The following is a 57,671-nucleotide window of genomic DNA, read 5'->3' as shown; positions in this document are numbered from 1 at the left end:
CCGATGGCAACGTCGTCGACGGCGACCAGATCATGGCGATCCTCGCCGTGTCGATGAAGCAGCGCGGCAAGCTCAAGGACGACACGCTCGTCGCCACGGTGATGAGCAACCTGGGCCTGCACGTCGCGATGCGCGAGCACGGCATCACGGTGCGTCAGACCGCCGTCGGCGACCGCTACGTGCTCGAGGACATGAACGCCAACGGCTTCTCGCTGGGCGGTGAGCAGTCCGGTCACGTGATCATGAGCGACTTCGCCACCACCGGCGACGGCGTGCTCACCGGCCTGCACATCGTGGCCGAGATGGCGCGCACCGGCAAGTCTCTCGCCGAGCTGGCGTCGGTCATGACCGTGTATCCGCAGGTTCTCGTGAACGTGAAGGGCGTCGACAAGAACCGCGTCGACGATGAGGGCGTGGCCGCCGCTGTGCACGAATGCGAGGAGCTGCTGGGTGACACCGGTCGCGTGCTGCTGCGCGCCTCCGGCACCGAGCCTCTCGTGCGCGTGATGGTCGAGGCGGCGGATGCCGAGACGGCTCGCGACTGCGCAGACCGACTGGCGGTCGTGGTCAAGGAGCGCCTCGCGCTCTGACCGCACAGACCTCGAAGAAGCGGCGTCTCCCGAGAACGGGAGGCGCCGCTTCTGTCTTCGACTCAGGGATCGACGAAGTCGAACGTCATGTCCTCGGCGCTCGGCCCCCACGGGTCGAAGATGATGTCGGGGTCGTAGACGTCGACCGCCTCCTCGACGGGAGGCCCCCAGTAGCCGTCGGCGTCGAGGGCACGGAACGTGAAGTAATACCAGCCGTAGGAGTTCATCCGCAGACGCTTCACCGTGTGGCCGGTCTCGTCGAGGGGAATCAGCGCGGAATGCCCCTCCATCGACGTCACGAAGATGGTGCCGTTCGCGGGACCGGTGGCGGCGATCACGACGCCGGTCGTCTGCGCTTCGGAGACCATCATGTCCTCGAATCCGGTGAGCTCCTCGAAGCCGCTCACGACGATCGGGAGCACCGTCAACGTGCCCGTCGTCACGGGCGAGGAGATCACGCTGTCATACGCCCAGACCTGGTACTCGTGGGTTCCCGCGGGAAGTTCGAGGCCGCGGGGATCGAAGCTCCATGTGCCGTCGGTCGCGACCTCAGGGGCGTAGCGCGTGCCGTCGATCTGCACGGCAACGCTCGATCCGGATGTCGCCTGGCCGCGGATGACAGGTGCCAGGTAGCCCGTGGACTCGGACGCCGTGAGCACTCCGGGCGCGGGGGACACCGGCTCGGTCGTGCCTCCGCCGGGAGACGGCTGCGGCGTGGGCTCGCCGGTCGTCTGGCCCGGACCCGGGACGTTCGGCCCCGCCGGCTGAGGACGCACGGGCGGGGTCGGCAGCAGAGCAGGATCGATCACCAGATCCACGGATTCGATGGACGGATCGTCGTTGTGCCGCCCGGTGCGGGGTTCGCCCGGCGGAGCGTCGATCTCGGCGGTGGGCGGGCCCGCGGTGCGCGCGGGGAGCGGCGCGGGCGGGGAGGGCAGCGGCGCCGTCGGGACGGCCACTGACGCGACATCCTGCACCGGTTCCGTCTGCGGAACAGGTGGCGCGAGGGCGCCGGCGGTGATCGCGACGATCAGGCCGCCGACGGTGAGGGCTCCGATTCCTGCGGCGAGGATGCCGGAGAGCGTGAGCGCGGTCACTCCGGTCACTCCGGTCACGGCGATGGCCGCGGCCGCGGCGGAGCCGCCGGCCAGCGGCGCGACGGCCGGGATGGCGGTGCCGAGCGCGCCGAAGCCGACGGCCGACAGCGCCGTCGTCTGAAGCCGCAGCGCCGAACCGCGCATGTTCGCCAGGATGTCGGCGCAGACCGCGCACTCCGAGACGTGCGCGTCGACCTCGGTCGAGAGCTGCGAGGGTGCGGCATCGGTCAGATAGCGGGGGAGCAGTCGAGCGACGTGGGCGGTGTCGTCCTGCAGCGCAGCGGGCACCTGCCGTTCCAGCCAGCGCAGCTTCAGACCGCTCCTCGCCCGACGGTGCAGGGCGGAGACGGCGTTCGGCTCGATCCCGAGCTCGCGCGCGATGTCAGGCCGCGGCACCGCGGCGACCTCCGAGAGCCACAGCACGCGCTGCCACCGTTCCGGCAGCTCCTGGAACGCGCCCAGCAGATCGGCTGCGTCGGACTCGCGCTCGATCAGGGTGAGGGCGTCGCGCGAGTCCACGCGGTCGACGTGCTCGGTGTCGATGAGGGGCTCCGACTCCTTCCTCCACCGGATCGAGGTGTTGCGCATCACGGCCTTCAGATACGACCGGAACGCGAAGGCGGGTCCCTTCGAGGTGGTCGTCACCTGCTGGTAGACGGCGAGGAACGACTCCGAGACGAGGTCCTCCGCACGAGACGGATACAGGCGTCCGGCATAGCGGAGCGCCGCGCCGACATGCCTGTTCCACAGCGCGACGTATGCGTCGCCGTCGCCGTCACGGAGCGCGTCGAGCAGCTCCGCGTCACTGCGCGGATCGTTCATGGTCCCCTCCCCAGAGGCCCAGGGCCGTGGCCCTCCCTGTCACCATTATCCAGACATGCGGGTGTGCGGTGCCGATGCAGCCCTCGGTCCGCCCCCAGAGCGGACCGCCCCAGCGGACGGATGCCGGCCCGGGACCGGCATCCGTCGAGGGCTGCATCGGCGAGGTCTGATCAGGGGAGCGCTCGCGCGCGATCTGACCCATTCAGAAGGAGTCCGGATGACGCAGAAGGTGACGCGAGGAGCGGAAGATCCTCCGATGAGGCCGAGCCTGCGGCATGAGAAGGGCGCCTCCGGAACTCCGGAGGCGCCCTTCTCGTCAGCAGCTCAGTGAGTGAGCGATCACTTCTGGGTCGCCGCGTACTGCGGCACCGTGTCGTTCTTCAGCGCATCCGAGAGCGCCCGCAGGCCGTCCCAGTCGGGAACGACGATCGACTGGTCGCCGACCGTTCCGGTGCCCTTGGTGGGGGAGGTGAGGAACATCATGTCCTCGGGGCGGACGTCCTTCATCTCGAGACCCAGCTGAGCGGCGACCTGGGCGTTCAGCCCCGAGTCGACGGCGAGGAACTTCGAGATCGCCCCGACCGAGTCGGCGATGCGCGCCGGATTGGTCAGCGTGTCCCTGCTGATGAGCTCGCCGACGAGGCCCTTCACGAACGCCTGCTGGTTGCGCACGCGCTGGTAGTCGCCGTCCTTGAACGGGTAACGGGCGCGCACGTAGGCGAGGGCGGCGTCGCCCTCGACGGTGATCTGCCCCTGCGCGAACTCGTGCCCGTCGGACTTGAACGCGATCGCGTTGTCGAGCGTCACGCCGCCGACGGCCTCGGACAGGCCCTTGAAGCCCTCGAAGTCGACGATGGCGACGTGGTCGATCGGCACCTCGAGAATGCCCTCGATGGTCTGCACGAGCAGGGGCACGCCGCCGAACGACAGCGCGGCGTTGATCTTGTTCTCGCCGTGACCGGGGATCGGCACCCAGTTGTCGCGCATGATCGAGATGATCTGCACGCCGGAGCGGTCGGACGGGATGTGCACGAGCATGATCGTGTCGGACCGCTGTCCGCGGATGTCCTCGACGTTCTTGCCCATGGAGCCACGGGTGTCAGAGCCCAGCAGCAGGATGTTCCTGCCGTCGGGGCTGTCGGCAGGGGTGGTCGGACGCGTCGTCGGGTCCGGGAACACCTGCGAGTCAGGCAGCTTCTCGGCCTGGTCGTACAGCGACGACAGGTGGCCGAGATAGACGGCGCCGGTGACGGCGGCCGCGATGAAGATCCCCAGAACCGTGAACACGATGACCCACGGCCAGCGACGGCGGTGGGTGCGCTCAGGCGCCTCTTCGGGCGCGAAAATATCGGTCACCGGATCATTCTTGCGGATCCCGCTGTAAACACGCCTTATCCGGTCCTTCTCTTGATCCGGCTCGATCCGCTGACCAGGCCCAGCAGCGCCTCGAGCGGTCCCCGGCGCCGCAGCATCGCGAGCACCGCCCCGATCGCCAGCACGCATGCGACCTGGATGACGAAGTTCCACAACGGCAGGTCGGGCGACACCGGATGCCCCTCGATGAACTGCTGGGTGCGCCAGTGCGAGACCGCGGCCGTGGCGATCACGTGCGCGGAGTAGATCGTGAGAGGCGCGGCCCCTGCGCACCGGATCGCTTCCAGGACGAACCCGCCGCGAGGGCGCCCGGCGTCGAAGAGCATGACGAGCAGTCCGATCAGGAAGCAGGCGCCGGCGACGGTGCGCAGCATGTCTGCCGGGCTTCCGGAGTGCGCGCTCGGCATGAGCAGCATCCAGAGATCGGTGCCGGGCGGTGCCCCGCGTGCCCCGGCGAGCACCTGATCATCGAGCCCGGTCGGCAGACCGAACCACGCGGGGCGGTACCGCGCGACGCGTCCGATCGCCGTGAGGAACAGGAACACGGCCAGCCCGGCGACCCACAGCCACAGGGTCACGCGCCGCAGGGTGCCGTCGCGCCGGGCGCGCAGCAGCAGCCGCGCGAGCAGGATGCCGGTGAGCATGTACGCCACCCAGGTGATGGCCGGATAGTGGCCGGTGAGCAGCAGGTCGCGTGCGCTGCGCGCGATCTGCTCGGGGATGCTGGGCGTCGTGTCCACGGGGATCGCCGCGAGACCGGCGCGCACCCGTGCGTTGACCGCGGCGCCGAAGACCCAGAGCACGGCGGCGATCGCGCCGATCACCCAGGACGGCAGCCAGAGCGCGGTCGCAGCGATGATCATCGCGATGCCGAAGTAGGGGAGGACGACCGAGATGGGGCTGTTCAGCTGCATCAGTCCCCAGCCGATCAGCGCGATGGCGACGCCGCGGATGCAGATGCTGATGTAGATCCGCCAGGCCGGAGCCCCTCTCATGCTGCGCGTCAGCAGCACCAGGCTGACTCCGCCGAGCACGGCGAACGTGGTGGCCGCGGTGCTGGCGACGAACAGGATCTCCGCGACGTTGAGCAGGCGGCCGACGAGCATCGCGTTCGGATCGGCGGCAAGGCCCGAGAGCAGGTGCGCCGACATCATCCCGACGATCGCGATGAACCGGGCCAGATCGATGCCGACGAACCGGCGGCGTTCCTGAGGGGCGGCGATGTCGCGCATCCCGTCATTCTGCCGGTGCCGTGCGCGAAAGTCCCGGTACTTGCGTCCGCGGCGGGTGAGCATCAGGGTGATTTCTGCATTCCCGCGAATCTTTGTTGGCAACATGACATCAGCCGGTATACCGGCTATGGGAAACTGGCCGTGGAGAACGCTGTTCGGTTGGGAGGCCGGGTGGGTTCACGAGTGCCTTGAAGGGGAGAACATGGCATGGGATGATCGGGTCCCGGGGGAACTCGAGACGGATGCAGTGAAGGTTTCGGTGCAGCAGCAGCGACGCCGCACGTTGGTGGCGGCGGCGGATGCACTTGTCTGGATTCTCGGAATGGTCTTCGCGGTCGCGCTGCGACTCGAGTTCACGATGCCGTTGCAGGCCTGGGTCGCGACGATCGCGCTCGGCGTGATCGCGGCGATCCTGCAGCTGGTCATCGGCTACTCCGTGGCGCTGTATCGCGGACGCTACGCATACGGGTCGTTCAGCGAGGTCAAGGTGCTCGGATGGACCGTCTTCGGCATCGCCATCCTGCTGTCGCTCTTCGTCATCCCGTTCGGCAACAGCGTCAACGTGCCCAGAGCCACGGTGCTGCTGGCCGCACCCTTCGTGCTGGTGGTCATGTTCGGCATCCGCTATGTGGCGCGCGCGACGGTCGAGCGCTCGCGCAAGCCGGCCGACGACGCGGAGCCCGCCCTGATCGCCGGCGCCGGCTATCTGGGCGACCGGCTGCTGCACTCGATGATCACCGACCCGAAGTCGCCGATCCGGCCGGTGGGTCTGCTCGATGACGACCCGGCCAAGAAGAACCTGGTGCTGCGTGGCGTGCCGGTGCTGGGCCGCACGAGCCAGCTCGCTGCGGTGGCGCAGCAGACCGGCGCGACCCGAGTGGTCATCGCTATGGGCAGCGTCGACAGCGTGCAGTTGCGCGAGTGGAGCGACCGGGCGGATGCCGCGGGCATCGCCGTGTCGGTCACGCCGAGCCTCACCGACATGATGCTCGCCGGCCCCGGCGGGGTCGATGTGCGCGATATCGAGATCGAAGACCTCATCGGGCGGCATCCGGTCGACACGAACGTCGAACTGATCGCCGGATACGTCACCGGCAAGCGCGTGCTGGTGACCGGCGCGGGTGGCTCGATCGGGTCGGAGCTGTGTCGTCAGCTGTCGAAGTACGAGCCCGCTGAGCTGATCATGCTCGACCGTGACGAGACCGGTCTGCAGCAGGCGCAGCTGGGCACGGCCGGGCACGGCCTGCTCGACACCAAGGACGTCGTGCTGGCCAACATCCGCGATGTCGAGACGCTGGACGCCATCTTCGAGGAACGCCGGCCCGAGGTGGTGTTCCATGCGGCGGCGCTGAAGCACCTGCCCATGCTCGAGCAGTACCCCGACGAGGCGTGGAAGACCAACGTGATCGGGTCGCTGAACGTGATCCGCGCGGCCATGAACGTGGGCGTGACGCATTTCGTGAACATCTCGACCGACAAGGCCGCGAACCCCACCAGCGTGCTGGGCCACTCGAAGCGGGTGGCCGAGAAGCTCACCGCGTGGGCGGGTGAGCAGACCAGCATGAACTACGTGTCTGTCCGGTTCGGCAACGTGATCGGCAGCCGCGGATCGATGCTGCCGACGTTCCAGACGCTGATCGCGTCGGGCGGACCCATCACCGTGACGCACCCGGATGCCACGCGGTATTTCATGACGATCCCCGAGGCGTGCCAGCTGGTGGTCCAGGCCGGCGGCATCGGCCGGGCCGGCGAGGTGCTGATCCTCGACATGGGCGAGCCGGTCTCGATCCTCGAGGTGGCAAAGCGCATGATCGCGATGTCGGGCAAGAAGATCGAGATCGTGTTCACCGGCCTGCGGCACGGCGAGAAGCTGCACGAGGAGCTGGTGGGCGACCGCGAGTCGCTGGAGCGTCCGTTCCACCCGAGCATCTCGCACACCACCGCCGATACGATCAGTCCTGATCGACTGGACAAGGACGGCTGGAAGGCGCGCATGGCGGAGGAACCCCGCAACAACGACACCCAGGTGCTGGGGCGGCTCGACCTGAAGCCGGCGCATGGCTGAACGCATCTACATGTCGTCGCCCGATGTGACCGAGAAGGAAGAAGCGGCGGTCGTCGCCGCGATGCGCTCGGGCTGGATCGCTCCGCTCGGACCGGACGTCGACGCGTTCGAGCGCGAGCTGGCCGACCGGGTCGGGGTCGCACACGGCGTCGCGCTGAGCTCTGGTACCGCCGCCCTGCACCTCGGTCTGCTGACGCTGGGCGTCGGCCCCGGCGATGTGGTGGTCACCTCGACGATGACCTTCGCCGCGACGACGAACGCGATCACGTACACGGGGGCTGAGCCGTACTTCGTGGACGCCGACCCGGCGACGGGCAACATGGACCCGGCGCTGCTGCGTCAGGCGCTGCAGCGGCTGGCGGATGCCGGTGAGCATGTGGCTGCGATCGTGCCGGTCGACCTGCTGGGCAAGACCGTGGACTATACGAGCATCCTCGCGATCGCCGACGAGTTCGGCGTGCCTGTGCTGGCGGATGCCGCTGAGTCGCTGGGCGCGTCGCATGCCGGCCGTCCGGCCGGCGGCTTCGGGCGCGCGTCGATCGTGTCGTTCAACGGCAACAAGGTGATGACGACGTCGGGCGGCGGGATGCTGCTGACGGATGATGCCGAGCTGGCGCAGCGCGTGCGCTACCTGGCCACGCAGGCACGGCAGCCGGTGGTGCACTACGAGCACACGGATGTCGGCTACAACTACCGCATGAGCAACCTGCTCGCGGCGCTGGGCCGTGCCCAGCTGGCCCGGCTGGACGAGATGATCGCCCGCCGCCGCGAGATGCGCGAGCTGTACAAACAGCTGTTCTCCGAGGTCGACGGCGTCGAGGTGTTCGGCGCCGAGGGCGACGTGGACGACAACGTGTGGCTCACGTCGATCCTGGTTGACCCGTCGGTGACCGGATGGGAGCCGTCGGAGCTGTCGGCCGCGCTCGCCGTGGTGAACATCGAGAGCCGCCCGCTGTGGAAGCCCATGCATGTGCAGCCTGTGTTCTCACACCTGCGTGGAGAGATCAACGGAGCGTCGGAGTCGCTGTTCGAGCGCGGGCTGACGCTGCCGAGTGGCTCGGCGCTGACGGCCGAGCAGCGCGAGCGGGTGGTCGCGGCGATCGGCGACTTCTTGAAGGAGCACTGAGGCGTGGCGCGTGTTCGTCGGCCTTACGACCTGGTCAAGAGGTTCATCGACGTCTTCCTGGGCGTCTTGGCGCTGATCGTAGTCGGGCCGGTACTTCTGCTGGTGTCCGGAGCCGTCGTGATCGCACTCGGACGTCCTGCTCTGTTTTCACAGCAGCGTCCGGGCCGAGGTGGTAAGACCTTCAGGCTGTACAAGTTTCGTTCGATGCGACCAGTCGACGTTGACAAGGGGTGGATCACCAACGCAGATCGCATGACTCGCTTCGGCCGGGTTATCAGATCGACGAGCATTGATGAGTTGCCCAGCCTGTGGAACATCCTTCGTGGCGACATGAGCATTGTCGGTCCCCGCCCGCTGAGAGTCTCCTATTTGGAGCGATACTCGCCAACCCAAGCGCGTCGGCATGAAGTCCGGCCGGGCTTGACTGGGCTCGCGCAGATCAGCGGCCGAAACGGGATCGATTGGGACGCTCGACTCGATTTGGACGTCCAGTACGTGGACAGTCGCAGCCTCGCCCTAGATGTGCGGATCATACTTGCGACAATCAAGGCGGTATTCGTCCGTGAAGGTATCTCCGGAGAAGGTGACGCCACGATGACGGAGTTCTTCGGGCCAGAAGTGACAGCGCGGATACGTCTGGCGCAGCTTCGGGAAGAAGACCTGCCTACCCGCGTGGAATGGCTGTCTGACGATCGCGTGCGGAGCGGCATCTCGATCACTTTCCAGCCCGATATCGACGGGATGCGCGAGTGGTATCGCCGCGCCTCCGATGACGTGGACCGAGACGATTGGGTTGGTATCGATCGAATCAGCGGCAGGGCTGTGTCAATGTGCGGAATTCGTCGTACTGGTTCGGACTCGGCCGAGCTCTACATCTATGTCGCGCCGGATCTGCATGGACACGGCTACGGTGCAGACACCATGCGGTTGCTGGTTACACAGGCACGACGCGCCGGCGTCGCACTACTCGAACTGGAGACGCCAGCGAACAACTCGATCGCGAGGCACATGTACGAGCGACTCGGATTCGAGACAGTGGGGACCGCGGCTGGCGGTGAGAAGATCAGCATGCGGAAGGCGATTAGGAGCGGCCATGGCGATGGATGATTCCGGAACGATGCGAGTGCTGATCGGCTCAGCCGGCCGCCGTGTGTACCTCATTCGGTGGTTCGAGGACGCCTTCGCCCGTCTCGGGATTACGGGTGAAGTACATGTGACGGATGCGGATCCGCGTGCGGCGGCCTATTCGGCTGCTGATCACGCCCATGTCGTCCCTCCCTACTCCAGTTCGAAGTATCGGAGCGCCATGGTCACGTTGGTTGAACGTATTCGCCCCAGTCTCTTCTTCTCCGTGAACGACTATGAGTTGGAGATCCTCGCGACAAGCGGCTTGTCCGAGGAACTCGAATCGCTGGGGGTCCCCGTCCTCTCGCTGGCGGGTAGCTTACACAGTTGCGTCCACGACAAGCTGAGAATGCATGACGCATTGATCGAGATCGGCGTTTCGACACCAGCAACTGTGCTCTTGTCCGACAGAGCCGGGGTCGCAGCTCTTGCCGACAAGCACGACGAGATAGTTATCAAGGACCGATTCGGCAGCGGTTCGTCCGGGCTTCAGAGAGTCGACAGCTCGAGGTGGGAATTGGCTGCCGCCTGGTTGACCTCCGGGAGTACTCCAGCTGACCATTTCGTGGTGCAGCCAACGATCAAAGGCACCGAGTTCGGCATCGACATCGTCGCTCCGATCGTTTCGGGGGCCCACGACACAGCAGTCCTTGCCCGCAAGAAGATCAGAATGCGAGCGGGCGAGACAGATCAAGCAAAATCTGCGGACGCGGGCCCCTTCAACGATATTGCGCGACGGATTGCTTCCTGGACCCAGCACCGCGGGTCGATCGATGTTGATGTGCTGCTCGACGAGGACGGGGTCGGTCACGTGATCGACATCAATCCTCGATTCGGTGGCGGATATCCCTTCTCACACCTGGCCGGAGCTGACCTGCCGTCGCTTTACGTGGCTCAACTCATTTCCGCGGAGTTCCGTCCTGAAGACTTCTTGACCTGTTCCCCAGGCATCGTGTCATCGAAGTACGAAGCCGTGCTTCGAGTAGCCCCCGCCGAGCTAGAAGAGATCTGAAGAGTATGTCGAGTGACCTAGGGCCCGGATACGACCGCGCCAATAGCGCTGTCCCTCGTCGGCTGTGCCTCATGGTCACGAGCGGTAGCACGGCAACAGCATTCTTGAGGGGGTACATCGACTATCTGGTGGCAGATGGATGGCAGGTGGCGCTGATCTGCAGCAACGGTCCCGGTGTTGCAGAGATGGCCAAGGCCGCGGGCGCACGATACTTCCCCCTGGAGATGAATCGGGACCCGTCGCCGCTCAAGGATATGGCTTCGCTGCTTTCCGCGTTTGCGCTACTGCGTCGCCTGAGGCCGGATGCTGTTGTCTATGCGACCCCGAAGGCCGCACTGATCGGTGCTCTTGCTAGTTACATTGCTGGGGTTCCGCAACGCGTGTACGAAGTGTGGGGGCTTCGACTAGAGACCTCCCGCGGACTCGCCAGACGGCTGTTTGCGGTCTTTGAGAAGCTCACCGTCGACCTTTCAACGAGGGTAATCGCGAACAGCCGCAGCCTCGCCGAGCGGATGCGGGATCTGGGTGTCGCGGGCAGGGCGCCGGTTCTGGTGCTCGGCGCAGGATCGTCACACGGAGTAGATACCGAGCGATTCTCTGCCCGAGCTTCGATGCCTCTACTGGACGAGACTCTCAGCAGGGAACTCGCGGAGTCCGATGCCCCGATAGTCGGGTTTGTTGGAAGGCTGAACCCCGACAAAGGCATCGATGTCCTCACTGAGGCGATCAAGTTGTGCGTCGACCGAGGTGTCTCATTGCAAGTGCTGATCGTTGGCCGCGCCGATGGGGCGGCTGTGACGCCTTTAGTAAGGGCAGGTCAAGGCAAAGCAGTGGTGCATATCGCTGGGTTCGTTACGGACCCTCGAGCCTGTTTCAAGGCGATGGATATCCTCGTTCTCCCGAGCAGACGCGAAGGCTTTCCGAACGTGGTACTTGAAGCTGCGGGCATGGAAGTCCCCGCCATCGTCTCGGACGCGACGGGCAGTATCGACTCCGTAGTGCACGGGGTTACGGGGATCGTCACGCCGACGGGCGACTCTGGTGCGTTGGCGGACGCGATAATCAGGCTAGTTGACGACACCGGTCTGAGGCGTTCAATGGGCCAGGCTGCACGACTGCGTGCTGTGAACGAGTTTCAACCGCGGCAAGTATGGGCTGCTCACTCTGATGCATGGCGCGCCTGACGTGACAGATTCGTGTGGGATTGCCAGCGCACCACTTGTCTCGGTGGTGATGTCGGAGTACAACACGCCTATTGAACAACTTAGGGCAAGCCTTGAGAGCATCATGGTGCAGACCTATGCGGATTTTGAGCTGGTGCTTATCGACGACTGTGGACGCAATGATGTCGACGCTGTCGTTGCGGAACTCGACGACGCGCGAATAGTCGTCCATCACAACGCTGCAAATATGGGCCTCGCTGCTTCTTTGTCATATGGAATCACAGCGATAGCCAGAGGGCAGTTAATTGCGCGAATGGACACTGACGATGTGTACGCCCCCGAGCATCTGCAGCGTCTCGTGTCGTTCGCGCGAGCGCACCCGGAGTTCGCTGTGTATTCTTCGCAGAGTCAAGAGTTCTCAGCGGAGCGTCAAGGCATTACTTTGGGGCGTGAAGGAGAGATTACAGCATCCGATTTGATGAGAGGCCGGGGTCCCATTCATCCAGCAACTCTCATCCGCCGCTCGGATTTCGGCGAAGTCGGTGGATATCCGGAGTACAAACGTGCCGAAGACTTCGCTCTATGGTCAGAGATGTTCATCGCGAACAAGCGCATGTATATGACTGCGGACCTGACTCATCGTTATCGAGTGGAGAACACAGATTTCCAGAAGCGGAAGCTGAGAAATCGGGGCGACGAGATACGCGCGCGCCTCTATTACTACCCTCGTATGGGTGCGCGCCCAGTGCACTATCTGAAGATCGTCAAGAGTATTGTCAGCGGCGCGCTCCCTATAGGGCTGACGCGTCGCCTCCGGAAATATATCCACCGGTGAGATTGCCCAACGACCCATCTGCGCGGATGTTTCGCCGTGCCCGATCTCGCGCAGCGTGAGTCGCTGACTTGATCAAATCTCGCACTCAGGAATGTTTGCTCAAGAAGTCAATCAGTGGTTTCCGAATTGACGCGAGAATGTCGCCTTCAACAGTGATTGGTGCTTGCTCTCCGAGATTGCGGATGATTGACTCGCCTGAAATTGATGGGTCCGATATCCTCGAAACGTTGTGGGTGACGCCGAATGACGTCGAGATTCCAGAGAGTTTCTGATCGTAGTACGCATCGGAGGACAGGCCCCAAACGGGCGTCCCTTCGGAGAGTGCGAAAACGATCGGGTGATATCGCGTCGCGATAGTTCCTTGCGAGAGTCCCAAGAGTGCACGAGTCGTGCCTGGGGACAAACGCTGCCGAACAACGCGCGGTTCTGCGCCGAGGGTCATCGAGCGGGTTATCAGGTCGGCAGTCACTCGATCATCCGAGTATCGGCCGGCTGTCATGTTTGACACGAACAGCACGGCGGCCCCACGCTGTTTCGCCGCGTGTACAACTTCGTCGGCGATGCGGGCGAGTTGCCGTACCGGTCGACGCGCGTGCTGTGAACGACGATGGAGAGACAGAACATAGAACGGAGCCCCACCCGCGTTCTCGAGTGCGAGCGCAGATGCGAGCTGGCGCTCTTCCGCAGTGGGCTCAATCGCCAGCGCCCAGTCATACGTCACCGTCGGATCGACAGAACTGGGACTAAGCGCGCGGACGATCTCGGCCGACTGCGCTTCACGAACGGTGATGAGATCCGCCATTTCAAACATCTCACGAACGTACGACTCATGCTTGGGGGCGATGTCCGGGCCCACGCCCTGTCCGATGAATGCGACAGGTATTCCAGCGCGGTGCGCCATGGACGCTAGAGCCCACCATGCGTAGATGCCATGAACCGCATAGTCCTTCGTAATCGCACCCGCCCCAGAGAAGATGAGGCCATTTGAACCCTCGATCTGCTCAGCCCAGAAGTCGACTAGTGGTGTGCTGGAGGTGCCGGTGCTGATGCGATGCACTTGCTTGACGGCCTCGTGTTCCTTCGCGGGGAACGAGATGAGCGAATCTAGGAGCGGTACCTTCTGTCGTAGCTCGGGAGACAGTCGAGTCCCGCGGCGGAGGGCACCGTGGAAGAAGGGATGAGACGTAACGCCTGGTATAGGGCTGAGCCATAACTTGGATGCGTCGGTCACTATCGCTGCCGTGGGGTCATGCTGCCGAACAGCCTGTGCAGCAGAAATCCACATTGCCTCATCGCCCAAATTCGTCGAGCCATTGCCGCTACTGAGCACGACCCACTTTCGGGGTTCATTCATCGGTTGACCTTCCTGATCGTGCACTCGCCGATAGTTGAATAGCAGATACCATTGTGCGGACGATTACGGCGCCCGCATACGCCCAGAGCGCCCCGGTCGCGCCGTTGGTGGGGATAATCAGCGCTCCGACCGCGGCAGTTGTGATAATCGCGATCACGGAGCTGATCAATTGCTTGAAATAACTGTTGTGCACGGAAAGTGCGGTCGAGCAAAAAAAGAGGAGTGGCTGGCATGCCGCGATGAGCATTAGCGGGGGCACGTAATCGATTTTCATTGCGAAGAATTCGCCGAAGACTAACGGGTAAAGCAGGAACGCGCCGAGTATCGCCAGAGCGGATACTCCGATCGAGATGAGCGAGCTTCCACGTGCCGCGCGAAGTGCCTGCTGCACGGACAGGGCCTGAGGTGCTTCGGCATAGATCTTTCGCGCGACAGGTATCCATGCCTGGGCGTGACCGTTTAGGACGATCTCCGAGAAGAACGTCAGGTACATCAGGACGGCGAATAGACCCACAGCGCTAGTACCGTTGGTTGCAGCCAACAGGTACTGCGGGACGGTCTGCAACAGCACGGTCGCCATCGCCGCTACTGCGAGCGGAAAGCCGCTTCGAAGGACCAGCCAGACGTCAGGACGGGAGATCGGTTCTTCACGTTCCGCTTCAGAGACGGCGCGACGCACGCTGTACATCACCGTGACCGTGGTCGCGATCGAGATAGCTACCGCAGCGCCCAGGAGCGTGTACCTCAGATCCTTCGTGATGATTCCGAGGATCGTTACGGACGAGATCGTGACGATTGCGTTGACTCCGGCGAGGATCACGATCCCCGAGTAGAGCGAAGCTTTCTGCAGGTAAGTGTTGGCCCAGTCAAGGTACAGCTCAGAAAGCTTGATCAGAGCGACGAGTGTGATGGCGTCGAGATGGGAGGGGGCAAAGAAGAAGCCGATGGCGCATACAATTGCGAATGCCAGCACCGACAGGACTGTTCTGATTGTGCGATACGTTCGATAGGAAACGTCTCGAGACAAAGTCAATATCAGGCGGCGCAGTCCCCAGCCTGCGAAAAGGTAGATGGGCGAAGCGATGGCTAGAGATAGCGAGAAGGTGCCGACAGCTTCAGGCCCCAGCGTTTGGGCGAAGATGAATGTCAGCGAAAACTGCGATGCGTACCGGATCAGGCTCGACAAGATCAGGTAGTTCGATGGTGTCCGCATGGGATCATCCTAGGTAGTCGCAGGTGAGAGGTTCTGAGGTGGCGAGGGCGTGGCGGTTACGCAGCATGGGCGGTTACGTATGGGGTCAGGTCTCCATAGTTTTCCAAATAGAACGCTGCATAAACCGCGCTGATACCGATTAGCGAGTAACGGATTGTCTTGGACACATGGCGCTCGGCCATTACATTGGGGATGAAGAGGCAGAGGCAAATTAGGAAGTAGCCACCCAGACGTGATGCGATGATTGACTGAGTTCCGACGATTATGCACATGACACCGATGGCTGACCATGCGGCATATTTCATCGCATCGCCCTGCGGCTTCAAGCTGAACCCGTATATTAGTAAGGCAGCGCGGGCAGCGATGATTAGATAAAGTCCGAGACCGGCGGCGATTCTTTCGTCGACGTAGTAGACGTAACTTGGATCCACCCAGTAGAGAAGCGAGGCGAGCCATGGCGAAGCCCAGATAGCCGCGGTGAGGGCGATTGCCATCACGGAGGCGAAAATGAAGTTGCGCGTCGTTACGCGCCATCTGGTGGCGAGGAGGTAAGCAATTACTGCGATGATGGCGGACGTATGAAACGAGGTTGCGATTGCGCCAAAGATTAGGAATGGCACCCAACCTTTGCGGCGGACGAGGTATGTTGCTCCAAGGAAGATCAGGCTAATTGCGATGCTCTGACGGATAGTATTGAATGTCGCGAAGTAGAAGCCAAGGAGCGTGTACAAGGCTATTGCTAGCGTCGTGTCAAGAGAGCGGCGTTTGATCGCGACGTATGCCGGGACAACGGCAAGAGCAGACGAGATCCAAAGCAAAGTATGGAACGACCCGCCGAAAAGTTTGATGACAAATATCAGCACCACGAACCCCGACTCCTGCGGAATGATCGTGAGCGCGTCCTGGAGGGATGCTTCGGCTGGGACTGCATCGAAGAGCCGGTGGTAGACGATGGTGTCTGTGCCGACAGTGTCCGCCCTCAGCGCGGGCAAGGTCACCAGCGCAGCAAGGGCGATGAGATCGAGAAGGTTAAAGTGCCAACCTCGGGTTGTGCGAGTCTCATGATGGGAGCGTGCTCTCTGGCGCATCAGACTTGCGTGGTGCACGTTCGCGAGTCCAGTAGCGCAAATGGCGAGCGCGGCTATGAGTAGGTACGGCTCCAACTGCACCCCCAGTGTTCCGTTGCGCGCTGTACGGACGCACTGTGTCTAACATATACGACCCGCTCGCGACACTCATGACATGCACAGCGGCGTCGTTGTTGGTGTCGGCGGAGGTAGGCGTCGGTTGATGCCGAGGAGCGTTGTGCCGAAGGACCTTGTGCATCGGACGCGGCACTGGAGCAGGCGGCGGCTTCGCGGAGCCTCTGACACGGTAAGTTCAAAGGAGTTTCGGCGCATAGGTGAGGTGGCCAGGATGGAAGCACAATTGAGCGTCGGCGAGGCAGGAGAAATCGCACACGCACTGGTGTCATCGCTTGCACGAGACCTTGGTGTTCGTGCGCTTTCGATAAAGGGGCCCGTCGCTGATCACTATCAGTTGAGGTCTCCACGCGTGGCCGCAGATGCCGACATACTGGTCGAGCCGAGCAGGTTTTCCGAGCTTTGCGAGAGTCTGCAGCAGCGTGGGTGGCACAAACGGGTCGGCAGAGCCACTCCTGTGCTGCTGCCGCAACATTCTGTGACCTACATACATTCCGACTGGCCATGTGACATAGACGTGCATTGGATGTTCCCGGGCTTCTTTCGCAGCGTCGACAGTGCATTCGACGCGCTCTGGATTGGCCGAAGCAGCTTGCAGCTGGCGGGCCAAGAGGTCGCGATCCCCTCAAGAGCTGGGGCCGCTGTCGTTGCCGGGCTCCATGCGCGAAGAAGCAGCCGATCGAATCGCCACCAACGCGAACAAGATGGCGTGGACGAGATCGTCCTTCGGGAGTTCACGACAGCACAGCAGCGTGAGTTCCTGAGGATAGCGGAGGCTGGTGGCGCACTTTGGACGCTGCGTGACCTGGTGCTTCGGCTCGACTACGTAGGATCGCTGTCAGACGCAACCGCGCACGAGCAACGCATGTGGGATCTCAACCGTACTTACTTAGAGGACGGCTCGGCGGTGGGATGGTGGGTGCAGATCCGGGCGGTTCCATGGTGTGAGAGAGCTTCCTTGCTCGCCCGTGCTCTTTGGGTGCCGCGAAAGGATATTCCGCGAAACTCCAGCGACGCTGTTCCCCGCTGGCGTGACGCGTTGGCGTACCAGATCAATCGGTGGCGACGTGGGACTCGTGCGATCATTCGATATGCACGGGGCCCTAAAGGGGAATATCGCCGATGAGGTTCGAGGTGCTAGGACCGCAGGCGGGTGGGTTGCCATTATTGCGGTGGATTGTGAGTGGGAACGGCGGGTTCGGTGGTCGGGTAGGCGAATTGAGCGGGGAGAATAGATGAGAGTGTCGGTTGTCGGTTGCGGCTATCTAGGAGCTGTGCACGCCGCCGCAATGGCATCGCTGGGCCATGGCGTCATCGGCATCGACATTGACGCGGCGCGCATAGATGCACTCCGTGACGGCAGGGCTCCGTTCTTCGAGCCCGGGCTTCCTGAGGCATTGACCGCTGGCGTCAGCGCGGGCTCGTTGCGGTTCAGCACCGACATCGTGGATGCTCGCGAAGCATCTGTCTATTTCATCGCCGTGGGCACGCCGCAGCGGCGCGACGGCGGCGCGGCCGATTTGAGCTACGTCGATGACGCGATCGATTCGCTGGTTCCGTTTCTCGCGCCCGGCGACATCGTCGCAGGTAAGTCCACCGTGCCGGTCGGCACGGCCGCTCGCCTCGCGGAGCGCGTCGAGGCGACGGGTGCCACCTTGGTATGGAACCCCGAGTTCCTGCGCGAAGGCTGGGCGATGCACGACACGCTCCATCCCGACAGGATCGTCGTCGGCATCCGCCCGGGGAAGGCAGGGGAGCGCGCCGCCAGCATCCTGCGTGAGATCTACCAGCCCGACGGCGAGGACGGCACGCCGTTCATCGTCACCGACCTTGCCACCGCGGAGCTCGTGAAGGTCGCAGCCAATTCGTTCCTCGCCACGAAGATCTCGTTCATCAACGCGATGTCGGAGATCGCCGAGGCCACGGGCGCTGACGTGAAGACGCTCGCCGAGGCGATCGGCCACGACACCCGCATCGGCCACCGGTACCTGGGCGCGGGGATCGGGTTCGGCGGTGGCTGCTTGCCGAAGGACATCCGTGCGTTCGCTTCGCATGCCGAGGAATTGGGGCTGGGCAAGTCCGTCGCATTCCTGCACGAGGTCGACGACATCAACCTGCGCCGGCGCGATCGGGCCGTGCAGATCGTCACGGACGCTCTCGGCGGATCCGTCTTCGACAGGCGGATCACCGTGCTCGGTGCGGCTTTCAAACCGCACAGTGACGATGTGCGCGACTCGCCTGCCCTGGACGTTGCGACGCGTCTGCACGGACTCGGCGCGCGCGTGACCGTTACCGACCCGCAGGCCATCGACAACGCCCGGCGGATCAGCCCGCAGCTCTCATACGTGCAGGATCGTGACGAGGCGCTGCAGGGCGCCGAACTCGTGCTGTTGGTCACCGAGTGGGACGAGTACCGGCGGCAGCTGCCGCCGGAACATGCGGCCTCGCTCATGGCTGGGCGGATCGTCGTCGACGGGCGCAACTGCTGGGATCCGGCAGAGTGGCGCGCGGCGGGGTACACGTACTACGGGATGGGAAGACCGTAGGCAGTCCCTTCGGCTCTCACTACTATCCTGGGTTTGGGTTGGGGGGATGAGATGGACGAGCCCGAGTACGTAGTGCCACCGCGGCCGCCGTTGCCCTCTGCGTCCCCGCCATCACCCATACGAGGGAACGGCGACCCGCGACTTGACGCTGCGATGTCCGAACTCGGGCTCGACGCGATGGCCGACGCCGAGGTCATCGACGCACCTACGCCGGTCTCCCGCTGGCATCGACTCTCGACTTGGCTGATCATTTATGCGGTCGCCGTGGCGATCATCGTGTTCTGGCCGCATCCGGCGCAGATCGGCATCATCGGACTGATCGACGTGATCAAGAAGGTCATCCCGGGACTCACAGGGCAGCGCATCGAGTTCGGGCTGAACATCTTGCTGTTCGTGCCGCTCGGCGTCGGTATGGCGCTGCTCATGCCCAAGCTGCGTTACCTCGTCATGCCCGTCGCACTGCTCGTCACCCTGACCATCGAATCTGTGCAGGGGTTGTTCTACACGACCCGTGGACCGAGCATCGACGACATCATCGCGAACACTGCTGGGGCGTGCCTTGGCTTGGTGGGAGTCGTCGTATGGGAGCGGTGGCGGGAGCGGCATCCGCTCGAATAGGTACTACTGCAGCGCAATGGTGATCTGAGTGCTGCTGGCGTTGTTGTTGTTGATCGTGTCCCCGCCCGCGGTGGCCACCATCTGCGGCGCGGCGTTGGGCGGCGCGAGCTGCAGTATGCGGGCGTATGTCAGTTCCGCGTTGAGGATCGGGCCGAGCGTGACGTCCAGCGAGCCGCCTGCCGGGATCGAAGGCATCAGCAACGTGTAGTCGCCTTGGCTGCCCTCAGCGACGACGCCTGTGGGCAGGGACATGTTCAACGTCAGCAGCGTCGGGTCGTACTGCAGAAGCACCTGGGTGCCGGTGGTGGGCGTCGCCAGGGGGCCGTTGTTCAGGATGTGCAGCGCGTTCGCGGTCGTGATGATCGCCATGGCGGAGCCGACGTCGTTGTTGAACCGCAGCTCGGTCGAACCGCCGAACGAAGGCACCAGATCGGTGTCGGTGCTCGCGGCCATCGCAGGCACGGCGGCTGCGACGGCGATGACGGGGAGCGACCAGGCGGCACCCTTGATCATCGTGCGGCGGTCGAACCTGGCGGGTGAGGTCTGGTCGGTCACAGGGGTCTCCTCACAGTGGTCGATCCCCAGATGCCCCCAGATTCAGCATGAAGGTGGGGAGAGCTGCGGCGCAACTCTCCCCACCTTGAAGCGTTGATTAGAGGATCGTCACGCCGATGTCTTCCGCAGTCGAGTTGTTACCCGTGACGCTGTCGCCGGTAACGGTTGCCGTCATCTGCGGGGTGCCGCCACCGAGGATTCCGGTGAGGACCGACAGCGTGAGCAGGCTGTCCAGCGTGGAGCCCAGCCCGATGGTGAGCGACCCGCCGGCCGGGATCGAGGGCAGAGACAGAGTGCGGTTGCCGTCGGTGCCGCCGACGACAACGCCCGCGACTGCAGCGATGTTCAGTGTGAGCAGCGCCGGGTCGTACTGCACGGTGGCCTGCGTGCCCGTAGCGGGCGTCGGAGCGGGGCCGTTGTTCGTGATGGTGAGCGTGTTCACGACGCTGATCGTCGCGACGGAAATCCCCAGTGCGCTCAGCGTGAGAGTGATCGGCCCGCTCAGCGCCGGCACCAGGTCAGTGTCCGTGCTGGCCGCCATCGCCGGCACTGCGGCCGCAACCGCGACGACGGGCAGCGACCACGCTGCACCCTTGATGATCGTGCGGCGGTCAAGACCTCCGCCAGTGGTGTTCTCTTCCACTTGTGCCCTCCCCGGACGAATACGACGCGGCCTCTCTGGGTGAGACCGCGAACTCCCTCTGAGGCGCAGTGGCGCCTCGCGACAACCATCCGGGATACCGAAATGCGGCGGGGTCACGTGGTCGTCAGATGATCCAACCCGGTCGCTTTCTGCACCTCAACAGCCGAACGATCGCGAAGGGCGCTTCGACAAGCTCAGCGACCCACAAGCTCAGCGTCCCACGGGCTCAGCGTCCCAGGGGCTCAGCGACCCACGAGCTCGCCGGGCGGGAGCGCCGTCGCCTGGGCGCGCAGCTCACGCGGAGTCGGCAGCCCGCAGGCAGCCAGCGCGCGCCGCAGATGCAGCGCGCTGTGGAATCCGCAGAATCGCGCCACCTCGGCCACGGTCAGCATCGCATGCGCAGGATCGCGCAGCACGGCCTCGGCCAGCGTGGCACGCATCAGCCTCAACTCGGCAGAGGGACTCGAGTCCTTGCGCGCGAACTCGCGCTGCAGCTGCCGCGGCGACACGTGCAGCTCAGCGGCGATAACTGCCGTGGTCAGCTCGGGATCCTCACGCCTGGACAGCATCAGCGCCCGCGCGCGGTCCACCAGCGACCGGGACCGCTCACCGAGCAGGCTCTGCTCCTGCGACTCCAGCAACAGACCGAGTGCCATCTCCGACAGCAGCTGCTCCATCGAGTAGTCGCCCACCGGAGATTCCCCCTGCCTGGACCTCAGCGCCGACGTCGCGAAGGCCCGCGTCGCTGCCGCCAGGCGCGACTCGGCCACCGGCACGACCCGGCCGCCCGTGAGCTGCTCAGCCTCGCCGAGGGCGAAGGCCGGCAACCACACCACCAGCACGTCACGCCGCTTCGCCCATTCGATCCGGGCGTTCGCGGTCGCCGGCAGGAAGACCGCGTCGCTGCCGGTTGCGGGAACAGGCAGACCATCGGTCGGCAGCACGAGGGCGCTGTACGGCAGCGGAGCATCCGGCGCTCCGTTCCACTCCCACGGTCCGGGCATCACCTGATGCGCGGTCAGCAGCACTCCGCGCAGCGCGACGCCGCGCAGCATCCCCTGGCCTGCCGCCGCCGCTCCCAACTGGGTCGACAGAAGACCCCGAAAACCGATGGCCAATACTGCTCCCTTCCCGACCATCCCAACGGGTGAGGGGCGCGCGCCGGACCTCCCGAGCAGGTGCGCTGCCCCTCTGGGGACAGTAGCGCGGATGGAGGAGCCGGGGTAGGGGAGATATCTAAATGAGATGCGGGCGGCATCCTCCCGGAAGGATGCCGCCCGCGCCGGCTCTCACTCGACGATGCGCACCGACGTGACCTTGTCGTTGCCGCTCGTCGCGACGCGCACCTGGTAGTCGCCCACCGTGTAGACGCCTGTGGTGTTCTTGTTGATGGTGAATGTGTCGGACACCTTCGACGCGGTTCCGTCGATGTGCGTCTCGGTCACCGTGACGGTCAGCTGGTTCGTGCTGCCGGTCTGCTTCTTCACCGAGGCCTGTGCCTCGGCGCCGGTCACCGCGTTGTCGACGGTCACGTAGACGGCATCCGGAGACGAGAACTCGGCGTTCTTCCGCCCGTCGCCGAACACGAAGAAGCCGCGCTTCTCGACCTGGCCGCGCGCCGGGAACGGGTCGGCGTTCGACTTCAGGAACTCCGGGTTCACTGTGTAAAGATCGGTCTTCGAGTCAGCCAGCACCGGCTTCACACCGTCGTACGCGGCATCCGTCACAGCGAGGTTCACCGACAGGTACAGCGCGTCCGGGTCGGTCGCCGAGGTGCGCGACGAGAAGTAGCTCGAGGCATCCTGTCCCTCCGGCACCGCCAGCGGCACCACCTCGTCGCCGACGAGGATGTTGAAGGTGAAGTCGCCGTAACCGCCGTCCTGGAACGTCTTCCACTCCGCATCCGACAGGTGCTCCGGACGATCCACCTTGAACTCGAGCCGCATCGGCGCGACGTACGTGCTGCCCAGGTACTCGGGATCGTCCAGCGGCAGGTACACGCCGCCCGGCTGGTGCCCGAGCGCGAAGGCCGCGGCCGTCGGAGTCGAGTTGCCTCGGACGTTCCACATCGGGATGGTGAACGACGTCGCACCGAGCAGCATCCGGTCGCCCAGCTCGCTCTTCGTGACCTCGTCCGCAGCATCCTTGTACGTGCCGATCGTGACATCGAGCAGGTCGAGGTCAGCGCGGTTGGCGTTCAGCCCCGGCAGGTCGGCCCACATGAACTTCGCTCCGGCCGGTCCCGAATAGCGGGCCATCTCCAGCATGCCGTCGGCCATCATCCTCGTCATCTGCACGGCCGAGTCGGTCTTCATCCGCTCGTTCGCCGTGTGCCACCAGCGCTCGTTGCCCGGGATGACGGCGCCGAAGGCGGTCATCTTGTTGCGGAAGCTGCTGGCCAGCGTGCCGCCGGTCGTGCCCTGCGGGTAGACGATGTCGCGCAGCGCGTACGGGTCGGCGAACGCCTGCGGATCCTGATCGACGGTGGCCTGGTAGCTGGCGAACTGCAGTGCCGTCAGCGGATTGTCGTGCGACACGTACAGCCCGGCGCCGATCGGAGCGCCCAGATCGGTGATCGAGAAGCCGTCGTTCTGGAACGCCGCGGTGACGGCCTTCGTCGCACGGCTCGAGTCATCCGCGTTGAGGTGCATGCTGCGCACGTACATCGGGATGCTCAATGCTCCATCGACGAAGAAGCTCGTCGGCACTTCGGATCGGATGCCGCCCATCAGAGCGAAGGTGAGGTTCGGCGTGCCGTTCTGCGGGTTGCGCAGCAGTTCCGAGGGGATGCCCATGTACTTGCCGAGATAGGCCTCGCCCTCGACGCCGTCGCGGAAGAACAGATCCGCGATTCCGTCGGCAGCCTTCTTCAGCTGCATGTCCTCGGCCGTCACGCCCAGCGCGTCGAAGCCCTCCGAGAGCAGCGACATGCCCCACACCACGGCGTTCTTGCCGTACTGCGGCGTCGGCATCTCCATCGCCACGTCGGTGTTGACCTCGAGCGTGAGCGAGTCGCCCTCGAACTTCGTCTGCACCTTCGGTGTCGTCCCGGCGGAGGCCGGCAGCCAGCCCTTCTCGGTCGCAGCCTTCGTGATCGCGGACACGAACTTCTCGCGGTCCGCCGCGGCGGCATCCGCGACATCCAGCGTGAAGATCGCGCGCGACGCGATCTGCGTCGTGCTGCCGTAGGCGATGTCCTTCAGCGTCGGGTCGCCCTCGCGCAGCGTGACGCCGGCCGTAGCATCCGTCAGCCGGAACGTCTTCGCGCTGTCGGCAGACAGATCCATCGACACCGTCGGTGTGACCGACCCCGAGTTGCCGGTGATCACCGGGAAGCGCGAGTCCGAGGTGTATCCCGCGATCGGCATCTCCTCGCGGTTCAGGTTCTTGTACGCCCAGTTGTCGTAGAAGCTGGGATTCGAGTTGTACGGGATCGACTGGAACGCGGCTGTGTTCGTCGTGGTGGGCGTGCCAGGCCCGCCGTCCTCGTAGATGCCCATGACGATGCGGATGCGGCGGTCGAGGGGCAGCCCAGCCTCGAGCAGCGCCTTCGCGGCGACCAGCGTCGCGAGCGTCGGTCCGCTGTCGTCCTGGATGCCGGTGCCGTAGACCCAGCCGTCCTGCACATACGGCGAGTGATAGGCGCCCGGTGTGCCGAGATTGCCGTCGGCATCGCGCCAGCGGGCGAGCTGCTCCGGGGTGACGGCGGACTTCGGCGAGTCCAGGTGGCTCAGCGCCATCACCATCTCGGGTGCCTCGGGGTCGCCGATCTCGACGTAGACGTACTTGTCCGGCTGGCGCTGCACGACGACGGGGAACCCGAGGTCCTTCGCCAGCTTCACCACCCAGGCGAGCTTGGCGACCTTGCGGTCGTACTCGTTCTGGTTCGCCTCGTTGTTGGTCACCGGGAACGGGTACTCGGTCGCCGCCGTGCCCCCGCGCGAGATCGAGTCATAGCTGGAACCGTCGAGCATCGCACCCATCAGCGTGAGCGGGTCGTAGCTGCCGTCGCCCGCGCGGGCGCTGTCGACGATGCCCGCGAGCTCTTCGACCTCGGCGTGGACCTGCGCGCGCTCGGAGTCGCTGACCGACAGGTCGTAGGTGACGCTCGGCTCGAACCCCTCCTCGGCTGAACTGCTGGAGGCGGATGTCTGGTTGGCGACGCCCAGCGACAGCAGCATGGTCGCGCTGACGGCTATGGCGAGGGGTTTCTTCCGCATGGGTCGGGGCTCCTTGAATCGTCAAGGACGTCGGATGAACTTCCCCAGAGAACGTCGGACATCGGTGTCTTCAGTGGTCGGCGCCAGCTTTTCAGGGAATCCGCAGGGTGTCAACGAGTCGATACGCTGTCCGTGTGGGGGAACGCATCGTCATCAGCGCGGTCGGGGTCAGCGTCGAGATCGACATGGCCGAGCTCGACGAGGCCGTTCGTGAACAGGTCGCAGAGGCCTGGCGCGACGCGCGGCTTCCCGACGGGCGGCACGTCGACGTGACCGTGCCGGTCGCGGCATCCGACGACACCGAGCGGACGCTGTCGAACCTGTCGACCCAGGTCACGCTCGCGGCGCTCGCGCACCGCAAGGGCGACCTGTGGATGCTGCACGCCGCGGGCCTCGCCGACGAACGCGGACACGTGGTCGTGCTCGCCGCTCCCTCGGGAACGGGCAAGACCACCGCGGCGCGACACCTCTCCGCGCGCTACGCGTACGTCAGCGACGAGACCGTCGGCGTCGACTCGCAGGGCGGCATCGTCGCCTACCGCAAACCGCTCTCGGTGATCCAACCCGACCGGGTGCACAAGGAGCAGATCCCTCCGTCGCAGTTCGAAGGCGGGGAGTGGCCGCAGAAGGCCCTGCGGCTCTCGGCGCTTGCGGTGCTCGAGCGCGACCCCGCGGCGCCGGAACAACCGGAGGTCACGCCGCTGACGACCGCTGAGGCCCTCGAAGCGCTCGGACCGCAGTCGAGCTACCTCTGCGACCTGCGCGACGGCTTGCACCTGCTCGAGGCGCTGCTGCGCGCGACCGGCGGCGCGGTGCGCATCCGCTATCGCGAAGCATCATCGCTCGACGACGCCATCGCCTCGCTGCTGGACCGTGAGCCGCCGTTCGCCCCCGTCGTGCCCACCTACGAGGCGCCGGCGCCCGACAGGGTGACGGACGCGGGGGAACGGCTGTACCGCGGCGCCGTCGTCGACGCCATGGAACTGCCCGACGACGGCCGCATCGCCGTGCTGCAGCGCTCGTCGTCCGGCGGACGACTGAGCGTGCTCGACGGCATCGCCCCCGCCATCTGGCGCGCCGCGAACGGCGCGACGTTCGACGAACTCGTCACCGCCGTCACCGACGCCATCGGCGCACCGCCGGAGGGAGCCGACGCCGCAGACCTGGTCCGTGTCGCGGCCGATGAACTGCGCACGAGCGGGATGCTCGCCGGCGAACCCTGCTGGCGACTGGACCCGAGGGTCGCGTGGACCGACGGCGACGACCGGACCGTCGTGCTCGGGCTGGCGGATCCGCAGGCGCAGCCGCTCGCGCTGGAGAGGTCTGCGCACGCGGTGTGGCAGGTGCTGTCGTCGAAGGGCGCGGTGACACAGGGGGAACTGCTGCGCGAGGTCGCTGAAGCGTTCGACGTGGAACCCGCGGAGATCGAAGGCGACGTCGTGGATCTGCTGGAGGGGCTGCGGGTGAAGCGGGTCGTCGAGTACTGCTGACGTCCTACGTCTCGTCGCTGGCGCTCCTCGCTCAGGAGCCGGGGTGTCGGTGGGTCAGCGGGAGGACGTGTGCGTGGCGGGCTCGGGCATCGTGCCGCGCTCGCCGGTGGGCTCCTGGTGCGAGCCGTACCGCTCGTAGGCGCCGTAGTACTCCCTGCCGTAGTACGCCGACCCTGCGCCGGTGCGCGGCACCCGGTTCAGCACGATGCCGAGCACGCGGCCCTTCGTGCGCTGGATGTTCTCCACCGCGCGGTTCAGCATGTCGAAGGTCGTCTTGCCCGACGACGCCACGATGACGACGCCGTCCGCCGATGCAGCCAGCACCGCGGCATCCGTCACCGGAAGAACCGGCGGCGTGTCGAGGACGACGATCGCCGACTCGCTGAGCGACTGGATGAACTCGTGCATGCGCTTCGAACCCAGCAGCTCGCTCGGGTTCGGAGGGATGCGTCCCGCCGGGACCACGGCCAGCGGCATGTCCGCGCGCGGACGGTGCGCGACATCCTGCAGCTCGGCGCGGCCGGCGAGGATGTCGGTGAGGCCGACGTCACCGGGCACGCCGAAGATGTCGGAGACCACGGGGCGCCGCAGGTCGCAGTCGATCAGGATCGCCCACTGGCCGGCAGCCGCCAGGCTGGACGCCAGGTTCACCGCGACCGTGGACTTGCCGTCGCCCGGAACGGAGCTGGTCACGACGATCACGCGCGGCGGGTTGTCGACGTCGATGAACTGCAGGTTGGTGCGCAGCTCGCGCATCGCCTCGATCGTGTGGTGCGAGATCTCACGCTCGCTGTCGGCCGAGAAATCGATCACCTTGCGCTCGCCGTCGAGGGACTTCTCCAGCGGGAGCGTGCCGATCACGGAGACGCCGGTCTCGCGCTCGATGTCGCGCGGGTGACGCACCCGGCGATCGAGCGTGTTGCGGATGAACGCGTAGCCGATGCCCAGGGCGAGGCCGATCAGCGCGCCGATCATCGTGTTCAGCCTGGTGTTCGGAGAAGACGGGGCAGTGGGGAGCTTGGCGGAGTCGCCGACGGTCAGCGAGACGTTCGCCGGGTTCTCGGCCGTGCCGCCCTCGACCTTGTTGATCTCCACCGACATGCCGCGCAGCCACGCCTCGGCGAGCTTCTGCGCCTCTTCGGGGGTGGAGCCCTCGGCGGTCACCTTCAGGGCGACCGTGTCGAGGGGATTGGTCACCGTGACGCGCTTGACCAGATCTTCGGGGGAGTCGTCGATGCCGAGCTCATCGGCGGCGGACTCGCCGACAGCACGCCAGGTGCCGAGGTTCAGATACGACTTCACTCGGCTCTGCGCCAGCTGGTTGCCGATCATCGCGCTGCCCGCGCTGTCGTCGGACGCCTTCACCGAGACGATGCCCGTGGCATCCGCGGTGTAGACCTTCGGCTGCAGCATGCTCCAGCCGAAGCCGATCAGCGCGCCGAGCACGGTCGCGGCGACGATGACGATCCAATGCGCACGCATGATGCGCAGGTAATCGCGAAGCTCCACACTCTCCCTTTCGGCCGCCGCCCCTCCCCAGAGACGGAGTTGCTCCTCCGAAACCGAGCATACGGCGTCAGCGCTGGGAACACCCCTGGGTGTGACACACACCCGCCCGCGTCCTGAGAGAGCGCAGCGAGACGAAGGGCGGTCCTTCGTCTCGTCGCTGGCGCTCCTCGCTCAGGAGCCGGTGGCGATGCGGGTCAGTCGCTCGACCTGGGCGAGGGCGGGCACGAGCTGCGATGCGGAAAGCTCGTACGTCTCGCGACCACGGCGATACGGGTCGATCACGTCGTCCTCGTCGTCCGGTCCGCCGACCGCACTGCGCAGCCCGCCGACCGCGCGCGCCAGTGCGGAGAGCCGCGCTGCGGCATCCGTCCCCGCGTCATCCGCGATCTCGCGCGCCTCGTCGTCACTCAGCCCGGCAGCCAGCCGCGCGAACTCGCGCAGCGTGAACGCCCGGCGGATCAGCGCGGGCATCATCTGCACCACGTAGGTCCGGTGCTCGCGCGTCATCGTCAGCACCAGATCCGACTCCGCCAGGATCGGCTCCACCAGGTACCGGGCACGGTGCGCGTCTGCGGCATCCGGTTCCGCGCCCCGTTCCACCGCGAGGTCGCGCGCGTCCTGCGTCATGCCGTAGCCGACCAGCGCCTGTGTGCCGGCGCTGTGCACCTTCACCGTCTGGGGCAGCCGGGCTCGCAGCAGCACCTCGGCCATCGGCGACCGGCAGATGTTGCCGGTGCAGACCGTGAGGATCGTCGGCCGGCCGTGCTGAGCGGCCGCCGGTGGCGGGTCGAACGGCGACGTGAAGGGCAGCTTGGCGGCCTCGCGCCGCTCTCTTCTCTCGCGACGGGTGAGACCGGGCTCGGGTGCAGCGGACTCGCTCATGCGTTCACCGTACGATGCTCCGTCACGCGTCGCCAAGACGAGACGAACTGGTATCCCAAAGCTGCGCCCAGCGCTCCGTCACTTTTCCGCCGTCCGCATCTCTTTCCCAACCGAAGGTGAGCACTCTCACCTCTGAAACCTGGGGAGAACATATGGAACAGAACAGCGAGGGCGCGACGTCGCGCAGCATCTCGCGCCGGACGATCGTGAAAGGGGCGGCCTGGTCGCTCCCGGTGATCGCCGTGGCCACCGCACTGCCGAGCGCATCGGCGTCCGAGACGATCGACATCGAGCCGGGCTCCGGTACGGTCATCAGCGGAACATGCGCGACCGTCGGCGCCTTCACGTTCGTCGTCGCCAGGCAGCCGGGCGGCACCGCGGTGGCGGGACAGGCCGTCACTGTCACTCTGCCGGACGGCTTCACTTGGTCGGACGGCACGCACGCACCGAAGGTGCTGGTCTCCGATGTCGACGGCAAGGTCACGATCTCTGGAGTGAAGGCGTCCTCAGCACCGGGGACCTTCCTCGTGACGGCCCAGATCTCGGCGGGTGGCGCGACCGCGTCGGTGGCCGTGCAGGTGAACGGGCTCTGGATCGGTGCACGGCAGGGGTACTCCGGCAATGGGGTGTTCCCGGTGTACACCAGCGTGCCCGCAGACGCCGCGACGGCTCCCGAGCACTGGGCGTACTGCATCGAGCACAACGTCGGCGCGAAGACGAGCATCACCGGCACGGCGGGTGACGCCTCCACCTACCTGGGCGCCAACCTGTTCACCGACCCCCTGGTGCAGGGCCGGGTGCTCTGGGTGCTGCAGCACAGTTATCCCGCGATGAGCCTGTCAGCATTCGCCACCGCCGCCGGAGTGCCGAACCTGACGCGCAACGACGCGATCGAGGCGATCCAGTACGCGATCTGGCGCTTCACCGACCTCGGCTTCGACGCGGAGTGGCGCTGGCAGTCCGACGACGAGCGCACGGCCTACTGGTACCTCGTGAACGGTGCCAAGGCGGGCCCGGCGGGCACCGTGAGCGGCGTGACCGGCAGCGTGCTCTCAGTGCCGAATGCCGCCTGCGGCACGCCCACACCCGGCGACCACGCGCAGTCGCTGATCCTGGTGGCCCCGGCCGCCTGACCGTCAGGAGGTCGCGCGTCGCGCGCTCTCCGAACGTGATCGCCACCACGCCACCGCCGCCCAGCCTGCGGCGGCACCGAGCGTGTTGGCGATCACGTCGGACAGCGTGGAATATCGCGACGGCATCGTGAGCTGGACGAGCTCGATCACGGCGCTGAGCACGGCGCCCGCGCCGATGATCCATCCTGCGCTCGCCTGCGGCCACGCGAGCGCACCGAGCACGCCGAGCGGGGCGAACATCGCCACGTTCGCGAGGAACTCCAGGATCGGGTAGCCGACCTCGAACGGCACCAGGCCGTCGAACCAGTGCGCGACCGTCGCCACGATGCCCGTCACCTGCCCGGCATCCTTCGCGGGCAGCCACGTCAGCAGCAGCACCACGACCAGGTACGGCGCCAGCAGGATGCGGGCGGCGAGGCGCCCCCGGGTCATGCCCCGGCGAAGCCGTTGGGGTTCTGCGACTGCCAGTTCCAGGTGTCGCGGCACGCGTCGGCCAGCGAGCGGGTCGTGTGCCACTGCAGCTCGCGGTTCGCCTTGGTCGGGTCGGCGATCGTGGTCGCCAGGTCACCGGGCCGCGGCGCGACCACCTGGTAGGGGATCTCTCGGCCGGATGCCTCGCTGAACGCCTTCACCACATCGAGCACGCTCTGGCCCTCGCCAGAGCCCAGGTTGTAGGTCTCGACGCCGGCGGTCAGGCGCTCGAGCGCGGCGACGTGGCCCTCGGCCAGGTCCATCACGTGGATGTAGTCGCGCACACCGGTGCCGTCGTGCGTCGGGTACTGGTCACCGAACACGTTGAGGTGGTCGCGGCGGCCCACAGCCACCTGGGCGACGAAGGGCATGAGGTTGTTCGGGATGCCGGAGGGGTCCTCGCCGATACGGCCGGACGGGTGCGCGCCGACCGGGTTGAAGTAGCGCAGCAGCACGGCCTCGAGCTCGGGCCAGGCGACCTGCACGTCGCGGATGATCTGCTCGTTGAACGCCTTCGTCCAGCCGTACGGGTTGGTGATGCCCGTGCCGGACGGCTGCGACTCGTCGAGCCGTTCGACGCCCTCCGCCGGCGTGCCGTACACGGTCGCGGACGAGCTGAACACCAGCTTGCGCGCGTCCTTCTCCCGCATGATGTCGAGCAGGTTCAGCGTGGAGTTGAGGTTGGTGCGGTAGTACGCCGACGGCTTCGCGACCGACTCGCCGACCGCCTTCAGACCGGCGAAGTGGATGACTGCGTCGAAGCGCTCCTTCTTGAGCGCAGCATCCGCCGCCGCGCGATCGGCGAGATCGCACTCGATCACGTCGAGCGTGCGGGATGCGAGGTCCTTCACCCGGCTGATCGACTCGCGGCTGCTGTTCGAGAAGTCATCGAGCAGCAGGACGTCGTGGCCGGCCTCGAGCAGGACGAGAGCGACGTGGGATCCGATGTAGCCGGCACCGCCGGTCAGAAGAATGCGCACGATCACGAGACTACCGGGGTCACCCTGGAGGTGCCGGAAGTCGAATACCCCAGGGGCCTATGGCCAGCGGCATCCGCGTGGGTATACTTGCGGCATCGTCTGAGGCTGGGGCTTCGTCGGGCGATCCGGTTACCCTGCCGGTTGTCGCGCCATGTGGGATGGCATGCGACTCATGCCCCGTCGAATACTGGGGTGCCGGGCCTGAGCCCGGTTTCACGATTGGGGAATCGTGGGGGAGTTCACTGGGGTCAAGGCCCCCGAGCGCGCCGTGCAGACGTGGCGACGCTCCTATGCACGCAGAGTCGCCGTCACCGATGCGGCCATAATCACCGCATCCGTCTTCGGAGCGCAGCTCCTGCGATTCGGTCTCGAGGGCGAGGATCTCTCGATGATCAATCGTCCGTCGGGAATGATCGCCTACTCGACCTTCTCGCTCGTGATCATCGTCACCTGGATGCTGGCGCTGAAGATCTACGCCACGCGAGACGCGAAGATCATCGGCAACGGCGCCACCGAGTACAAACGGGTCGCCGACGCGACCCTGCGCTTCTTCGGTGTCGTCGCCATCCTCGCTTTCGTCTTCCAGGTGCAGGTCGCGCGCGGCTATCTTCTGCTCGCGTTTCCCCTCGGCCTGTGCCTGGTTCTCTTCGGTCGCTGGTACTGGCGCAAATGGCTGCTGCACCAACGGCACGAAGGCCGCTACACCCAGCGCGCCGTCCTGGTCGGTGAGCGGCAGAAGTCCCGTCACGCCGCCCAGGCGATCGGTCGCGAGGGCGCGGCCGGCATCGAGGTCATCGGTGCGATCACCGAGTGCTGCGACCGGGATGACCTGCTCCCGGGCATCCCGCTGATCGGCGACCTGGACCACGTGCTCGACGCGATCGAGGACGCCGGGGCCGACACCGTCGTGTTCACCGGATCCGACGACATCTCACCGGCAGACATGCAGCAGCTGGGCTGGGAGCTCGAGCAGCGCCGCATCGACCTGCTCGTCGCCCCCGCGCTCACCGACATCGCCGGCCCGCGCATCCACGCCCGCCCGGTGGCCGGGCTGCCGCTCATCCACGTCGACTACCCGCGCTTCGAGGGGCACCGCTACCTGGCCAAGCGCACCTTCGACATCGTCGCCGCGACCGCCGCACTGATCCTGCTCAGCCCGCTGTTCCTGATCCTCGCGATCACCGTGCGACACGACGGCGGCCCTGCGCTGTTCCGTCAGCAGCGGGTGGGGCTGAGCGGCAAGCCGTTCCAGATGATCAAGTTCCGCACCATGGTCGTCGACGCCGAGGACCAGCTGCCCACGCTGCTGGACCGCTCCGAGGGCAACGGCCTGCTGTTCAAGCTGCGCAACGACCCGCGGGTGACCGCCGTCGGGCGGGTGCTTCGCCGGTACAGCCTCGACGAGCTGCCGCAGATCGTCAACGTGCTGCGCGGCGACATGTCGTTCGTCGGGCCGCGCCCGCCGCTCGGTTCGGAGGTCGCCCGGTACGACGGGCGGCTGCACCGCCGCCTGCTCGTGAAGCCCGGCATCACCGGACTGTGGCAGACCAGCGGACGCAGCGACCTGTCGCTCGACGACAGTGTGCGTCTCGACCTGTTCTACGTCGAGAACTGGTCGCTGACGGGCGACCTGATGATCCTGTGGCGCACGCTGAACGTGGTGGCGAGGGCGCAGGGAGCGTACTGACTCACTCCCGCAGAAGCGCGGGCGCTTCCGCCAATAGGATCTGAACCGTGCCCCTGGAGATCGTCACCGAGTGGATCGAGGCGACCGGCGGCGCCGAGAAGGTGCTGGACGCCATGATCGAGGCGTACCCCGGCGCCCCGGTGCACGCGCTGTGGAACGACGCCCCCGAGCGGATGCGCGGAGTCGACGTGCGCGAGTCGTGGATGGCCCGCACGCCGCTGCGCGACAGGAAAGCCCTCGCGCTGCCGTTCTTCGACCCGACCTGGCGACGGCGGACCGCCGCAGGTGCACCAGACAAGGTGCTGGTCAGCTCGTACGTCTTCGCGCACCACGTGCGCTTCCGCAGGCTCCCCGACGTGCCGGCGTACGCGTACGTGCACAGCCCCGCGCGCTACATCTGGGCGCCCGAGATCGACGAGCGCGGTCGCAGCCCGCTGGTGCGCGCGACGGCGCCGTACTGGAAGTCGCTCGACCGTCGCCGAGCCGCCGAAGTGCACTCGATCGCCGCGAACTCCGCGTTCGTGCAGCAGCGCATCATGGACAGCTGGGGGCGCGAGTCGCGGGTCATCCACCCGCCGGTCGACACCGCCGAGATCACCGCGGTGCTGGATTGGCGCGAACGACTGGATGCCGCGGACGCCGGCATCCTGGAGGCACTGCCGGATGCCTTCGTGCTCGGCGCCTCACGCCTGGTGCCGTACAAGCGGCTGGACGCCGTGCTCGAGTTCGCGGCATCCGTCGGTCTGCCGGCCGTCATCGTGGGAGCGGGACCCGATCGCGCCCGACTGGAGGCGCTCGCCGCGGACCGCGGCATCCTCGCGCACTTCCTCGGTGCGGTGAGCACCCCGCTGCTGTACGCGCTGTACCAGCGCGCGACCGTGTTCGTGTTCCCGCCCGTCGAGGACTTCGGCATCGTGCCGGTCGAGGCGATGGCGGCGGGCGCGCGAGTGATCGTCAACGCTGTCGGCGGCACGGCCGAGTCGGTTCCGCATGGCATCGGCGGGGTGCAGGCGCGTCGGTTCGCCGGCGAGGACGCCTGGGCGGCTCTCGATCGTGCGCTGAAGCTGAACCGGAAGACGGTGCCACAGCAGGCGGCACGCTTCGCACGCAGCGAGTTCATCGCGAACCTGCGCGCCTGGGTCGACGGCGACTGAATACTGCGCAGGGGCCCAGGTTCCTGGGCAGGGTGCGATACTGAAGCATCCGAAGGGCGGTGGGGATGGCCGGGGGTTTCGGCGAGGTCGGGGCGCGCCTGCAGGCACGCGTGTCTGAGTGGTGGGCCGGCGCGTGGCGCTGGACGCTGATCGCCATCGGTGTCGCCATCGCCGTCTACCTCTTCATGGACCGCGGCGTCTCGGGCGGGGCCGTCGCGGCCGCGGCGATCGCCTGCCTCGTCATCGGCGCCGCACTGACCCGCGCCGAACCCATGGCGATCGCCCTGATGGCCACACCGGCGCTGTTCATCGTCGAGCGCGTCGGCCTCGGCGTCGGCGATCTGACGGTGTCGGACGTCGCGCTCGCCGCGGCCTTCGGCACCGCGATCCTGCTCGGCAGGAACGACTTCAGTCCGCCGATGCGGGCGATGCTGGGGCTGAACCTCGTTTACCAGTTCGCCTCGCTGATCACCGTGATCGTCAATCCGTACGTGCAGAACACGGTGGAGTGGTTCCATGCGTGGCTCCTGGTCTCTGGTGCACTGATCGCGGGGTGGGCGATCGGCCGCGCAGGCAGGGCCCGGCTGGCGTTCATCCTCATTCACGCGATCCTCGTCATCATCGCGATCGGCACGATCGCCACGGCGATCGGCTACTGGCGCGAGGGCGACTTCCTCAAGGCCGTCTACCCCGAATGGCCGTGGATGATGCACAAGAACTTCGCCGGGGGGATGCTGGCGTTCGGAGCCTTCCTCGCCTACGTCAACCCCGACTGGGCGCGGCTGGACAAGCGTTGGACCCGTTTCGCGTTCTGGTTCTTCCTCGCCGCGCTCGCCCTCACGCAGTCGCGGCAGGCGGCCATCGGCCTGGTCGTCGCGCTGCTCGTCTTCACGCTGCGGCAGGGCGCCGCGAAGCACATCCTGATGATCATCATGCTGGCGATTCCCGGCATCATCCTGATCGTGCTCAGCGTGCGCGACCAGATCGAATCGCAGAACCGGTTCAACTCGGTCTACCAGCGGCTGGACTGGATCCGCGAGGTGTACGCGCTGTGGAAGCACTCGCCGGTCTTCGGCCACGGACTGCGGTACTGGTACGTGACGCCGGGCACGAACTTCCAGCCGCCGCAGGCGGAGCTCGAGGTTCTCGCGTCCACGGGAGTCATCGGGCTGCTGGGCTTCCTCATCATGTGGATCGGCTTCATCATCGTGCTGTGGCGCATGCATCCGCGATTCGGGCTGCTCGCTCTCGGGATGGTGCTCGCCCGCATCGTGCAGGCGCAGTTCGACCTGTTCTGGGTCGCCTCGCAGGTCTCGGTGCCGTTCTTCATCGCCGGCATCTGCCTCGGGGCGCAGGCGCTCGCCCACGAACGAGATCCGCATGCGGGGTTCTGGACTCCCGAGAAGGTCAGGGTGCGACGAGCCGAGAGCCGGCTGGAGCAGCGTCGGCGCGCGCGCATTCCAGGACAGCGGGACGGCGCGCACGTATGATCATCCGAGGGGAAAAGTGGGGGATCAATGGAGCTGCGTGACTACACCAGGGCGCTGAGACGTCATTGGATCGCGATCGTCGTCATGACGCTCCTCGGCGTGGGCGTCGGGTTCGGCTGGGCGTGGATCCAGACACCCGTCTACCAGGCGGATGCCAGCGGGCTGATCCAGGTGAAGGCAACGGACGGCACCGTGCTCTCTCCGGGCCAGGGCGACAGCCTCGCCAAGACGAAGGTGCCCACCTATCTCGAGATGGCGCAGTGGCGGCAGGTCGCCGAGCAGGTGGCGCAGCAGCTCGATCTGACGACGCCGCCGCAGAGCCTCATCCAGATGGTGACGGTCACCAACCCCGAGGGGACGGCGATCGTCAAGGTCACCGCGCAGGGCGAGTCGCCCGAAGCGGCGAGGAACCTCGCCGAGGCCTGGGTCAAAGGACTGATCGTCGTGATCGATCAGACCGAGGGCACCGGAGCTGTGAACAGCGCCCCCGCCAACATCGTGCTCGCCGAATCCGCCGCGCTTCCGACCTCGCCGGTGTTCCCCGACAAGCGCATGGCGATGTTGGTCGGCGGCATCCTCGGTCTCGGCGGCGGTATCGCGTTCGCGATGATGCGCGCGATCTCGGATCGCCGCATCCGCGCCACCGACGACGTCGAGAAGAGAGTCGGCATCCCCGTCGTGGGCGCCCTGCCCGACGCCCCGACGCTGGCCGACGGCCATCGGCTGTATCGCAACGACGGCGCCGTCGCGCCGGGCAAGGCCACGAAGGCCGACTTCGCGATCCGCGAATCGCTGCGGATGCTGCGCACGAACCTGCAGTTCATGGACGTGGATCACCCGCCGCGCACGATCGTCGTGACCAGCGCGCTGCCGGGTGAGGGCAAGTCGACCATGGCGTCGAACCTGGCCGGTGCGCTTTCGGCCGCCGGGCAGAAGGTGGTTCTGATCGACGGCGACCTGCGTCGCCCGACGATCGCGGCGACGATGGGCGTCACCGCCGACATCGGGCTCACCGACGTGCTCGCCGGGCGGGTGCGCCTGGCCGACGTGCTGCATCGCGTGCCGGAGCTGCCGAACCTCGTGATGCTCGGCGCAGGAACCCTGCCGCACAACCCCAGCGAACTGCTCGGCTCCGACCGCATGCACGAACTGCTGAACGACCTCGCTCAGCACGCGATCGTGATCGTCGACGCACCACCGCTGCTGTCGGTCACGGATGCGGCGGTGCTGACCCACCGTGCAGACGGTGCGCTGATCGTGGCATCCGCTGGCAAGACGACGTACGACCTGGTCGACAAGGCCATCGATGCGCTGGAGAAGATCCACGGACGCGTGCTCGGGCTCGTGCTGAACAAGGTGCCGATGACCGGCACCGGATCCGATGTGTACTCCTACACCTACGAGTACACCACCGCCGGCGGTGACGCGAAGGGTGCGATGCCGAAGCGCACGGAGGCGGCAGCTGAGGCAGCGGCCGCTGCAGCTGCGGTGCCGTCGCCGGTCGCTCCGCCTGCAGCACCGCCCGTTCCCGACGCGCCTTCGACTCCCGTCGCGGACGCTCCGGCGGCCGACACGGAGTCACACGCCCCGCGCACACCGCGCCGCGCGCGCAAGAAGGCCGAGGAGTCGTCCGACGACGATCAGATGACCGAGGACGTCGCGGCGCTGTTCGGAGACTCCGTAGACGTGTTCCCGTCCGACGGCGATGGCCGCGGGCACTGATGGAGCGCGCCGGATCGCGCTGATCTCCTCGTCGTTCGCTCCGCACATCGGGGGCGTCGAGGAGCACGTCGCGCAGGTGGCCAGGGAGCTCGTCGCGCGCGGGCATCAGGTGGAGGTGTGGACGGTCGACCGGGGCGAGCGACCGGAGCATCCGTTCGGTCACGGAGTCGAGGTGCGGTACCTGCCGACACCGCTGCCGGCGCGTTCGGCCGGTGACATGGCGCGGTTCGCCGCCCGGGCGCCCGGCGCGTGGCGGGCATGGTCGCGCGCGCACAGGGCATTCCGCCCCGACATCCTGCACGTGCACTGCTTCGGTCCTAACGGGTTGTATGCCCTCGCGGTGCACCGGCGCTTCGGCACGCCTCTGGTGGTGACGTCGCACGGTGAGACTCGGGGCGACGACACCTCCGTGTTCGCACGCTCGGCACTTCTGCGTCGCGGTCTGCGGGACTCCCTCGCGGCCGCAGCGGTGGTCACCGCGCCCAGTGAGTACGTGCTCACCGACCTGCGGGACCGGTACGGCCTGCAGGGCGGCGCCGTGGTGCCGAACGGAGTGGATCTGGACGTGCCTGCGGCTGCGCCGCCGCTGGCGGCACCGTACCTTCTCGCGTACGGGCGGCTCGGCCGGATGAAGGGCTTCGACCTGCTGATAGAGGCGTTCGCACGCGTGCGCCATGCGGGCGTCCCGCTGGTCATCGGCGGAGACGGACCCGAGCAGGAGGCTCTCATCGAGCTCGCCCGGGGGCTGCATGTGCGGTTCCCGGGGAGGCTCAGCCCGGAACAGGTGGCGGGCGCGGTGGGCGGCGCGCTCGCCGTGGTGGTGCCGAGCCGCTCGGAGGCCTTCGGGATCGTCGCTCTGGAGGCGTGGCGCGGAGGCGCACCGCTGATAATGACGACGCGGGGCGGCGCGGCGGAGTTCATGAGCGATGGCGAGGACGCGCTGCTCATCGACCCGGAGGACACAGACGCGCTCGCCGCCGCGCTCGAGCGCGTGCTGGGCGACGAGGCGCTGCGCGCGCAGCTCGCGCGAGCGGGGCGCGCACGGGTCGCAGGGTTCTCCTGGTCGGCGGTCGTCAGCCGCTACGAGGAGCTGTACCCGTGAGGTACGAGGACCGCATTCCGCGACGCCTGCGCCAGGTGCGCCGTCTGGCCGCTGCTGCCGGGCATCGCGCGGCCTGGGGCGCGCCTCTCGTGCCGGCGTACTGGTGGGACGGGCATCCGAACTTCGGCGACGCGCTCACTCCCTGGCTGCTGCCGAAGTACGGCATCGTGCCGCTGTACCGCGAGCCGCGGCACGCACGGCTCGCGGGTGTCGGCAGCCTGCTGGAGTTCTTCCCCGACGACTACAGCGGCGTGATCTGGGGCACGGGCCTCATGCGCGACGGCGAGAAGCGGATGCCGGGGGCGACGGCGCTGGCCGTGCGCGGGCCGCTCACCGAAGAGCGGATCGGGGCGTCCGGCGCGGCTTACGGAGACCCGGGGCTGCTGGTCTCGCGCTGGGTGCGACGTCCTTCACGTCGCGCGGCGATCGTCGCCGTGCCGCACGGGCATCACCGGTCGCACGAGGGGCTGGCGGCGCTCCTGGCGAGCGAACCGGGGCGTGCCAGCACCGTCGACGTGCATCAGGGCGCGGCATCCGCCGTCCGTGAGATCGCAGCCGGAGAGGTCGTGCTGACGACCTCGCTGCACGGCCTGATCACGGCCGACTCGTTCGGGATGCCCGCGGTGTGGACCATGCTCGAGCCGGCGCTGGACGGCGCCGACTTCAAGTTCCGCGATTACGAGGCGGCACTGACTCCGGGGCGGAGCCGGTACGTCGCGTTCGACGACCTGCGCACTCTCGACGACGTGGTGCGGCTGGCGGGGACGACGGATGCCGCGCGGGTCGCAGAACTGTCGGACGGGCTGGAGCGGGCGCTGCGGAGGCTTCCCGAGGCCCTGCCCGATGCGGGCCGTTTCCCGGCAGGGCTGCTGCACGCCTGAGCGAGTCAGCGGGAGCGGAGCAGACGTTCGCGGATCGCCCGGCTCGAGGGAAGCGCCGCGCGGGCTTGCGCCCATGGCGTGCGGGGCGTTGCCGGCACGCCGAACTCCTCGGCGATGCCGCGCGGAATCGGCCGCCCGCGCCCTGCCATCGCGTTGCCCGAGTGCGATTCCCCGGTGCCCACGCGATACATCGCGCCGGGAAACGGCAGGGTCTCCAACGGCAGATCGTCGTGCAGATGCATATGGGAGCCGATCCAGCGCTCCAGCTTCGTTCCCATCGCCGCGTAGAGCTGCTCTTGCGTCGCTCCGACGCCATCGGGCGTCGGCGGCAGCAGGTCGGTGCGCACGATGTGCGAGCTGCCGCAGGTGATCTGGAATGTTCCCGTCTCCGGGCGCATGGTGCGCCGCTCCAGATTGATCCGCCATCCGTCCGTGATCGTCCATCCCGGAGCATCCGGATGCTCGTCGACGAACACGGCGAGCCGCCGCGACACGAAGTCGTCGGCGTCTGCGAACATGACGTGGCTCGCGCCGAGCTCGCGGGCCCGGCCCAGACCGATCGCCAGCTTCGTCCCCTTGTCGCGCAGCACGGCCGCGATTCCCGTGCGCGGTCCGCGTGTTTCAGACGGGGGAGGGAAGCCGACCTGCACGAACTCGACGCGTGAGTCGTCGGGAAGCGGCGGACGACGATTTCCGACGACGATGATCGCGAAACGAGGGGAAGTCTGTCGCAGCCAGGAAGCCAGGGACGCGGCGAGCATATTCTCGACCGTCGTGTAGTCGGTGCTGTTCTGCGGGTGCCGCAGAGATGTGACGAACACCAGCCCGGGCGTCATCGCAGAGCCTTCCAGATCGCCGCGTGCCCGGCAGCGGATCGCTCCCAGGTGAACTCGGCGGCCCGAGTGCGCCCGGCCGCCACGAGCGCCGACAGGGCAGCATCCGCTGATGTCGCGTGCAGCAGACCGTCAGCGATTCCCTCCGCGGTCGGCGGGATGAGGATGCCGGCGTCGCCGACGACCTCGGGCAGGCTGCTGGTGTTCGCGGCCACCACCGGGACGCCGGCCGCCATGGCCTCCAGCGCGGGAAGACCGAAGCCTTCGTAGAGCGACGGCACCACGACGACGGATGCCGCGGCGACGAGCCCGGGCATGGTCTCGTCTGGCAGCCGTCCGAGCATCACCGTGCCCGGCATGCCCTCGAAGAGCGCCGTGCGACGCGGGTGCGGAGGGCCGGCGAGCGCCAGCGTCAGGTCGGGGCGTTCGCGATGCACGAGCGGCCAGGCTGACGCGAGCGCGGCGAGATTCTTGCGCTCCGCCGCTCCGCCGGCGTGCAGCACGTACCGGCCCGGAAGACCCAGGGAGGCCGCGGCAGCGGAATCCAACGGTACGGCGTCGTAGTACCGCGGATCGACGCCGTTCGGCACCACGTGCGGATCCTCCACGCCGAGGAACTCCACGGCTTCGCGCGCCGTGAACTCCGACACGCAGATCACCGCTGCAGCCCGACGTGCCTCTTCGATCGCCTCGGGGACCGGCGCCGACTCATCTGCGAACCGCCAGGCGACGACATCGTGCAGCGTGATCACATCCGCGTGCGGGGAGGGCGGCAGTTCGAGGGACATCCGGTGCGAGACGGCGTCGCCGGTGAACAGCATCCGCCCGAACGCGCGACGCACGGATGCGGGTGCTGATGCGATGCGCGATATCGGCAGCCTCCGGTTGCCGGGCAGCGGCGAACGGAGCGAGCGGAACACGAGTTCGCGTACCCGCCAGTCCGCCCCCAGGGCGGCCGGCGCCCGCGAGATGATCTGGGCCTGATACGCCTGCGCGCCCATGGGGGTGTCCGTCGCGATCCTCGCGATGCTCAGCCGCGTCATGCAGACATCGCCTCCGCCGTCGGATCCTGCACTCTGCGCACGACCGCAGGGAAACGCTGCACCGCGATCCGGTGGCTGGGGCGCTCCACGTACCGGAACAGCACCTCTGCGGCCGCACACACGACGAGCAGCGTCAGCAGGCCGCCGTACAGCAGTACGACGACGGGCCCACCTGGGAGGAGAGCAGCGACCGGCCAGGCGAGCAGCACGAGTGGTTGATGCACAAGGTAGAAGCTGTACGCACGGGTGCCGGCCTTGTCGAGTGCGCGCATGCCCCGATTCTGCGCGAACAGGGCGAACAACCAGACCAGCGCCGCACCGCAGGCCGCCCAGAGGCTGAGATTGATGCCCTGGGGGACATCCAGGGTGCTGGCGGCGACCGCTGCCGCACCGGTCACTGCCGCCGCGGTGACCGCCTGGCTGCGCCGGCGGCGGCTCGGCTCGAGCGCTGTCGATCCGGGGCGGAGCAGCACCGTTGCGAGCACCATCCCGGCCACGAACTGCACCAGCCGCATCGGCAGCGTGTGGCCGTCGCCGAGGAATCCGCCGAACGGCCCGCCGATGACGAACTGCGTGCCGAGCCACCACGTGGTCAGGCTCAGCCCCGCGGCCGCGACCACCAGCACGGCACCACCCAGCCGATGCAGGAGGAGCACCAGCACAGGGAACAGCAGGTACAGCAGGATCTCGAGCGAGATGCTCCACAACGAGCCGTTGATCGCCCCGAGCGTCGGCACGAAGAGCGTCTGCAGCGCGAAGACGTGCACGACGACGTCCCAGAGCGTCGCGCGCTGCGCGACGACGAGGTCCCAGGCCGGACCGGCCGCGAGGACAGCCGCGAACGCGAGGGCGACCCAGTAGGCGGGCAGGATGCGCCACATCCGCCGACCGTAGAACTGTCGCACATTCAGCGAACGACCCGGTGCGACCAGCGGAAGCGTGAGCACGAAGCCCGAGAGCACGACGAAGATGTCCACACCGTGTGCGCCGACCTGCGCGGCGGTGTAGACCAGGTGTGGCAGCCCGAGACCGGACCAGTACGCGGTGAGATGGCACACGAACACGGCCAGCGCGGACAGCCCTCGCAGCGCGTCGAGCCCGCCGATGCGACTCTGCCCCATGATCTCTCTCCCCAGTTCGATCAGGCACCAGTATCTCGCGGCGAGAGGCGTAGACGCGAGGCCGCGGACGATTCCCTATCATCGGGTGAGGGGAACAGGTCAGGGGAGGCCGGATGGACCGCAACGCCGTCGTCGTGGTGGCGACTTATCGACGGCCGGACTATGTCCGCACCTGTCTGGAGCACCTGCAGCGGCAGACCGTGGCTCCGTCGCGGATCGTCGTCGTCGACGCCTCGCCGGAGGAGGACACGCGCGCCGTCGTCGCGGACTTCCCCGGGGTCGAGTACCGACGCAACGAACTCGGGCTGGGGACGCTCGCGGCATCCCGCGCGATCGGGACCCATGACGCGACCGAGGACGTCGTCGCGTTCATCGACGATGACGCGTTCGCCGAGCCGGAGTGGCTGGAGCGCGTGCTCGCCGCGTATGAGCCAGACGACGTCGGCGCCGTCGGGGGACGAGCCCGCATGAATCGCGAGGGCGAAGAGCAGGAGGGTCTCGACCGCATCGGCAGATTCCTGCGAAACGGACGCCTCACCGGCAACTTCGCCGCAGATCCGGGGAGGACGATCGACGCGGACCACATGCTCGGTGCGAACATGTCGGTGCGCAACAGCGTGCTGCGCTCGTTCGGCGGCATCCACGACTACTACCCGGGCACCTGCCTGCGCGAGGACAGCGATCTCGCCCTGCGCGTGAGGAAGGCCGGCCATCGGGTGGTCTACGCCCCGGATGCTGTCGTACTGCATGTCGCCGGCGATTACTCCAAAGGTGCGCGGTTCGATCTGCGCTACCGGTTCTACGGCGCTCGGAACCACATCCTGCTGCTGACGACGACGCTCGGCTGGGCCGACCCCCATCTGCCCCGTTACCTGGGATCGGTGGTCGCGTCGACCGGACGCGAGGCCGTGTCAGGCGTGCGCGGCTGGTCGTCGAAGCCTGGGCTCGTGGCGAAGCTGCGCGGCGTCGCGGGCGGACTCACACGAGCCGGAGTCGATGCGGCAGGCACCGTGGTCGGCCTCGGCGCCGCGATCGTTCCGAACGATCGGGCGCGGGATGTGAACCGGGCGTCGTCATGACGCCGGAGGGGACGACGGCGCTGACATTCGCGCTGATCATCCCGACGCATGCGCGCCCGGAATTCGTCGAGCAGGCCGTACGCAGCGGGCTGCGGCAGGAGCGTGCGTTCGATCGGATCATCGTCGTGCCGGACGGGGTGGAAGACCCGGCATCCGAAGCTCTGGCGGAGTTCCCGGTCGACGTGCACCCGATCGCCCACGCCGGAGTCGCCGCCGCGCGCAACGCAGGAATGGCCCTCGCCGACACCGACTGGGTGTGTTTCCTGGACGACGACGACCTGCTGCATCCTTCCTATCTCCGCGATCTGGAGATCGCGATCGCGCAGCATCCGGATGCGGGTGCGTTCAACGCTCCGTACTGGAGCTTCGGGGCGGAGATCGGTGAACGGGAAGAGTTCAGCGCGTCGACGCTCGACGAGTGCCTCGACGCGATCATGACCGCGGCGCCGCGGAATGACATGTCGTACCTCGACATCACCGGCCACAGCTTCGACACACTGCTCGGAGGGCTCGCCGGATCGATGAGCACGGCGGCCGTGCGCACTGACATCCTGCGCAATGCCGGAGGATTCCCGGTCGGACTGATCGCGGCGGAGGACTGGACGATGTACGTCAACGTCGCGCGCTTCACGGAGTGGCGGGTGCTCGACGACCGCCGGGCGTTCTTCCGCGACCACGGCGGCAACGCCATGCGCGGCCGGAGCACGGAGAAGAGTCTCTCCACGCTGCGTGCGATCCGGGCGTTCTGGCAGCCGACCGCGATGCCGACCCCGCCGCATCGTCCGATCGAGGCGTATCGTCGCGGCTACCGGTACGAGGTGCTGGCGGCGCTCGCGGCCGCGGCGCGAAACGACGATCGCGCGGGGCGGCGCGAGGCTCTGCAGATCGCGACCGAGATCCTGCCCCGTCGATGGGACCGGGTGTTCGTGCGGATGCCGCGTCCGGTCCGTTCGCTGATGTGGCGAATGGAAGGCGGAGCCTCATGACCCGCGTCGTCTACGTCGTGCTCTCGCACCGGGATTGGCCGCAGGTGCGCCGTCTGTCCCACGCGATCCTCGGGTCCAGCCCGGATGCACGGGTCATCGTCATGCACGATTCCCGCAGCGAACGATTCCCCCCTCGCGATGATGACGAACGCATCGAGATCGTCGACCACGGTCTGGCCTGCGACTGGGGGTCCTGGGAACTCGTCGAAGCCGCGCTGCGCGGCTTCGCGATAGCGCGGGACCGCCACGACGCGCAGCTGGTCGCCTTGATCTCTGGACAGGACTACCCCACGCGCCCGTTGGGTGCGTGGGAGGACGAGGCGCTGTCCGCGCGGAGCTGGATCGGTGAGGCCCGGCCGCTCGCGTACGAGCCGCACTGGGGCCGTCGGTACGGCGAGGGCGACGATCGTCTGACCCGATACTCCTATCGCTGGTTCCGATCGCCCGTCGAGTTCCTGCGCCCGCAGATGCCCGGATGGGCGCGGCTGCCGCGCCCGGTGAACGGGTTCTGGGTGCGCGCCCGCCGCGCCCTCACTCTGCGACTGGAACCGCTGCTCAGCCTCCGTGTGGTCGCGCGCGGGCGCGGGGTGCACTACGGCATCCGGCGTTTTCCTGATCCGTTTCCCCCCGGAGACGACTGCTGGTTCGGTGCGCAGTGGGTGGCGGTGCGACGGTCTGATCTCGATCATCTTCTTGATGTCGACCTCGCAGAAGGGAGTCCGCTTCGACGGCTGTACCGGCATTCGATCATTCCGGACGAGTCCGCTCTGGTGACGCCGCTCGCCCGCCGCACCCCGCCCGCACAGATGCCGCCCGTCACCCTGCAGCGATGGGACGACGCTCTCGACGGAGGACTCACCTTCACAGTCCAGGATCTCGATGAGATCACCGCATCCGGTTCGCCGTTCTGTCGCAAGGTGGATCCGGAAGCGAGCGCCGAACTGCTGGATGCGCTGGATCGTCGACTCGCGGAAGGGGCGGCGACGTGACGCACGTGCACTTCTGGACGCGCCGGCCTAGATGTCTGCCGCGACGCTAGTCCAGTGCCCCCAGCTCGACGAGCCGCGCGAACTCCGCGTCCTGATCCCGCACCTCATCGAAAGTGCCCTCCGCGGCGACGCGCCCCTCGCGAAGGAAGAACAGCCGATCGCTCGCCCGCACCGTGGACAGCCGGTGCGCGACGATGATGATCGTCATCGTGCCCTGCAGACCTCGCAGCGTCTGCGCGATCTCATGCTCGGTGGCGTTGTCGAGGGCGCTGGTCGCCTCGTCGAGCACGAGCACGTGCGGGCGCCGGTACAGGGCACGCGCGAGCCCGACCCGCTGACGCTGGCCGCCGGACAGCCGCACGCCGCGATCGCCGACCTTGGTCTCGAGCCCCTCTGGCAGATCGGCGAGCACAGCGTCGAGCTGCGCCAACCGGGCCACTTCGCGCACTCGGTCGCGATCGATCAGGTCGGCGCGCTCTCCGAATGCGATGTTCGCGGCGATCGAGTCGCTGGTCAGGAACACCTCCTGCGGGACGACACCGAGTCCCGCGTGCCAGGCGGCCAGATCGTCGTCGATGAGCCGTCCGCCGCACGAGATCGCGCCCTGCGTGGGTTCGAGCAGCCCGAGCACCAGATCGAGGATGGTGCTCTTTCCGGCCCCGCTGCCTCCGGTGAACGCGACCGTGCTGTTCTCGGCGATCGTCAGCGACAGGTCCTCGAGCACGGGCCGCTCGGCATCCGCGTACTGGAAGGACACCCGCTCGAGCTCGATGTCGCCGGAGTACGGCCGGCTGTCGCGCGGGCGCTCCTCGTGGCGGCCGCCCTGAGCGAGCTCGTCGAGGCTGGAGGTCATGATGCGAAGGCCGGCCTGACCGGTGCGCATCGTGGCGATGTTCGCGCTGACGCGGGTCATCGTCGGCAGGGCGCGCATGGATGCCGCCGCGAACAGACCGAGGATCGGGATGACCATCTCGGGCTGCCCCAGCAGGAACAGCAGCCCCGCGATCCCGAGGATCGCGAAGATGAAGATGACCTCGAGCAGGTAGCGCGGGATGTCGGAGAGGAAGGCCATCTCGCGGCTGGCCCGCGCCCCGCGCAGCCGCGCCTCCCGGAATCCGCCGACGAAGAGCTCCCCGCTCGAGGTGAGTCGGGTCTCGCGGAAACCCTCCAGGCCCGGCATCAGCGACTGCCAGGCCTGCAGTCCGGCATCCGCGATCTCTTCGCCGATGCGCAGCTGCCTGGCGCGGAGCACGCGCTGCACTCCGAACACGAGAAAGCCGAAGAGCGCGATCGTGAACACCGTCACGAGGATCGGCGACGAGAACGCGAGCACGATCGTGATCGCCACCAGCACCAGCACATCGGAGCACAGCGTCACCAGTGCGAGCAGCACGCTCGAGGCCTGGTTGGTGCTGTCGTTGATGTTCCGGTAGAGCTCGCTGAGCCGGCGCTGCCGATGTGCCGCGTAGGGCGAGAGCACATACCGATTCATCAGCTCGGCGGATGCCAGTGCGCTGATCTTCGTCGTGCGCCCCAGCATCCACCAGCGGAAGGCCAGCGAACCGGCGCTCTTCACGATGAAGGTCGCGGCGACCAGCCCCGCGACGAGGGGCAGCAGCACGGACAGCTCCGAGGTTCCGATGAGCCCGACGAGCCACTCGAGGAACGCTCCCTGTGGCTGGCCGTCGGTCGTGGCGAGCTGCATCAGCGGCACCATCGCCGCGACGCCGACCATGTCCAGACCCGCCAGCACGACGGAGGCGATGACGGTCAGAGTCATCCAGCGCCGGGGGCTCGCGCCGGTCACCCGCAGCAGCGTTCCCAGCTGGGGGAGCAGGCGCGACGAGTGCACGGAATCGGCCATCGGCATTCCCCTCCGCGAGATGACGAACCCGGGGTATCGCCGGGGCTGAGATTACGCTAGCATCGTGCCGTACAACCTATGATCTGGGGCGGTTGTGCTCGCGTGCTGTTCTTCTGGGGGACACGCCGTGATGGGTTCTAGAAACCAGAGGGGCATCACATGACTGACAACACTGAACAGTCCGGCATCAGCCGCCGCACTGTGACCAAGGCCATGGCCTGGGCGGTTCCCGCCATCGCCGTCGCCGCGCCGATTCCGGCGTTCGCTGCTTCGGGACCGAAGCCGACTCTTGAGCACGGACCCGCCTGTAAGGCGCCGGGTGGATCGGTTCAGGGCTGCGAGTCCTCGTTCAAGTTCGGGTACGGCGTTCCTGTGACGATCACGAACCCGAGCAACAAGGACGTCTGGATCACCTCGATCACGATCACCAACCAGATTCCGGCCAGCCCGACGTGGGTCGCCGGTTCCTCGATTGGTCTCCCGGTCAAGGTGCCCGCGAACGGCTCGGTCTCCTTCTTCTTCCGCGCTGTGTCGACCAACAGCCAGAACGTTCAGAACGGTGCCATCACCTTCTCGGCGGCCTGGGGTCACGAAGCCGACGGCAGCGACCACGACCACGACGGTGACCCGCTGAAGTTCACCGTGGCGTGGGCGTCCACGCCTCCTGGCTGCAACTGCATCGAGGCCTGAGTCCTCTCCGCAGAGGCGGGCGCGGCTTCGGCCGTGCCCGCCTCTGCCTTCTCAGACCCGGCGCATCACGTCCCGGAACTCTGAGACCCGCGCCGACCAGTCGATCGACGGGCCCACCTCCGAGCTCGCTGCCGGCGGTCGTGTGAGGGCCTCTACTACCGCGCCACGAAACTCGTTCCGTTCCGCGATCCGGATGCGCGGATCCATCGCATCCCGGAATCCGGCCACCGGCGTCGATACCACCGGCCTGCTCACCGCCTGATATTCGTAGAGCTTGATCGGGTCGAGACTGTCGGTGAAGCCCGTCACGCGATGCGGCACGAGCAGCACGTCGGCGTGCTGCAGATATCCGACGACCTCATCGCGGGCACGCCGACCGAGCAGCAGCACACCGGCGCCTGCGAGGGCCGCCGAATCGGCCGCATCCAGAGCATCCGGCCCGACGAGCACGACTGTGGCCCGCCCGGCGAGTGAGCGCGCGGTGTCGATGCACAGCTCGACGTCGAGCCGGTCGCGGTGCAGCGTACCGAGGTACAGGGCGACCGGGCTGTCCGGCAGGTCCGTCGGGCGCGGCCGTGCCCGACGATAGGCGGCCACATCCACTCCGTTGTGCACCACCGGGATGTCGGTGCGCTGAGCCGCCTTCCGCCTGGCGAGCTCGGTCGAGCAGGCGACCACCGCGCCCGCGTGCCTCAGCAGCCACGCCTCGCCGTCCGCGATGCGATCCCGTTCGGCCGCGGGCCGGTCGGCGGCGAGCCAGTCGTCGGTCATGTCGTACAGCGTCGGCCACCCCGTGATCCGCGCGACGACGGCAGCGGCCGGGTCGTTGACCCAGAGCAGCGGATGCTGCATCCCCAGCGTTCTCGCCGCGTGCACGGCGCTCTCGCCGAGGCGCGCGTCGGTGCGCGGGTCGAGCCGCCGCGGCAACCACTTCACGGGACGAACCGCCCAAAGCCGGTCGCTCACCTGGCGCAGCCGTGAGCCGAACTCGGGCCTGGCTCCGCGACGCATCGCGTGCAGCGGGTCGTCCGGCGGCTCGACGAACAGCACGCGCAGGTCGGGATCCGCAGCGAGCAGCCCGGCCACCAGGTGCTGGTTGCGACGCCACACGTCGTCCCATCGCTCCAGTGAGATCACGACCAGGTCGGTCATCCGCGCCTCCTCGTCAGAGCGTCGCGATAGACGGCATCCGTGCCGTCGAGCTGGGACGCCAGCGAGAAATGCTGCTGCTGGCGCTTCCGGCCCGCGGCACCGTGGAGCCTGCGGCGCCGTCTGCCTGCGGCGAAGATGCGCAGCGCGCCGGCGGCATCCTCGACGGAGTCCGGCCGGAACAGGGCCCGCTCATCCAGGCCGGCCATCACCTCGCTGTACCCCGCCGCGTCCGCGGCGATCACGGGCAGGCCGTGCGACATCGCCTCCAGAGCGGCGATGCCGAGGCCCTCTACAGGACATGTCGCCAGAAACAGGCCGCCGCGTGAGAGCTCGGCCGGGACGTCATCGCGATAACCCAAGAAGCGCACGGCCCGGGGACTCGCGAGAGTCTCGAGGGCTCGCCGCTCGGCTCCGTCGCCGATGATCTGCAAGGTCCAGCCGCTCGTACCGAGCCCGGACTGCAGGAAGGCCCGGATGCCGACCTCGGTGTGCTTCTCCCGCTCCAGTCTCTGCACCATGAGTACGCGCCTCTCGAAGGCCGCCGGGGCGGCATCCGGAACGCCGGTGTGCACGACCGTTGACGGCACGCCGATCGCGCCGGCGACCACATCGCTGATCGAGAGCTCGGCATCGATGCGGCCCAGCAGCGCGTCGACCGACAGCGGACCGATGCGGCGCCGGGCGCGGGCGAAATGGCGGGTGGAGACCAGCGCCGTCTGCGCGTCGCGGCGCAGCGCGATCGCACCGGCAGCGTCAGCATCCGTCATGTGTGTCGCAAGCACGTCGACGCGGGCGGCCCGCGCCGCCGACAGCGCGGCACGGCGGGTGGTGACCGGCGTGAACGACACTCCGCTCGCGGCCAGGGGCGCGCGCATGCGGGCCGGATCGCCCCCGGCCACATGGACCTCATGCCCGGCCTCCGCCTGCTGCTGTGCCAGGCGCAGCACGAACTGCTCGACGCCGGCGAACCGATCCGAGATCACGAGGTGCAGGATCCGCAGCGGTGTCATCAGCGAGCACCAGCCCGTTCAGGTGCGACCTCGGCCAGCAAGGCGAGATACTTCTCCGCGGTCGCGCGCCAGGTACGAGGGGTGACCGCAGCTCGACAGGCATCACGCCATTCCCTGATGTCGGTGGCGGCGATCTGCTCCATGCGATCGGCGATCTCGCGCGGATCGCGTCCGACGAGATACCCGGTCTCGCCGTCGACGACGACTTCCGGTGCGACGCCTGTCGCGGTGGCGATAACGGGTAGCCCCGATGCGAGCGCCTCGGTGATCACCAACCCGAACGACTCGTAGTAGCTCGGGAACACGAACATGTCAGATGCCGCGAAGAATGAGGCGAGGTCGGTCTGAGGCCCGGCGAAGAGCACCCGGTCGAGCACGCCGAGGTGCCGAGCCTGCGCGGTCGCCTCAGCGACCGCGGCGGCATAGCCGCCGACCACGAGCAGCAGCACGGTCGGCGCGTCGACCAGCGCGGTGATCGTCAGCGCCAGTCCCTTTCGTTCGAACTCGTGCCCGATGAACAGCGCGACGCGGTGCTCGTCGTCGAGGTGCAGGCGCTCCCGCGCCGCCGTGCGCTCCGCAGGCTCCGGCGGACGGAACCGCTCCAGGTCGACACCATGGCCGATCACGGCGATCGGGGGACGCACCTTCCCGTACACCCGCTTCAGCACGCCCGCCTCGGTCTCCGTCAGCGCGACGACGGCGCGATGCCTGTCGCTGCGGTACCGCAGCCGATCTCGCAGGTAGGTGAAGGAGTGCACGGGATTGCGCAGCATCCGCCGGGCAAGGTCGCCGCGTTCCCGCATCGCGGCGGCGACCACACCGTGATTGACGTAGAGGTCGCCGAGCATCACGCCGTTGTGACAGATCGTCACCGCATCCGGGCGATCCGCGAGGAACCGTCTCGCCGCCCGGGTACCAGACACGGTGAACTCCATCGCGTACCAGATTCGCGCGACGCCGTGCGCGAAACCGCCCCGGAAGCGACGGTTGCGGACACGTGCGCTCTCCGCGGTGAAGTCCTCGACTGTGTGTCCGAGCGTCTGGAACTCCACCCCGAGGCGCCAGGCCGATCCGGCGACACCGCTGCCGGGACCGATGTCGGGCGCGATCTGCACGATGTGCATCAGCGTTCCTTCCTCGTCTCCCGGAATCGGCGCTCCACGCGCACCGGACCCAGTCGGTACAGCGCCGCACGCCGCCGCGCCTCGGCGCCGCGTTCGCCCGACAGCAGGATGCTGCGTAGCAGGGCCCCGCAGAACTGAGCCGTCCGCGCCGATGCCCACCCGGCTGCGCCGTAGTGCTTGCGGTAGTACCGCTCCTGACTGGCGTGGAAGAACGCCTCCCGCCGGCGCGGGTCGCTGCTGGTGCCCGCGCCGGTGTGGACCGCGCGCACGTCCGGGACAGCCCGATGCGTCCAGCCGAGCAGGTGCGCCCGGAAGGCCCAGTCGGTCTCCTCTGCGTACAGGAAGAAGCGCTCGTCGAACCCGCCGACCGTCGCCAGCGCATCGGCGTCGAGCAGCAGCACCGAGCCGATCACGAACTGCGGCCCGCGGACGGCGCGGCCGAGTCCGGCCGCCTCGAGCCAGGCGCGCGCGGGGGAGGGGAACACCCACTCGACACGGGCCGGTCGTCCCTGCTCGTCGGCCTGCACAGGGCCGACGCTGGCGGTACCGGGGCGGGAGTGCAGCGCGCGTTGCAGGGTGGCGATGCCCTCGGGATCGATCGCGGCATCCGGATTCAGCAGCAGCACGTCGGCGCCGGGCACCAGCCGGTCGGCGAGCGCGAGGTTCACCGCCGCGCCGAAGCCGAGGTTCGCGCCGGAGTCGATGTACCGCACGCCGAGCCGTTCGCAGATGGCCGCGATCTCGGGCATCGAGGAGTTGTCCACGACGGTCACCGGCGTGCCGGCCACAGGCGCGAGAGCCCGCTCGAGCAGGTCCGGCGCACCATATGCGACCGTGATGATCTCGATGCCGCGATCGCTCGTCCCCGGCGCTCTGAGAGCGCCGCGGTACAGCTCCTCGTATTCCACCGCGACCGCGTTCCATGAGCACTCCGCCGCGCGCAGCAGTCCTGCCGCGGTCAGCTCGTCGTGGTTCGCGTGCGCCTCGATCAGCGCGTTCGCGAGGGCGGCAGCGTCGCTGTGCGGCACGACGATCCCGGCCCCGCCGACGACATCGGGCAGCGCACCGGCATCGCTCGACACCACTGGCACGCCGGCGGCCATCGCCTCGACCGCGACCCGGCCGAACTGCTCGGTCCAATCGCGCGTCGGCACCGACGGCACGGCGAGCACGTCGATGCTCGCGTAGAAGTCCGGTACCTCCTCAGGAGGCAGCGCGCCGAGGAGGGCCACGCGATCACGGACGCCCCGGGTCGCGGCATCCGTCTCGATCCGGTCCGTGAGCGATCCGCTGCCCGCGATGCGGGCGTGCAACCGAGGCTCGAGGGCGAGTGCGTCCAGCAGCACGGCGACGCCCTTCTCGGGGACGAGGCGTCCGAGGAGGCCGACGAGCACAGGGGAGTCACTCTGGTCGGATCCTGAACGCCCTTCGTCTCGTCGCTGCGCTCCTCGCTCAGGATCCGCGGAGCGGGACGAAGGACGCCCTTCGTCTCGTCGCTGCGCTCCTCGCTCAGGGTGCGACGCAGCGACCGGAACGACGTCCACGCCGAGCGGGATCACGCGCGCCCGGCCGGGGAAGCCCTTGTCCTGGGCGATCGCAGCCGCTTCGCGGTTGCACGCCGAGATGCCGGATGCCGCGCGCAGCGCGCGGCGCTCCAGCCATCCGAACGGGAACGGGTACTTCTTGCGTAGGTTCTGCGCGGTGTACAGCGTGTAGGGAGCGCGATTTCGGCGCAGTGCCCGCAGCAGCAGCACCTCCGCGGTGCTCAGCGCGAACGGCTCCTCGTGGATGTCGATGACGTCCCACTGCTCGCCGAGAAGCCGCCACAGCGGCCGCGGGTCATAGAGGAACAGCGCCGGATGCCGGCCGATCGTGGCCGCCCCGGACACCGGATCGTCTGCGGTGCTCGACAGCGTCACCTCGGTGCCGCCGGCGTGCCAGCGGCGCGCCGCGACCAGTGACACGTCGACGCCGTCCTCGCGCAGGGCGCGCTCGCGACCGCGCCACGCGGCGACCGTGGCGCTGTGCGAGATCCTCAGCACACGCACGCAGCCATCCCCTCTATAATTCCCCGTGAGCACACCTTAGCCGTCTGGGGAAGATCTTCGGCTGAGGAGTCCATCCGTAGGGGTACGGATGGATCGCTCCGTCTGGGGAGACGAATAACTTGAGAACTGGGGTCTCTACTGCGGTGCGCCCGAGCATCGTGCATCTCGACCACACCGCAGCTCGCGGAGGGGCAGAGATGGCTTTGGTGCGCCTTCTCGCCGCCGATCCGGACTGGGATGCCACGGTGCTGCTGCCCGACGGCGCAGTGGATGGGGCGTTCGACGCCCTCCCTGCATCCGTGCCCCGCCGCGCTCGCGGCGTCGCCCAGCAGGCCGGCGGCAGCAGCGCATCCGCACTCGGGGCGCTCGGCATCGGGACCCGGCTGCTCGTGCAGGCAGCCGCCACGCGCACCGACCCGGCGGTCCGCTCCGGCGACCTGATCGTCGCGAACACCACCCGCTCCGCCGGATACGCGGCTCTCGCATTGACAGGGAGCCGTCGCCCGCTCGTCGTCCACCTGCGCGATCGCATCGACGTGGAGAGCCTGGGCGGGTTCGGGCACCGGCTGATGACCCGGATCGTGCTCCCGCGGGCCGACGGCGTGATCGCGAACTCGCAGGCGACTCTCGCCACCGCCGCGCCGTACCTGCGGCCAGACGCTGTCGGCGCCGCTATCCCGAGCCCGTCCGGACTGCGGCCGCGCATGCGCGGAATCCGGCGGCCCGGGCCGCTGCGGATCGGGATGCTTGCACGCATCGACCCGTGGAAGGGGCAGGAGCTGCTGCTCGACGCGTTCGCCCTGGCGTTCGGCAAGGGCGATGAGCAGCTGATCCTCGCCGGCGGTGCGCCGTTCGGGCATGAGGCTTTCGCCGAGTCGCTCAGGGCCAGGGCCGAGGAGCTGGGGCTCGGCGACCGTGTGCTGATGCCGGGGCACGTCTCCGACGTCGACGGCGCGCTCGACGACTGGGACATCGCCGTGCAGTACTCGCTGCGGCCGGAACCGCTCGGGCAGAACGTGCTGCAGGCGCTCGCCGCAGGTACCACCGTGGTCGCCGCGGACGAGGGGGGACCGGTGGAATGGGTGCAGCACGAGCGGAACGGTCTGCTCGTTCCCGCGCGGGACGAGCGGGCGCTTGCCGCGACGTTGCGCCGTCTCGCAGACGACCCGGCGCTGCGCGCCCGGCTCTCCGATGCCGCGCCGCGCACTCCCGGTCTCGCCGACGACCACGAGATCGCCCGACTGCACGGCGAGGTGTTCCGCGAGGTGCTCCGGCGCCGCGGGCGCTGAGCGACCGCCCTGTGGAGTGTCTCTGTGTGACGCTTCCGGAGCGTTGATGCGGCCATCTGCGACATTCCTCGACGTGTTCGAGGACAGCGCAGGCCCTAGGCTGACGGCGTGTCCGAACCGCTCTCGCCCGTGCCGCTCGTCGTGCGCCTGGAACTCGCGCGTGCGGCCGTGCAGACCATCGCGCAGCACAGCGGTGCGCGCGTGCTGCACATCAAGGGCACGACGTGGGACCCCTCGCTGCGAGCCGCGCCCGCACACGGCAGCGACGTCGACGTCATCGTCGAGCCGGCCGGCATCCCGGCCGTCGACAGAGCCCTGCGGGCGCACGGCTGGAAGGTCTACAGCACCTTCCGCAACGGCTCGCCGTTCGAGCACGCGCAGACCTACTGGCATCCGGACTGGGGCTACACCGACGTGCACCGCTGGTTCCCCGGCATCCGGATGCCGGCGGAACGCGCCTTCGCCCTGCTCGCCGCGGGCGGTGGCACGGTCGACGCCGCGGGAGTCGCCTGCCCCGTGCCGGGGGCCGACGCGCAGGCCGTGCTGCTCATGCTGAACGCCGCGCGCGGTTCCGACTCCGAACGCGCGGAAGCCAACTCCATCTGGGACTCCGCCGATGCCGGCATCCGCCGCCGCCGCGACGGCCTGGTCGACGCGCTGGACGCGCGGACCGGATGGGCGGCCGCGCGCGGCACGCTGGACGATTACCGCGGGCGTGCCGACCATGCGCTGTGGCGGGTGACGCTGCACGGCGGATCCCGCATCGAGGAGTGGTGGGCACGGGTGCGTGCGCAGCCGACGCTCCTCGGGGCGGCGGGCACCGCGCTGCGTGCGCCGCTCGTGAACACCGACCGGCTGGCTCACGAGCTCGGCCGGCGTCCCGGCCCGGCCGACATCGTGCGAGCCTTCGGCTCGCGGGCATCCCGCGGTGTTCGGGAGATCGTCGGTGGGAAGGGGCGGCGATGACCGGCATCCTGCGCCGCGCCGCCGACCTGGGCGTCCTCGTCAGCGACGGCATCGTCTACGTCGCGCCGCTGCCCGAGGGGCCGATCATGGTGCTCACCGACGCCGCCGCCGAGGTCTGGCTCGTCGCCGACGGCGCCGCCCCCGGCAGCGTCGCCGCTCGTCTGGCCGCGCGGCGCGGGGTCACGGAGGCGGAGGCCGCGCCCGACGCCGACCGGTACCTCCGCGCTTTCACCGACGCCGGGCTGCTCCGGGCCTAATACGATGTGAGCGTGCCGCTCAGCTTCGTTCCCGCCCTGCTCATCGCAGCCGTCCTGGTCACCAGCGGGGTCGCCAAGCTCCGTCACCCCGACGACCTGTCGGGATGGGCCGACCTGGGCGTCCCCGCCGTACTGCGGCGCACCTGGCTGCTGAAGCTGCACCCATGGGTTGAGCTCGTGCTCGGCGTCGCCATGATCGTGCTCGGCGGAGTGCTCGGCGCACTCGCCGCACTCGTCGCACTGGCGCTGATGGTCGGCTATCTCGTGTTCGTCGTGCGCATCCTGCAGGCCGGTACCGACACGACCTGCGCGTGCTTCGGTGCACGCAAGCGCATCACCCGGGTGACCGCGGTGCGTAACGGCTGGTACGTGCTGCTTGCTGTCGCCGCACTTGCGACGAGCTGGACGACCCCGCTGCTCGGCGGCCCTGTCGCCTCGCTGTCCGGCGTGGACTGGGCGTGGGTCGCGGGGCTGGCGGCGGCCGCCGTCACGGTCGCGCTCACCATGTGGCCGGTCCCGGCGGATGAGACGGCTGCGGCTTCCGTGCAGCCGGTCGTCGGCGACGACGGCGAGGAACTGGACTACGTCCGCTCGCTGACCCCGGCGGTGCCGCTGACCCGCGCGGACGGCGAGCAGGTCAACCTCCGGAAGCTCAGCATGCAGCAGCCCCTGCTGCTGCTCGCGGTCAAGCCGGGATGCGGGTCATGCACCGAGGTCATCGCGCAGGCGCCCACCTGGCGCGAGCTGCTGCCGGAGGTTTCGGTTCGGATGCTGCTGCGCGACGATCCGCAGAACGCCGAGATCACGGAGCTCGCCGAGCCGCAGTCGCTGCACGACCCCGAGCGCTACGCGTACGACTCCTTCGGCATCATGATGACGCCCAGTGCGGTGCTGCTCGGTGCCGACGGGATGCTGGCCGGCGGGCCCGTGACCGGCGCTCAGCAGATCGAGGAGTTCATCGGCGACATCTACGAGAGCCTGCACGGCGGACGCCCGCCCGCCTGATCACCCGTGTGCTCAGAGGTCCGACCAGCGGTCGAAGGGGAACAGGATCACGACGGCGCGTCCCACGACGTCGTCGTCGTGCGCCCAGCGCCAGCATGCGGGATCCGGGTCGGCCTGCCCACGGCAGGGGTAGGCGCCGTCGGCCGAGTTCGACCGATGGTCGCCGAGCACCAGGTACGAGCCTTCGGGAACCGTGACCTCGGGCAGGCAGCGCATCGACATCGGGGTCGTGTCGCAGTCCAGCGTGCCCTCCTCGAACGGGAAGTCCTCGAAGATGTACGGCTCGTCGATCGGCTCGCCGTCGACCAGCATCCGCCCGTCGGCCGAGCAGCACGAGACCGTCTGTCCCGGCCCCGCGATCACGCGCTTGATCAGCGTGTGCTCGCCCGAGGGCCCGAACCCGCTGACTTCGCCCAGCCAGCGCAGCGCGGCCTTGATCGGGTTCTCCCCGTCGGTCGAGTGGGCGCCCCAGGTCTCATCGGCGTTGAACACGATGATGTCGCCGTCGCCCGGGTGCGCGTCGCCGACATACGCCAGGCGGTTCACCAGCACACGGTCGCCGACCTGCAGCGTCTGCTCCATCGATCCGGACGGCACCCAATAGGGCTTCGCCACGAAGGACAGCAGCGCACCGACCACGAGGAACGCGGCGATCAGGTGGAACCAGGCGCTCCCGGTGATGCGCCGCCAGAGGGGACGCGGCGGCGTGCTGGCGGCATCCTCTGACATGGGAACAGCCTAGAGCCGCGCGCCCGCGGCATCCGGCTGCGCCGCCCCCTGCGCGAGCCGCGCGCCGTCGGCATCCGGTCTCGGAACGCGGCATCCGACGGCGCGCGGATACCATGTAACGCGTGACTGACCCGACTCTGCCGCTGTCTCCGTACCGCGCGATCGACCGCGCGGACTGGGCGCGGCTCGCGGC

The 57,671-nt window shown here is 67.7% G+C and carries 50 protein-coding genes (2 of these 50 cut by a window edge); 27 read left to right on the top strand and 23 right to left on the bottom strand.

Going from position 1 to position 57,671, the window contains the following annotated elements:
- Positions 1–590 carry the 3' end of a phosphoglucosamine mutase gene (glmM, locus tag GON06_RS10920; protein WP_157312343.1) on the top strand. The gene continues 769 nt to the left of window position 1, outside the view, so only the last 590 of its 1,359 coding nucleotides appear in the window; its start codon lies off the left edge, out of view; it ends in the stop codon at positions 588–590.
- 62 nt (positions 591–652) lie between these two features.
- On the opposite strand, the gene GON06_RS10915 is transcribed toward glmM, so the two are convergent.
- The 3 genes from GON06_RS10915 to GON06_RS10905 form a co-directional block, all read right to left on the bottom strand.
- Positions 653–2,509 (bottom strand): sigma-70 family RNA polymerase sigma factor, encoded by a 1,857-nt coding sequence (locus GON06_RS10915; protein ID WP_157312342.1) that lies wholly within the window; start codon positions 2,507–2,509, stop codon positions 653–655.
- Between the two features lie 339 nt (positions 2,510–2,848).
- Positions 2,849–3,865, bottom strand: coding sequence for an LCP family protein (locus tag GON06_RS18740; protein WP_332837414.1), 1,017 nt, complete (start codon positions 3,863–3,865; stop codon positions 2,849–2,851).
- A gap of 35 nt (positions 3,866–3,900) precedes the next feature.
- Entirely contained in the window at positions 3,901–5,115 is a 1,215-nt protein-coding gene (locus GON06_RS10905) for a heparan-alpha-glucosaminide N-acetyltransferase domain-containing protein (RefSeq protein WP_157312340.1), read from the bottom strand.
- Between the two features lie 202 nt (positions 5,116–5,317).
- On the opposite strand from GON06_RS10905, the gene GON06_RS10900 reads away from it, so the two are divergent.
- The 6 genes from GON06_RS10900 (at position 5,318) to GON06_RS10875 (ending at position 12,441) form a co-directional block, all read left to right on the top strand.
- Positions 5,318–7,180 (top strand): polysaccharide biosynthesis protein, encoded by a 1,863-nt coding sequence (locus GON06_RS10900; RefSeq protein WP_198346680.1) that lies wholly within the window; start codon positions 5,318–5,320, stop codon positions 7,178–7,180.
- The gene (locus GON06_RS10895; protein ID WP_157312339.1) at positions 7,173–8,306 is read left to right on the top strand and encodes a DegT/DnrJ/EryC1/StrS family aminotransferase; all 1,134 of its coding nucleotides are present in this window, start codon (positions 7,173–7,175) and stop codon (positions 8,304–8,306) included. Before GON06_RS10900 ends, GON06_RS10895 begins: the two co-directional genes overlap by 8 nt.
- Positions 8,307–8,309: 3 nt before the next feature.
- Positions 8,310–9,413: a GNAT family N-acetyltransferase gene (locus GON06_RS10890; RefSeq protein ID WP_157312338.1), complete on the top strand. Its 1,104-nt coding sequence runs from the start codon at positions 8,310–8,312 to the stop codon at positions 9,411–9,413.
- Positions 9,400–10,443 (top strand): ATP-grasp domain-containing protein, encoded by a 1,044-nt coding sequence (locus GON06_RS10885; RefSeq protein ID WP_157312337.1) that lies wholly within the window; start codon positions 9,400–9,402, stop codon positions 10,441–10,443. The genes GON06_RS10890 and GON06_RS10885 overlap by 14 nt, the downstream gene beginning before the upstream one ends.
- Before the next feature lie 71 nt (positions 10,444–10,514).
- Entirely contained in the window at positions 10,515–11,627 is a 1,113-nt protein-coding gene (locus tag GON06_RS10880; protein WP_198346679.1) for a glycosyltransferase family 4 protein, read from the top strand.
- A 49-nt stretch (positions 11,628–11,676) separates the two neighbouring features.
- Positions 11,677–12,441 (top strand): glycosyltransferase family 2 protein, encoded by a 765-nt coding sequence (locus GON06_RS10875; RefSeq protein ID WP_157312335.1) that lies wholly within the window; start codon positions 11,677–11,679, stop codon positions 12,439–12,441.
- 85 nt (positions 12,442–12,526) lie between these two features.
- On the opposite strand, the gene GON06_RS10870 is transcribed toward GON06_RS10875, so the two are convergent.
- Genes GON06_RS10870 through GON06_RS10860 form a run of 3 tightly spaced genes read right to left on the bottom strand, consistent with a single transcriptional unit; the run spans position 12,527 to position 16,096 of the window.
- On the bottom strand, positions 12,527–13,819 hold the full coding sequence (locus GON06_RS10870) for a polysaccharide pyruvyl transferase family protein (protein ID WP_157312334.1): 1,293 nt from the start codon (positions 13,817–13,819) through the stop codon (positions 12,527–12,529).
- Positions 13,788–15,008, bottom strand: coding sequence for a lipopolysaccharide biosynthesis protein (locus GON06_RS10865; protein WP_157312333.1), 1,221 nt, complete (start codon positions 15,006–15,008; stop codon positions 13,788–13,790). The genes GON06_RS10870 and GON06_RS10865 overlap by 32 nt, the downstream gene beginning before the upstream one ends.
- Positions 15,009–15,064: 56 nt before the next feature.
- Complete coding sequence (locus tag GON06_RS10860) at positions 15,065–16,096, bottom strand: EpsG family protein (RefSeq protein ID WP_232528421.1); 1,032 nt, start codon at positions 16,094–16,096, stop codon at positions 15,065–15,067.
- 154 nt (positions 16,097–16,250) lie between these two features.
- On the opposite strand from GON06_RS10860, the gene GON06_RS19160 reads away from it, so the two are divergent.
- The 3 genes from GON06_RS19160 to GON06_RS10845 all read left to right on the top strand — a co-directional run bounded on the left by GON06_RS19160 (position 16,251) and on the right by GON06_RS10845 (position 19,374).
- Positions 16,251–17,336: a nucleotidyltransferase family protein gene (locus tag GON06_RS19160; protein WP_378736565.1), complete on the top strand. Its 1,086-nt coding sequence runs from the start codon at positions 16,251–16,253 to the stop codon at positions 17,334–17,336.
- 109 nt (positions 17,337–17,445) lie between these two features.
- On the top strand, positions 17,446–18,756 hold the full coding sequence (locus GON06_RS10850) for a UDP-glucose dehydrogenase family protein (RefSeq protein ID WP_157312330.1): 1,311 nt from the start codon (positions 17,446–17,448) through the stop codon (positions 18,754–18,756).
- A 153-nt stretch (positions 18,757–18,909) separates the two neighbouring features.
- Entirely contained in the window at positions 18,910–19,374 is a 465-nt protein-coding gene (locus tag GON06_RS10845) for a VanZ family protein (RefSeq protein ID WP_157312329.1), read from the top strand.
- Positions 19,375–19,377: 3 nt separating this feature from the next.
- Here the strand turns inward: GON06_RS10845 and GON06_RS10840 are convergent, their stop codons facing one another.
- The 4 genes from GON06_RS10840 to GON06_RS10825 form a co-directional block, all read right to left on the bottom strand.
- Positions 19,378–19,929, bottom strand: coding sequence for a hypothetical protein (locus tag GON06_RS10840; protein ID WP_157312328.1), 552 nt, complete (start codon positions 19,927–19,929; stop codon positions 19,378–19,380).
- Positions 19,930–20,026: 97 nt separating this feature from the next.
- On the bottom strand, positions 20,027–20,572 hold the full coding sequence (locus GON06_RS18735) for a hypothetical protein (protein ID WP_232528420.1): 546 nt from the start codon (positions 20,570–20,572) through the stop codon (positions 20,027–20,029).
- 242 nt (positions 20,573–20,814) lie between these two features.
- Complete coding sequence (locus GON06_RS10830; protein ID WP_157312327.1) at positions 20,815–21,690, bottom strand: helix-turn-helix transcriptional regulator; 876 nt, start codon at positions 21,688–21,690, stop codon at positions 20,815–20,817.
- Between the two features lie 171 nt (positions 21,691–21,861).
- A complete protein-coding gene (locus tag GON06_RS10825; RefSeq protein WP_157312326.1) occupies positions 21,862–24,792 on the bottom strand; it encodes a M20/M25/M40 family metallo-hydrolase in 2,931 nt (976 codons plus the stop codon).
- Between the two features lie 134 nt (positions 24,793–24,926).
- On the opposite strand from GON06_RS10825, the gene GON06_RS19085 reads away from it, so the two are divergent.
- Complete coding sequence (locus tag GON06_RS19085; RefSeq protein WP_157312325.1) at positions 24,927–26,282, top strand: PqqD family protein; 1,356 nt, start codon at positions 24,927–24,929, stop codon at positions 26,280–26,282.
- 54 nt (positions 26,283–26,336) lie between these two features.
- Here GON06_RS19085 and GON06_RS19080 read toward each other — a convergent pair whose 3' ends face one another.
- The gene (locus GON06_RS19080; RefSeq protein ID WP_157312324.1) at positions 26,337–27,791 is read right to left on the bottom strand and encodes a polysaccharide biosynthesis tyrosine autokinase; all 1,455 of its coding nucleotides are present in this window, start codon (positions 27,789–27,791) and stop codon (positions 26,337–26,339) included.
- Between the two features lie 171 nt (positions 27,792–27,962).
- Positions 27,963–28,673, bottom strand: a complete 711-nt coding sequence (locus GON06_RS10810; RefSeq protein ID WP_157312323.1) for an arsenate reductase/protein-tyrosine-phosphatase family protein — start codon at positions 28,671–28,673, stop codon at positions 27,963–27,965.
- Between the two features lie 152 nt (positions 28,674–28,825).
- Between GON06_RS10810 and GON06_RS10805 the strand changes: the two genes are divergently transcribed.
- Positions 28,826–29,806 (top strand): thioester domain-containing protein, encoded by a 981-nt coding sequence (locus tag GON06_RS10805; RefSeq protein WP_157312322.1) that lies wholly within the window; start codon positions 28,826–28,828, stop codon positions 29,804–29,806.
- A 3-nt stretch (positions 29,807–29,809) separates the two neighbouring features.
- Here GON06_RS10805 and GON06_RS10800 read toward each other — a convergent pair whose 3' ends face one another.
- Both GON06_RS10800 and galE read right to left on the bottom strand, forming a co-directional pair.
- Positions 29,810–30,238, bottom strand: a complete 429-nt coding sequence (locus GON06_RS10800) for a VanZ family protein (protein WP_157312321.1) — start codon at positions 30,236–30,238, stop codon at positions 29,810–29,812.
- Positions 30,235–31,257 carry a UDP-glucose 4-epimerase GalE gene (galE, locus tag GON06_RS10795; protein ID WP_332837413.1) on the bottom strand — a complete coding sequence of 341 codons (1,023 nt, stop codon included), beginning with the start codon at positions 31,255–31,257 and terminating at the stop codon, positions 30,235–30,237. The genes GON06_RS10800 and galE overlap by 4 nt, the downstream gene beginning before the upstream one ends.
- A gap of 229 nt (positions 31,258–31,486) precedes the next feature.
- On the opposite strand from galE, the gene GON06_RS10790 reads away from it, so the two are divergent.
- The 6 genes from GON06_RS10790 to GON06_RS10765 all read left to right on the top strand — a co-directional run bounded on the left by GON06_RS10790 (position 31,487) and on the right by GON06_RS10765 (position 39,293).
- On the top strand, positions 31,487–32,944 hold the full coding sequence (locus tag GON06_RS10790; RefSeq protein WP_332837412.1) for a sugar transferase: 1,458 nt from the start codon (positions 31,487–31,489) through the stop codon (positions 32,942–32,944).
- A gap of 47 nt (positions 32,945–32,991) precedes the next feature.
- The gene (locus tag GON06_RS10785; protein ID WP_198346678.1) at positions 32,992–34,098 is read left to right on the top strand and encodes a glycosyltransferase; all 1,107 of its coding nucleotides are present in this window, start codon (positions 32,992–32,994) and stop codon (positions 34,096–34,098) included.
- 65 nt (positions 34,099–34,163) lie between these two features.
- On the top strand, positions 34,164–35,588 hold the full coding sequence (locus GON06_RS10780; protein ID WP_157312320.1) for an O-antigen ligase family protein: 1,425 nt from the start codon (positions 34,164–34,166) through the stop codon (positions 35,586–35,588).
- A 27-nt stretch (positions 35,589–35,615) separates the two neighbouring features.
- A complete protein-coding gene (locus tag GON06_RS10775) occupies positions 35,616–37,310 on the top strand; it encodes a polysaccharide biosynthesis tyrosine autokinase (RefSeq protein WP_157312319.1) in 1,695 nt (564 codons plus the stop codon).
- Entirely contained in the window at positions 37,294–38,412 is a 1,119-nt protein-coding gene (locus GON06_RS10770; protein ID WP_157312318.1) for a glycosyltransferase family 4 protein, read from the top strand. The genes GON06_RS10775 and GON06_RS10770 overlap by 17 nt, the downstream gene beginning before the upstream one ends.
- A complete protein-coding gene (locus GON06_RS10765; protein WP_157312317.1) occupies positions 38,409–39,293 on the top strand; it encodes a polysaccharide pyruvyl transferase family protein in 885 nt (294 codons plus the stop codon). Before GON06_RS10770 ends, GON06_RS10765 begins: the two co-directional genes overlap by 4 nt.
- 5 nt (positions 39,294–39,298) lie before the next feature.
- Here the strand turns inward: GON06_RS10765 and GON06_RS10760 are convergent, their stop codons facing one another.
- From GON06_RS10760 to GON06_RS10750, 3 genes are read right to left on the bottom strand one after another with little or no spacing between them, the layout of a single operon-like run.
- On the bottom strand, positions 39,299–40,129 hold the full coding sequence (locus GON06_RS10760) for a glycosyltransferase family A protein (protein ID WP_157312316.1): 831 nt from the start codon (positions 40,127–40,129) through the stop codon (positions 39,299–39,301).
- Positions 40,126–41,169 carry a glycosyltransferase family 4 protein gene (locus tag GON06_RS10755; RefSeq protein ID WP_157312315.1) on the bottom strand — a complete coding sequence of 348 codons (1,044 nt, stop codon included), beginning with the start codon at positions 41,167–41,169 and terminating at the stop codon, positions 40,126–40,128. The genes GON06_RS10760 and GON06_RS10755 overlap by 4 nt, the downstream gene beginning before the upstream one ends.
- Positions 41,166–42,290 carry an acyltransferase family protein gene (locus GON06_RS10750; protein ID WP_157312314.1) on the bottom strand — a complete coding sequence of 375 codons (1,125 nt, stop codon included), beginning with the start codon at positions 42,288–42,290 and terminating at the stop codon, positions 41,166–41,168. The genes GON06_RS10755 and GON06_RS10750 overlap by 4 nt, the downstream gene beginning before the upstream one ends.
- 113 nt (positions 42,291–42,403) lie before the next feature.
- Here GON06_RS10750 and GON06_RS10745 point away from each other — a divergent pair, with 113 nt between their 5' ends.
- From GON06_RS10745 to GON06_RS10735, 3 genes are read left to right on the top strand one after another with little or no spacing between them, the layout of a single operon-like run.
- Positions 42,404–43,369: a glycosyltransferase family 2 protein gene (locus tag GON06_RS10745; RefSeq protein ID WP_157312313.1), complete on the top strand. Its 966-nt coding sequence runs from the start codon at positions 42,404–42,406 to the stop codon at positions 43,367–43,369.
- Positions 43,366–44,355, top strand: coding sequence for a glycosyltransferase family 2 protein (locus tag GON06_RS10740; protein WP_157312311.1), 990 nt, complete (start codon positions 43,366–43,368; stop codon positions 44,353–44,355). Before GON06_RS10745 ends, GON06_RS10740 begins: the two co-directional genes overlap by 4 nt.
- Positions 44,352–45,344 (top strand): hypothetical protein, encoded by a 993-nt coding sequence (locus GON06_RS10735; protein WP_157312310.1) that lies wholly within the window; start codon positions 44,352–44,354, stop codon positions 45,342–45,344. Before GON06_RS10740 ends, GON06_RS10735 begins: the two co-directional genes overlap by 4 nt.
- A 46-nt stretch (positions 45,345–45,390) precedes the next feature.
- On the opposite strand, the gene GON06_RS10730 is transcribed toward GON06_RS10735, so the two are convergent.
- Complete coding sequence (locus tag GON06_RS10730; protein WP_157312309.1) at positions 45,391–47,208, bottom strand: ABC transporter ATP-binding protein; 1,818 nt, start codon at positions 47,206–47,208, stop codon at positions 45,391–45,393.
- Positions 47,209–47,367: 159 nt separating this feature from the next.
- Here GON06_RS10730 and GON06_RS10725 point away from each other — a divergent pair, with 159 nt between their 5' ends.
- Positions 47,368–47,898, top strand: coding sequence for a hypothetical protein (locus GON06_RS10725; protein WP_157312308.1), 531 nt, complete (start codon positions 47,368–47,370; stop codon positions 47,896–47,898).
- 51 nt (positions 47,899–47,949) lie between these two features.
- Here the strand turns inward: GON06_RS10725 and GON06_RS10720 are convergent, their stop codons facing one another.
- The 4 genes from GON06_RS10720 to GON06_RS10705 are packed head-to-tail and all read right to left on the bottom strand — an operon-like array spanning position 47,950 to position 53,232.
- Positions 47,950–49,050: a glycosyltransferase gene (locus GON06_RS10720; protein ID WP_157312307.1), complete on the bottom strand. Its 1,101-nt coding sequence runs from the start codon at positions 49,048–49,050 to the stop codon at positions 47,950–47,952.
- Positions 49,047–50,060, bottom strand: coding sequence for a glycosyltransferase family 4 protein (locus tag GON06_RS10715; protein ID WP_157312306.1), 1,014 nt, complete (start codon positions 50,058–50,060; stop codon positions 49,047–49,049). Before GON06_RS10715 ends, GON06_RS10720 begins: the two co-directional genes overlap by 4 nt.
- A complete protein-coding gene (locus tag GON06_RS10710) occupies positions 50,060–51,184 on the bottom strand; it encodes a glycosyltransferase family 4 protein (protein WP_157312305.1) in 1,125 nt (374 codons plus the stop codon). The genes GON06_RS10715 and GON06_RS10710 overlap by 1 nt, the downstream gene beginning before the upstream one ends.
- Positions 51,184–53,232 (bottom strand): glycosyltransferase, encoded by a 2,049-nt coding sequence (locus GON06_RS10705; protein WP_332837410.1) that lies wholly within the window; start codon positions 53,230–53,232, stop codon positions 51,184–51,186. The genes GON06_RS10710 and GON06_RS10705 overlap by 1 nt, the downstream gene beginning before the upstream one ends.
- Positions 53,233–53,429: 197 nt before the next feature.
- Here GON06_RS10705 and GON06_RS10700 point away from each other — a divergent pair, with 197 nt between their 5' ends.
- The 4 genes from GON06_RS10700 to GON06_RS10685 all read left to right on the top strand — a co-directional run bounded on the left by GON06_RS10700 (position 53,430) and on the right by GON06_RS10685 (position 56,749).
- Positions 53,430–54,521 (top strand): glycosyltransferase family 4 protein, encoded by a 1,092-nt coding sequence (locus tag GON06_RS10700; protein ID WP_157312304.1) that lies wholly within the window; start codon positions 53,430–53,432, stop codon positions 54,519–54,521.
- A 108-nt stretch (positions 54,522–54,629) separates the two neighbouring features.
- Positions 54,630–55,487 (top strand): hypothetical protein, encoded by an 858-nt coding sequence (locus GON06_RS10695; RefSeq protein ID WP_157312303.1) that lies wholly within the window; start codon positions 54,630–54,632, stop codon positions 55,485–55,487.
- Positions 55,484–55,744, top strand: coding sequence for a PqqD family peptide modification chaperone (locus tag GON06_RS10690; RefSeq protein ID WP_157312302.1), 261 nt, complete (start codon positions 55,484–55,486; stop codon positions 55,742–55,744). The genes GON06_RS10695 and GON06_RS10690 overlap by 4 nt, the downstream gene beginning before the upstream one ends.
- Before the next feature lie 12 nt (positions 55,745–55,756).
- Complete coding sequence (locus GON06_RS10685; RefSeq protein ID WP_157312301.1) at positions 55,757–56,749, top strand: TlpA family protein disulfide reductase; 993 nt, start codon at positions 55,757–55,759, stop codon at positions 56,747–56,749.
- 12 nt (positions 56,750–56,761) lie between these two features.
- Here the strand turns inward: GON06_RS10685 and lepB are convergent, their stop codons facing one another.
- Positions 56,762–57,478: a signal peptidase I gene (lepB, locus tag GON06_RS10680; RefSeq protein WP_157312300.1), complete on the bottom strand. Its 717-nt coding sequence runs from the start codon at positions 57,476–57,478 to the stop codon at positions 56,762–56,764.
- A 122-nt stretch (positions 57,479–57,600) separates the two neighbouring features.
- Here lepB and coaA point away from each other — a divergent pair, with 122 nt between their 5' ends.
- Positions 57,601–57,671: the start of a type I pantothenate kinase gene (gene coaA, locus GON06_RS10675; protein WP_332837409.1), read on the top strand. Its footprint extends 868 nt past the window's final position; 71 of the gene's 939 nt are visible here — the first part of the coding sequence; its start codon is at positions 57,601–57,603; its stop codon lies off the right edge, out of view.

Source organism: Microbacterium sp. MAH-37 (assembly GCF_009758255.1).
In the GTDB taxonomy this organism is placed as follows: domain Bacteria; phylum Actinomycetota; class Actinomycetes; order Actinomycetales; family Microbacteriaceae; genus Microbacterium.
This window is presented reverse-complemented; position numbering and strand designations above follow the sequence as displayed.

What these genes read in the sequence shown, in the direction of transcription:
- GON06_RS10915 (WP_157312342.1), bottom strand. Translation starts at nt 2,509, where the DNA reads ATGAACGATCCGCGCAGTGACGCGGAGCTGCTCGACGCGCTCCGTGAC.
- GON06_RS10905 (WP_157312340.1), bottom strand. Translation starts at nt 5,115, where the DNA reads ATGCGCGACATCGCCGCCCCTCAGGAACGCCGCCGGTTCGTCGGCATC.
- GON06_RS10900 (WP_198346680.1), top strand. Translation starts at nt 5,318, where the DNA reads ATGGCATGGGATGATCGGGTCCCGGGGGAACTCGAGACGGATGCAGTG.
- GON06_RS10895 (WP_157312339.1), top strand. Translation starts at nt 7,173, where the DNA reads ATGGCTGAACGCATCTACATGTCGTCGCCCGATGTGACCGAGAAGGAA.
- GON06_RS10885 (WP_157312337.1), top strand. Translation starts at nt 9,400, where the DNA reads ATGGCGATGGATGATTCCGGAACGATGCGAGTGCTGATCGGCTCAGCC.
- GON06_RS10880 (WP_198346679.1), top strand. Translation starts at nt 10,515, where the DNA reads ATGGTCACGAGCGGTAGCACGGCAACAGCATTCTTGAGGGGGTACATC.
- GON06_RS10875 (WP_157312335.1), top strand. Translation starts at nt 11,677, where the DNA reads ATGTCGGAGTACAACACGCCTATTGAACAACTTAGGGCAAGCCTTGAG.
- GON06_RS10865 (WP_157312333.1), bottom strand. Translation starts at nt 15,008, where the DNA reads ATGCGGACACCATCGAACTACCTGATCTTGTCGAGCCTGATCCGGTAC.
- GON06_RS10860 (WP_232528421.1), bottom strand. Translation starts at nt 16,096, where the DNA reads ATGCGCCAGAGAGCACGCTCCCATCATGAGACTCGCACAACCCGAGGT.
- GON06_RS19160 (WP_378736565.1), top strand. Translation starts at nt 16,251, where the DNA reads ATGCACAGCGGCGTCGTTGTTGGTGTCGGCGGAGGTAGGCGTCGGTTG.
- GON06_RS10850 (WP_157312330.1), top strand. Translation starts at nt 17,446, where the DNA reads ATGAGAGTGTCGGTTGTCGGTTGCGGCTATCTAGGAGCTGTGCACGCC.
- GON06_RS10845 (WP_157312329.1), top strand. Translation starts at nt 18,910, where the DNA reads ATGTCCGAACTCGGGCTCGACGCGATGGCCGACGCCGAGGTCATCGAC.
- GON06_RS10825 (WP_157312326.1), bottom strand. Translation starts at nt 24,792, where the DNA reads ATGCGGAAGAAACCCCTCGCCATAGCCGTCAGCGCGACCATGCTGCTG.
- GON06_RS10810 (WP_157312323.1), bottom strand. Translation starts at nt 28,673, where the DNA reads ATGAGCGAGTCCGCTGCACCCGAGCCCGGTCTCACCCGTCGCGAGAGA.
- GON06_RS10805 (WP_157312322.1), top strand. Translation starts at nt 28,826, where the DNA reads ATGGAACAGAACAGCGAGGGCGCGACGTCGCGCAGCATCTCGCGCCGG.
- GON06_RS10800 (WP_157312321.1), bottom strand. Translation starts at nt 30,238, where the DNA reads ATGACCCGGGGGCGCCTCGCCGCCCGCATCCTGCTGGCGCCGTACCTG.
- GON06_RS10780 (WP_157312320.1), top strand. Translation starts at nt 34,164, where the DNA reads ATGGCCGGGGGTTTCGGCGAGGTCGGGGCGCGCCTGCAGGCACGCGTG.
- GON06_RS10775 (WP_157312319.1), top strand. Translation starts at nt 35,616, where the DNA reads ATGGAGCTGCGTGACTACACCAGGGCGCTGAGACGTCATTGGATCGCG.
- GON06_RS10770 (WP_157312318.1), top strand. Translation starts at nt 37,294, where the DNA reads ATGGCCGCGGGCACTGATGGAGCGCGCCGGATCGCGCTGATCTCCTCG.
- GON06_RS10760 (WP_157312316.1), bottom strand. Translation starts at nt 40,129, where the DNA reads ATGACGCCCGGGCTGGTGTTCGTCACATCTCTGCGGCACCCGCAGAAC.
- GON06_RS10755 (WP_157312315.1), bottom strand. Translation starts at nt 41,169, where the DNA reads ATGACGCGGCTGAGCATCGCGAGGATCGCGACGGACACCCCCATGGGC.
- GON06_RS10750 (WP_157312314.1), bottom strand. Translation starts at nt 42,290, where the DNA reads ATGGGGCAGAGTCGCATCGGCGGGCTCGACGCGCTGCGAGGGCTGTCC.
- GON06_RS10745 (WP_157312313.1), top strand. Translation starts at nt 42,404, where the DNA reads ATGGACCGCAACGCCGTCGTCGTGGTGGCGACTTATCGACGGCCGGAC.
- GON06_RS10740 (WP_157312311.1), top strand. Translation starts at nt 43,366, where the DNA reads ATGACGCCGGAGGGGACGACGGCGCTGACATTCGCGCTGATCATCCCG.
- GON06_RS10735 (WP_157312310.1), top strand. Translation starts at nt 44,352, where the DNA reads ATGACCCGCGTCGTCTACGTCGTGCTCTCGCACCGGGATTGGCCGCAG.
- GON06_RS10730 (WP_157312309.1), bottom strand. Translation starts at nt 47,208, where the DNA reads ATGGCCGATTCCGTGCACTCGTCGCGCCTGCTCCCCCAGCTGGGAACG.
- GON06_RS10725 (WP_157312308.1), top strand. Translation starts at nt 47,368, where the DNA reads ATGACTGACAACACTGAACAGTCCGGCATCAGCCGCCGCACTGTGACC.
- GON06_RS10720 (WP_157312307.1), bottom strand. Translation starts at nt 49,050, where the DNA reads ATGACCGACCTGGTCGTGATCTCACTGGAGCGATGGGACGACGTGTGG.
- GON06_RS10715 (WP_157312306.1), bottom strand. Translation starts at nt 50,060, where the DNA reads ATGACACCGCTGCGGATCCTGCACCTCGTGATCTCGGATCGGTTCGCC.
- GON06_RS10710 (WP_157312305.1), bottom strand. Translation starts at nt 51,184, where the DNA reads ATGCACATCGTGCAGATCGCGCCCGACATCGGTCCCGGCAGCGGTGTC.
- GON06_RS10700 (WP_157312304.1), top strand. Translation starts at nt 53,430, where the DNA reads ATGGCTTTGGTGCGCCTTCTCGCCGCCGATCCGGACTGGGATGCCACG.
- GON06_RS10690 (WP_157312302.1), top strand. Translation starts at nt 55,484, where the DNA reads ATGACCGGCATCCTGCGCCGCGCCGCCGACCTGGGCGTCCTCGTCAGC.
- lepB (WP_157312300.1), bottom strand. Translation starts at nt 57,478, where the DNA reads ATGTCAGAGGATGCCGCCAGCACGCCGCCGCGTCCCCTCTGGCGGCGC.